Here is a 54,556-nt window from a genome sequence, read left to right as displayed (position 1 = left end):
AAGGCGGCCGCCCTCGATCAGCTTGCCCGGGGTCTTCGGGATGAAGCGGTAGAACAGGCCGTCGACCTTGTCCTCGGTCAGATAGACGATCCCGGTGCGGGGATCGATGCAGACCGCCTCGTGGTCGAAACGGCCCATGGCCCTGAGCGGCACGGGGTCGGCGAGGCCGGTTCCGTCGGCGGGCACCTCGAAGACATAGCCGTGCGCCCTGGCGACATCGGCGTCGGCGGGCGTGGCCTCGGTCTCCTCGCAGGTCAGCCAGCTGCCCCAGGGCGTCTGGCCGCCGCAGCAGTTGGTGCTGGTGCCCGAGAGCGAGAGGAACTGGCGCACCGTGCGCCGGGTCTCGAGGTCATAGATCAGGGTGGTCGTGCCGCCGGGCAGGGGACGGCCGTCCTTGTACGTGTCATAGCCCCGGGCGGGGTCCAGCAGGCCCAGGCGTTCCTGATGGAAACCGCCGGGGCCGAGGTTGCGGTGGAGGCCGCTGGAACTGCCCAGTTCATGGTTGCGGACGAGGGCGATGCGCGGCCCGTCGAGGGGGAAGCAGCCCATGCCGTCGAACTGGCCGGGGACGAACAGGCCGTCGTCCATGGTGTCGCCGGCCTGGGAAATGACCTGGTAGGAGAAGCCTTCCGGGAGGTCGAGCAGGCGGTTGGGGTCGCGGATCAGCGGGCCGTAGCCGATGACCTCGTTGATATAGGTCTCTTCCGTCGCGGCGGCCTGGGCCTCGACGCTGCGGGCCAGGCCGGCGAAGGCGAAGGCCGCGGCAGAGCCGGCGATCAGATCACGACGATGGGGGCGCATGGAGACTCCGGAGTGTGGCGACGCTTATGACGGGGGCGGGCGTTGCGGTCATCATGGTTCTGTGACGCAGGCGTGCGTCTTCGCCGCTTCCGGAGAAACGGTTGGGGAGGTCGCGGAGCGCGGGCGGCTAGCCCGGAACCGATATGTGGCCCCCTGCTTTCGCGTTACGGGGACCGGACTGTGTTTTCGGCGTCGCCGCCTTCGCTCCGCGCGACCGGTTCACGCAAGCCGACGGGGGCGGGCTTCATCATGGCGGCCTGCGGGGCTTGTGGTGTTTTCCCACCCCGACCTTTTCGCCGCTTTCATCCCTGTCCGTCATACGCTCGCGACGGGCGGAAGGCGTCCAGGCCTCCCGGGCCCCGGGGTTTCGACCCCCCGGGCAGTCCGCCGACCCCACGCCCCCGATTATTCCACAAGCCGCAGGGTTCAAGCCGCGCAAGGGTCCGGGCGACGATTCCGGGACGACGGACGTTTCCCGCTCGTTCGCACCCCGCCGCACGTTGATGGCCCTGGCGCCAGACGCCCTCCCCCGCGACGGGATGCAGATATTATGGGCCCGCCGGGAKGSGGTGCTGACAATAGAGTTTGAGAAAAGCGGAAGCGATTGATCGGGCGGGATATTTTCCCGCCAACCCGACTATAGGTTCGTCCCACCTGATCCTTCTCCCGTTGGGAGACGGGGGCCCGGAGGGCCGGATGAGGGTTGGCCGGCGGAAGCGGCGAGCCGCCCTCCACAGGCGACCCTCGCCCTTTCGCGCAACCGATCGCTTCGCTCCCGGGCGCCCAAGCCCTCTCCCATCGGGAGAGGGGTAGCGGATCACCGCCGCTTCAGCCCGCCCAGCAGGCCGCGCAGCAGTTCCCGCGTCAGGGTCGAGCCCGCCGTCCTCAACACAGACTTGGTCGCCGCCTCGATCGGCGTCTCGCGGGTCGAGCGGCGGGGCGCGGCGCGGGGGCGGGCGGCCTCGCGGTCGTAGCGGGCCTGTTCGCGGGCCTGGACCTTGTCGCGGGCGACGGCGGCCTTTTCGGCCTCCTTCGCGGCGGCCGCCTCGGCCTTCGCCCGGGCCTCGGCCAGTTTCGCGTCGGCGACGGCCTGATCCTGTTCGCCGCGACGGACCGAGAGGATCTCCTCGGCGGATTCGCGGTCGACCATGGCGTCATACAGGCCGCGCACCGGACTGGCGGCCATGACGGCGGCGCGTTCGGCGTCGGTGGCGGGGCCCAGCCGGCTGTCGGGCGGGCGGATCATGGTACGGGCGACGACGTGGGGGGCGCCCTTTTCATCCAGGGTCGAGACCAGGGCCTCGCCGACGCCCAGCCCCTGGATGGCCTCGGCCGTGTCGAAGGCCGGATTGACGCGGAAGCTGTCCGACGCCGCCTTGAGGCCGCGCTGTTCGGCCGGGGTGTAGGCGCGSAGCGCATGCTGGATGCGGTTGCCGAGCTGGGCCAGGACGCTGTCGGGAATGTCGGCCGGGTTCTGGGTGACGAAATAGACGCCGACGCCCTTGGAGCGGATCAGKCGCACGACCTGYTCGACCTTTTCGCGCAGGGCGTCGGGCGTGTCGTTGAACAGCAGRTGGGCCTCGTCGAAGAAGAAGACGAGSCGCGGCTTSTCGGGGTCGCCGACCTCGGGCAGCTGTTCGAACAGYTCCGACAGCAGCCASAGCAGGAAGGCGGCGTAGAGGCGCGGGCTGGCCATCAGTTTCGTGGCGTCCAGCACATTGACCTGGCCGCGGCCGTCGAGGCCGGTGCGCATCATGTCCTCAAGCTTCAGGGCCGGCTCGCCGAAGAAGGCCTTGCCGCCCTGTTGCTCGAGCTGAAGGATGGCGCGCTGGATGGAGGCGATGGAGGCCGGGGCGACATTGCCGACCTCGCGGCCGATGCGCTCCGAATTCTCGCCGACATAGGCCAGCATGGCGCGCAGGTCGTCGAGGTCGAGCAGCAGCAGGCCTTCCGTGTCCGCGACGTGGAAGAGGACCGACAGCACCCCTTCCTGCACCTCGTTGAGGTTCAGCATCCGGGCCAGAAGCAGGGGACCGATCTCGCTGACGGTGGTGCGGATGGGGTGGCCCTTGAGGCCGTAGAGGTCCCAGAAGACGACCGGCGCGGCCTTCGGCTGGAGCGTCAGCCCCATTGACGCGGCGCGCGCCAGCAGTTTTTCGTTCGGCGAGCCCGGGACGCAGATTCCCGACAGGTCGCCCTTCACATCGGCGCAGAAGACGGGGACGCCGGCGTCCGAGAAACCCTGGGCCATGATCTGCAGGGTGACCGTCTTGCCGGTGCCGGTGGCGCCCGCGACCACGCCGTGGCGGTTGGCGCGGCCCAGCAGCAGGATCTCGGGCAGGCCGGCGCCGCTCGCCGTCCCCCCGTCCATGGATTGGCCGAGAAAAATGCCGGGGGCGTCGGTCATGGGGGACTCCAGAATGAGCCGCCACCCTGTCGCGGCGGGCCGCGGGCTTCAAGCGCCTTGTCGATGAAGATTGACCGGACGGGCGACGCCGCCGACGATGCGGGCATGAAACCCCCGATCGTCATGCCGAGCTCGTCCGTCGCGCGCAATGCGCTGGTGCTGATCGCCGTGGTGGCGGGCGGGGCGGCGCTCTACTGGCTGCGGGGCATACTGACGCCGCTGGCCATGGCCGTCTTCCTGATGATCATGATCGACGGCGTGAAGCGGACGATCGAGGACCGCACCCCCGTTCCCGGCCGCTGGGCCGGGGCAGCGGCCCTTCTGGTCGTCGTGCTGGGCTTCTTCGCCTCGATCGCCATCATCGTGAACGGCGCGACGGGCTTCTTCGACGAGGCGACCGGCATCACCAGCCGGATCGGGCCCCGGATCGACCAGATCCTGATCGACGGCGGGCGGCTGTTCGGAGTCACGGCGGCGCCGACGGCGGCCGATCTGCTGAGCCAGCTGGACGTGCGTGGCTATCTGGCCGGCGCGGCCAAACAGGCCCAGGGCGTCCTGTCCGGCTCGTTCTTCGTCATGGTCTATCTGGCCTTCCTGCTGGCGTCGCAGTCCGGGTTCCGGCGCAAGCTGGTCGGCCTGTTCCCCGGGCGCGAGTCCCGGTCCGAGGCGCTGGAAGTGTTCCAGAGGGTGCGCGGCGGGGTCGAGGGCTATCTGTGGGTCCAGACCGTGACCGGGGCCATGATCTGCGCCGCCGCCTGGCTGCTGATGCGGGCGGTGGGCCTGCAGAACGCCGAGTTCTGGACCTTCGTCATCTTCATCGTCGGCTTCATCCCGGTGCTGGGCGGGGCGGTCGCGGGTCTGGCTCCGCCGCTGTTCGCCCTGGTGCAGTTCGAGAGCTACTGGCCCGCGGCGGTTCTGCTGGTCGGGCTTCAGGCCATACTGTTCATCAGCGGCAACATGATCCAGCCGCGCATGCAGGGCGACAACCAGAACATCGATCCCGTGGTGGTGCTGTTGTCGCTGGCCCTGTGGGGGCAGCTGTGGGGCGTGGTCGGCATGTTCCTGTCGACGCCGCTGGCGGTCATGGCCATGGCCATCCTGGCCGAGTTCAAGGGCTCGCGCTGGATGGCCATCCTGATGTCGGGCGATGGCGAACCGTATGCCGACGACGACGAACCGCGGCCCGTGCGGAACCGGCCGAACCGCGTCAACCCGCCGCAGGGCGCGGCCGATTGAGGGCGTTTCACCGCCCTTGATTGGTCACAACCGGCGCCTATCTCATCCCTGTCGCCGCGGCCCCTCCCCTCCCCCCAAGCCGCGGTGGACAGATCGGCGCCAACCCTCCCCCTCCCGGGCGCCGATCCCAAGCAGGCCGCCGGACGCAAGTTCGGCGGCCTTGTCTTTTCCGGGATCCCCGCCGCGACATCTGAGCAACAGGCCGGCCGGTTCGATGCTGCAACCGCGAAGGCGGGGGAACGGCGCCGCGAGCGCCCCGTTAGCGGCGGCGGAAGGGCGAAGCGCGGACGGTCCGCGAACAGCTCGAAGGATACCTCCTCATGTACAAGACTCTCTCCGCCGCGTCCCTGGCGGTTCTGCTGGCCGGCGTCGCGGCGCCCGCCCTGGCCCAGTCCGCCCCCGACTGGAGCGGCCCCTACATCGGCGTCTACGGCGGCGTGGCCGAGAACAACGAGGACGCCGGCGAGGGCCTGGTGTTCGACCGCGACCTCGACGGCCAGTTCGACGACACCGTCGTCCTGAACGGCACGACCACCAACGCCTTCACCCCCGGCTCCTGCGACGGCGCCGCCACGGCCCAGGCCGTCGGCAACGGCTGCGACATCGATCCGACCGGCGTCGAAGGTTCGATCCGCGCCGGCTACGACATGCAGTTCGGCCCGATCGTCGTCGGCCTCGTCGGCGAGCTGAGCGCTGTCGACCTGGAGGACTCGGTCACCTCGTTCAGCAGCACCCCGGCCGCCTATGTCTTCACCCGCCAGGTGGAGCAGATGGCCGCCCTGCGGGCCCGCATCGGCTTCCCGGTCGGCCCGGCGCTGTTCTATGCGACCGCCGGCGCGGCCAAGGCGAAGGTGGAGAACAGCTTCCGCACCACCAACACGGCCAACAGCTTCACCGAGACGGTCAACGAGAACGACGCCGACGGCTATCAGCTGGGCGGCGGCGTCGAGTGGAAACTGGCCCCGAACCTGTCGCTGACGGGCGAGTACCTCTATTCCAACCTGCAGCCCGGCGACTATGTCGTCCGCGCCGGACCGGGGACGGCTCCGGCCACCAATCCCTTCATCCTGGCGCCCAATACGGTCGGGACGGACATCACGCGCAGCAACGACGGCCTTGAGCTGCACGCGCTCCGCGTCGGCATGAACGTCCGCTTCTAGGTCCTTCCAGGGATCGACGGTCGGCGACGCCGGCTCCGGAAACGGGGCCGGCGTCGTTGTTTTTGGGGGTTCCCGAGACGCGCCGGCTGGCCTAGTCAGGCGGCCGTCGGACAGCGCGCTTGCCCCTGCGGCGAAGCGGCCTAGTCTGGCGTTCCCTCCGGCGGCCGATGCAGAGGCCGCGCCTGCAAGAGACCTGCCCATGTCCGGCGAACTGGCTGCCAAGCTCCCTCAGGCGATCACCCTGGAGGACCTGGAGGCCGGCTTTGCGAGCGCCCTCGGCGGGGCCCCGGGCCCGGAGGCCAGATCCTATCTGCTGCAGGCGTGGGACGACTACGCCGCCGACGAGGCGCCCGAACTGGGCGGCGCCGATCTGGCGGCCCTGCTGGCCTCGGTCTGGCGCTCGGCGGACGGTCGCAAGGCGGGGGACACCGCGCGCATAACGCTCGGGCCGCTCACGGGCGCCGACGGCCGGCCGACCGGCTATGACAGCCTGGTCATCGTCCAGGAGGACCGGCCCTTCCTCGTCGACAGCGTCATGGGCGAACTGGCGGACGCCGGGGTCACCGTGCGGTCGATGTACCATCCGATCGTCGAGCGCGACGGCGGGCGGGTCTCGCTGATCGTCGTGGTCATCGATCCCCTGCCCCAGGAGCGGCGCGACGCCCTCGGCGAAGGTCTCGCCACGACCATGGGCGACGTGCGCAGCGCCGTGGCCGACCATGCGGCGATGAACGCCCTGATGGCGCGCTCGATCGCCCATCTGGAAACCTCGCCCCCCGGCGTGGACGCCGAGGTCCTGGCCGAACACCTGTTGTTCCTGCAGTGGCTGCAGGCCGACCATTTCGTCTTCCTCGGCGCGCGCGACTACGACTATCCGCGCAACAAGGACGGCGGCTATGAGGCCGAGGCGCCGCTGTCGCAATCGGGCGCCGGCCTGGGCGTGCTGGCCGATCCCGCCCGGACGGTGCTGCGCCGCGCCAACGAGCCGGCGGTGCTGACGAAATCGATGAAGAAGCAGCTGGACCTGTCCGAGCCGGTCACCGTGGCCAAGGCCAACGTCCGGTCGCGGGTGCATCGGCGGGCCTATATGGACTATATCGGGGTCAAGCGGTTCGGGCCGGACGGGCGGCCGTCGGGCGAGACCCGCTTCGTCGGCCTGTTCACCGCCGAAGCCTATGACAAGACCGCGACCCAGGTGCCGCTGGTCCGCCGCAAGGTCGCCAACGCCCTGAAGCGGGCGGACAAGACGCCGGGCAGCCATAGCGAGAAGCGGCTCCGGAACATCCTCGAGAACTATCCCCGCGACGAACTCTTCCAGGTCACCGAAAACGAACTGCTGGAGATCGCGCTGGGCATATTGCACCTGCACGACCGGCCGCGGATCAAGACCTTCACCCGCAAGGACCCGTTCGACCGCTTCGTCTCCATCCTGGCCTTCATCCCGCGCGAACGTTTCGATGCTTCGGTCCGTGAACGGATCGGCAAGATCCTCGCGGACGCCTGGGGCGGCCGCTTGTCGGCCTGGTATCCGCAGCTGTCGGATCAGCCGCTGGTCCGGATTCACTATATAATCGGGGTCACGCCCGGCGACCATCCGTGCCCGGATCAAGCCGAACTGGACGCCCGGGTGGCCGAGGCCGGCCGCAGCTGGGTCGACCGTTTCGAGAGCGCCCTGCGCCAGGCCGATGTCGACGACGTCGCCGTCGGCCCCCTGAGCGCGCGCTGGGCCGAAGCCTTCGGCGCCGGCTATCGCGACCGCTATGACGCCGATGAAGCCGTGCGCGATCTTCAGGCGGTCGACGGACTGAACCGGTCGGGACAGATCGGCTCGGGCGATCCCGTGTCCGTGCGCGCCTTCCGCACGCCGGCGGACGGCCCGCTGAATTTCCGCTTCAAGCTCTATCGCCGCGGCTCGGCGGTGCCGTTGTCGGACGTGCTGCCGATCCTGGCCGACATGGGCCTGAAGACGCTGGAAGAGTGGGGCCACGCCCTGCATCCGTCGGGCGACGCCGATATCCATGTGCACGAATTCCTGCTGGAGGACCCGCGCGGCGGCGATCTGAAGTTCGAGGATGTGAAGGGCCCGTTCGAGGCCGCCTTCTCCGCCGTCTGGACCGGCCTGACCGAGAGCGACGGCTTCAACCGTCTGGTGCTGGAGCTGGGAGTCGACTGGCGCGAGGCGGCGCTGGTGCGCACCCTCGCCCGCTATCGTCAACAGACCGGGCTCGACCCCTCGCAGGCGGTGCAGGAAGAGGCGCTGCGCGACTATCCGGCCGTGGCGCGGGCCATTCTCGCGCTGTTCGAGGCGAAGTTCGACCCGGCGAAGGGCGGCGACGCCGCCAGCCGTGAGGCCGGGGTCGCAAAGGGGGTCGAACAGATCAACGCCCTGCTGCAGGACGTGAAGAGCCTGGACCACGACCGCGCCCTGCGGCGCCTGGCCCTGCTGGTCGAGGCGATCAAGCGGACCAACTACTATCAGACCGGCCCGGACGGCCGCCCGAAGCCGCATATCTCGATCAAGATCGCCTCGCGCGAACTGGCCGACCTGCCCCTGCCCAAACCCTTCCGCGAAATCTTCGTCTGGGCGCCGCATGTCGAGGGCGTGCACCTGCGCTTCGGACCCGTGGCGCGGGGCGGCCTGCGCTGGTCCGACCGCCGCGACGACTTCCGCACCGAGGTGCTGGGCCTGGTCAAGGCGCAGCAAGTCAAGAACGCGGTCATCGTGCCGGTCGGCTCAAAGGGCGGCTTCTTCCCCAAACATCTGGCGGCCATCGTGCGCGCCGGGGGCGACCGCGACGCCCAGCAGGCCGAGGCCATCCGCGCCTACAAGACCTTCCTCTCGGGCCTGCTCGACATCACCGACAACATCGACCGGTCCGGCGCGGTGGTTGCGCCGCAGCAGGTCGTCCGGTTCGAGGGCGACGACCCCTATCTGGTGGTGGCCGCCGACAAGGGCACGGCGACCTTCTCGGACATCGCCAACGGCATATCCCGCGACTACGGCTTCTGGCTGGACGACGCCTTCGCCTCGGGCGGGTCCGTGGGCTACGACCACAAGGTCATGGGCATCACGGCCCGCGGCGCGTGGGAGGCGGTCAAGCGCCACTTCCGCGAGATGGGCAAGGACATCCAGACGGAGCCCTTCACCGTCGTCGGCGTCGGCGACATGAGCGGCGACGTGTTCGGCAACGGCATGCTGCTGTCGAAGGCCATCAGGCTGGTCGCCGCCTTCGATCACCGCGACATCTTCATCGATCCGAACCCGGATCCGGCGTCGAGCTGGATCGAACGGGACCGGATGTTCAAGGTCCCGCGCTCGTCCTGGCAGGACTACGACAAGAAGAAGATCTCGAAGGGCGGCGGGGTCTTCCCGCGCTCGGCCAAGTCGATTGAACTGAGCCCCGAGATCAAGGCGGCGCTGGATATCCAGGACGATGTGCTGGACCCGGCCGCCCTGATGAAGGCCATCCTCAAGGCCCCGGCGGAGCTGCTCTATTTCGGCGGCATCGGCACCTATGTGAAGGCGCCGCACGAGAGCGACGCCCAGGTCGGCGACAAGGCCAATGACGCCATCCGCATCGACGGCGCGGAGGTGCGCGCAAAGGTGATCGGCGAAGGCGCCAATCTGGGCCTGACCCAGGCCGGCCGCATCGCCTTTGCGAGAAGCGGCGGGCGGATCAACACCGACGCCATCGACAATTCGGCGGGCGTGGATTCCTCCGACCACGAGGTCAACATCAAGATCCTGACCGGGGCGGCCATCGCCTCGGGCGCGCTGAAGGCCGGCGAGCGCGACGCCCTGCTGGCCTCGATGACCGACGAGGTCGGGCTGAAGGTGCTGGTGCACAACTACGACCAGACCCTGGCCGTCTCGCTGCAGGAGGCGGAAGGGCCCGCCGCCCTCGATTCCCAGCAGCGTTTCATGCAGTGGCTGGGGTCCAAGGGTAAGCTGGACCGCAAGGTCGAGGGCCTGCCCGACGACGCGAAACTGGCCGAGATGAAGGCCGCGGGCCAGGCGCTGACCCGGCCCGAGCTGGCCGTGCTGACGGCCTATTCCAAGCTGGAGCTGTTCGACGACATCGTCGGTTCGACGGCGCCGGACGACGCCTTCTTCAAACGGACCCTGGTCCGCTATTTCCCGGCGCCGCTGGCCAGATACGAGGCCGACATGCAGCGGCACCGGCTGCGCCGCGAAATCGTCTCGACCATATTGTCGAACGAGATCGTCAACATGGCGGGCCCGACCTTCCCCGAGCGGCTGCGCCAGTCGGCGCGGTGCGACACGGGCGCCATGGTCGTCGCCTTCGAGGCCGCGCGTCAGATCTTCCGCCTCGACGAGGCCTGGGACGCGGTGTCGGCCCTGGATCTGAAAATCCCCGCCGAGGCCCAGACGGTGCTGTACCGCGAGATCGCGACCGTGCTGCGCCGCCAGACCTTCTGGCTGGCCCGCCGGGCGATGCGCAAGGGCTGCACCGTCGACCAGCTGATCGAGGCCTATCGCCCGGCGGCGGACGCCCTGCGCGCCGCCGGCGGCGCGGTGCTGTCGCGCTTCGAACAGGCCGGGCTGGAAAGCCGGGTCCAGACCTTCATAGGCCTGGGCGCGTCCGAGGCCATGGCGCGCGACTTCGCCATGCTGCGGCCGCTGGTGGCCACCGCCGACATCGGCGATCTGGCGCGCGAGGCCGGCTGGCCCGAGCCGGCCATGGCCATGCTGTACCACCAGGTCGGCGCGGCCTTCGACTTCGACCGGCTGCGCGCCGCGGCGGGCGCCGTGCCGTCGGCGGATCATTTCGACCGGCTGGCGGTTCGCCGCCTGATCGAGGATCTGATGGCCGAGCAGGTGCTGCTGACCCGCGCCGTGGCCAAGGCCTCGAAGGTCTCGGTCGGAGCCAGCGAGGCGGCGGCCGAGGCGGCCGTCGACGCCTGGATCGGGCCGCGTCAGGCGACGGTGGAAGGCGTGCGCGCCTCGGTCGACGAGATCGAGGCCTCGGGCTCGGGCTGGACCTTCGCCAAACTGACCATCGCCAACAGCGCCATTCGTGAGATAGCGTCGTCGGCAAGCTGACGAAGCCTTCTTGTCGGGCCGCGGTCAAAGGGCTCCGCCTTCTGACGGGCGCTTCGCGCATGCGTCCGGGTTCTGGTAGCGTCCGGGGCTGAGGGAGAGGGCCGATGCCGCGCAAGTTTCTGGTCGTGGTCGACGACAGCCCGGAGTTCGAGTCCGCCCTGCGCTATGCCGCGCGGCGGGCGCGTTCGACCGGCGGGCGGGTGGCCCTGCTGCGCGTGATACCGGCGGCGGCGTCGGACGCCCACTGGGCCGGGGTGCGCGAGGAGATCGAGCGTCAGACGCGGCTCGAGGCCGAGACCCTGCTGAACAAATGGGCCGACGAGGCGGCGGAGCGTTCCGGCGCCACGCCGGTGCTGCTGATCGAGCGGGGCGAGCCCCAGAACGCCATTCGCAAGGTCGTCGGCGAGGACGCCGAGATCAAGATCCTGGTCCTGGCCGCCGGCCACGGCGGGCGCGGGCCCGGGCCGCTGGTTTCGGCGGTGGTCAAACAGGGCGCCGCCTTCACGGGCCGCAAGCTGCCGGTGACCATCGTGCCGGGCGAACTGACCGAGAAGGACATCGAGGACCTGGCGTGACGTCGTCAGCCTCTCCCTCCCCTTCATGGGGAGGATGTCGGCGCGCAGCGCCGACAGGGTGGGGTGCGTCAGGTCAGCGCAAGACCGTGCGGCGGCTCCCCACCCGGCTTCGCCTTCGGCTCAGCCACCCGCCCCACAAGGGGGAGAGAGAAGCGCGGGTCTTGAACCGGCCGTCTCCACGGCGCATCTGAGCGCCATGTTCATCCAGACCGAACCGACCCCCAATCCGAACGTCCTGAAATTCCTTCCCGGCCGGGACGTCGCGAATTCGCCGACCGACTTCGTCAACGCGGAAGAGGCGGCCGCATCGCCGCTGGCCGAGGCCCTGTTCGGGCTCGAGGGCGTGACCGGCGTCTTCTTCGGCTACGACTATGTCTCGGTGACGCGGGACGCCCAGGGGCCCGGGTGGACGACGATGAAGGCCCCGATCCTGGCGGCCATCATGGACCATTTCGTCTCGGGCGCGCCGCTGCTGCGGGCCGTCGGCGGCGTGGAAGGCCCGTCCGGGGAGGACTCCGAGGTTGTGGCCGAGATCAAGCAGCTGCTCGACAGCCGGGTCCGTCCGGCGGTGGCCCAGGACGGGGGCGACATCCTGTTCGACGCCTTCGACGAGGAGACCGGCGTCCTGACGCTGCGCATGCGCGGCGCCTGCGCCGGCTGTCCGTCGTCGTCGGCGACGCTGAAGACCGGGGTCGAGCAGATGATGAAACACTACATCCCGGAAGTGACGCGCGTCGAACAGGTGATCTGACCTATTGGGGCGCTGACGCTCGCGGCGCGGTCGCTCGCTGCCTGAGCGCGGCCTGAAACGAATCCGTCCTCGCTTCCGCACCAAGACGGCGCCATCATTCCCCCATGCCCCGGTTCAAAAGCGATGACGACGCCCGGCGTCTCGGCGACGCCCTGGCGGCGCTGCGCCGCGAGGCCGGCCTGAGCCAGGCCGAGGCGGGGCGCCGCGCCGGCATGACCAGCCAGGGCTGGGGCCTGTACGAGGCGGGCAAACGCCCGGGCCTGTTCCGGCCCGACGTCCAGCGCCGCCTGACGAACGCCCTCGGGGCCACGGTCGAGGCCCTGGCCCTGGTGCAGGACAGGCCCGCGCCTGAAAAACCGGACCGGCCTTCGGCCGAGCCCGGCGTGGCGAACAGGGGCCGGGCCTTCACCGCCGCGCCCTCGCCCCCGCTCCCGGTCCGCAGGGTGCAGCTGTCCAATGACGATCTGGCTCCCTGGGCCGCCTCGGGCGTGGTGCTGGAGTATGAGCCGGGCCGGTGGCCGCGGCGGGACCAGGGTTGCGTCATCGAGATGGCGGACGGCGAGACGCGGGTCCGGCTGTATGACCGGGCCGACGCCGAGATCCTGATCGTGCGCGGCGGCCCCGGGGGGTTGGGGGCGGAGGAACGGATCGCGCGCGCGGACACCCGGGCGGTCTCCGCCGTCGTCGCGCGGCTGGAGCGGTGAATGAAACTTTTTGGTTGCGCCAGTTTCGTTTCCATGAAACCTTTCCGTGCAGAACGGGAGGCGAGCGGCCATGGCGAGGATCGGCGGACGGAACGACGTGGACGCCTATGTCGGCGCGCGCATCAGCCTGCGCCGCTCGGCCCTGGGCCTGTCTCAGAGCGCCCTGGCCCAACAACTGGGGATCAGTTTCCAGCAGGTGCAGAAATACGAGACGGGTCAGAACCGCATCTCCGCCTCGCGCCTGCACCGCGCCGCCACGGTGCTGGGGACGTCGGTGGACGCCTTCTTTCCGCCGGTCGAGACCGCCCAGGGCGCGGCCGACGACGGCTGGGCGGCGCTGCGCTTCATCACGGCGACGGCGGACGGGCGAGCCGTGGCGACCGGCTTTCCGATGATCGGGGATCGCGACGTTCGCAAGGCCGTGGCGCGCATCGTCCAGGCGCTGGCGCGGGAGCCCTGAGCGCGTCCCCGGGGGCGCCGGCATGAAGGTGCTGGTCGTCGATACGGCCCTGGGCCTGTGCACCGCGGGCGTGTTCGAGGTCGAGGGCGACGATGTGCGCCCGCTCGGCCTGCGGTCCGAGCCGATGGCCAAGGGGCATTCCGAACGGCTGGCGGGGTTCGCGCGCGACGCCATGGCGCAGGCCGGGCTGGCGTTCGACGCCCTCGACCGCATCGGGGTGACCGTGGGGCCGGGCTCGTTCACGGGTCTGCGCGTCGGCCTCGCCTTCGCCCAAGGCCTGGGGGCGGCGCTGGGCCGGTCCGTGGTCGGGCTGTCGAGCCTGGAGGCCCTGGCGGCGTCCGCTCCGTCCGGACCGGCGGCGGCCCTGATCGACGCGCGGCGGGGCCAGGTCTATACGCGGTTCGGGGCCGACGGGCCGGCCGAGGCCCTTTCGCTGGAGGCGGCGTCGGAGCGGATCGGCCGTCTGGCGCCCGGCGCCCGGCTGATCGGATCGGGCGCAGTCCTGTTCGCGGAGGCCTTCCCCACGCTGATCCAGACCCCGCTGGCGGGACCGGCGCCCGACGCCCTCGCCCGGCTGGCGGCGGCGGCGGATCCGGCGACGTCGCCGCCCCGGCCGCTGTATCTGCGCGCGCCCGACGCGACGCCGCCCAGCCGCCTGCCGGGTCAGGCCCGCCCCGCGCGGCCGTCGTGAGCGAGGTCGCCGCCCGCCTGGCCGCGCTGCACGCCGGGGCCTTCGACGCGCCCTGGGACGCGGCGGCCTTCGACAGCCTGCTGGGCCAGGCCGGGGTGCATCTGGCCGAGACGCCGGACGGTTTCATCCTGATGCGGACGGTCGCCGACGAGGCCGAGATCCTGACCCTGGCCGTTCGGCCCTCCGCCCGGCGGCGCGGCGTCGGCGCCGGGCTGGTCGGCCGGGGCGCGGCCGAGGCGGCGGCGCGCGGGGCGAGGCGGTTGTTCCTCGAAGTGGCCGAGGACAATGACGCGGCGCGCGCCCTCTACGCCCGCGCGGGCTTCGTCGAGGCCGGGCGGCGGCCGCGTTACTATGCCCGCGCCGACGGTTCGCGGGCGGACGCCCTGCTGCTGTCGTTCGACCTTGCCGCACGGCTTCCCTAAGTCGGGCCGCCCGCCTATCCTCCCGCGCATGGACCGGATCGAAAAACTCTGCGCCGAACGCGGCATGCGAATGACCGAACAGCGCCGCGTCATCGCGCGGGTGCTGTCGAGCGCCGAGGACCACCCGGACGTCGAGGAGCTTTACCGCCGCGCCTCGGCCATCGACCCCCATATCTCGATCGCCACCGTCTACCGCACCGTGCGCCTGTTCGAGGAGGCCGGGGTGGTCGAGAAGCACGACTTCGGCGATGGCCGCAGCCGCTATGAAGAGGCGGGCGACGATCACCACGACCATCTGATCGACACCCGCTCGGGCGAGGTGATCGAATTCTTCGACGCCGAGATCGAGCGGCTGAAGAGCGAGATCGCCGAACGGCTGGGCTATGAGCTGATCGGCCACAAGCTGGAGCTTTACGGCAAGCCGATCGAGGGGGCCGAGGCGGGCAAGCGCGAGGGCCTGATCTTCAAGCGCCACGCCGCGCGCGTCGATCCGGCGGACGTGGGCTGACGACGGACCCCGCCGGCGCTAAAACCGGTTCCATGACCGAGACCCTCGTCCCGCCGGCGGCGTCGGACGGACAGGCCACGCCCAGACGCCTGTTCATCAAGACCTACGGCTGCCAGATGAACGTCTATGATTCCGAGCGCATGGCCGATGTGCTGCGGCCGCTGGGCTATGCGACGACCGACACGGCCGGGGACGCGGACTTCGTCATCCTCAACACCTGCCATATCCGCGAGAAGGCGGCCGAGAAGGTCTATTCCGAGCTCGGCAAGCTGCGGGAGATGCGGGACATCCGCCTGGCGGCGGGCCAGCCGCGCATGACCATCGCCGTGGCCGGCTGCGTCGCCCAGGCCGAGGGCGAGGAGATCATGCGCCGCCAGCCGGCGGTGGACATCGTGGTCGGGCCTCAGGCCTATCACCAGCTGCCCGAGCTGCTGACCCGCACGGCGCGGGCGCGGGGCGAGCGGATCGGGGCCGACTTCGCCCCGGTCGACAAGTTCGACGCCCTGCCGCGGGCCCGAGGCGTCAGCGGGCCGACCGCCTTCCTGACGGTGCAGGAGGGGTGCGACAAATTCTGCACCTTCTGCGTCGTGCCCTATACCCGCGGCGCCGAATGGTCGCGGCCGGTCGCGGCGGTGCTGGCCGAGGCGCGCGAGCTGGCGGCCCGGGGGGTGCGCGAGGTCACCCTGCTGGGCCAGAACGTTAACGCCTATGACGGGGAGGGGCCGGACGGAAAGTCCTCGACCCTGGCGCGGCTGGCGTACGCCCTGGCCGACATCCCGGGCCTCGACCGTATCCGCTATACGACCAGCCACCCCAACGACATGTCCGATGAGCTGATCGCCGCCCATGGCGCGCTCGACGCCCTGATGCCCTGGCTGCACCTGCCGGTGCAGTCGGGGTCGGACCGCATCCTGCGGCTGATGAACCGCAAGCACGGGCGGGCGAAATACCTCGCGCTGGTCGACCGCATCCGCGAGGCGCGGCCCGACATGGCGATGTCGGGGGATTTCATCGTCGGCTTCCCGGGCGAGACCGAGACGGATTTCGAGGAGACGATGGATCTGGTCCGGCGCGTCGGCTACGCCTCGGCCTTCGCCTTCATGTATTCGCCGCGGCCGGGGACGCCCGCGGCGACCATGGCGGGACAGGTTCCGGACGGGATTGCGCGCGAGCGGCTGCACGCCCTGCAGGCCCTGCTGGCCGAACAGCAGCTGGCCTTCAACAGGGACAAGGCGGGCCGCACGATCGACGTCCTGCTCGAGAAGAAGGGCCGGCACGGGGCCCAGGCCGTGGGCCGCTCGCCCTGGCTGCAATCGGTTCACGTCGACGACGCGGATCATCTGATCGGCCGGATCGTTCCGGTCACGATCGAATACGGCCAGCAGAATTCCCTGAAGGGCCGGCTGATGGAAAAGGCAGTGGATGGCGCGTGAGAGTGAGTTCCTGGCGCTGGGCGACGAGGCCCTGCACGCCGTGATCGGTCCGGGCAGCCGGCACCTGGCCCTGATCGAGGACCGCTTCAAGGTTCTGGTGGAAACGCCCGGCGGCGGGGTGTCGATCAACGGTTCAGCCCGCGACCGGTCGCAGGCCAAGCGGGTCATCGAGACCCTGGCCAGCCGCGCCGAGACGGGCGCCGAGATCACCGAGGCCGATGTGCGCACGGCGCTGGGCGCCGCGGCGACCCAGCCGCGGGCGGGGCAGGGGAGCGTGGCCCCCGACGCCGTGGCCCTGCCGGTCGGACGGCGCGGGGCGATCGCGCCCAAGACGGCGGCCCAGGCCAACTATCTGTCCCTGCTGAGCCGCTGCGAGCTGACCTTCGGGGTCGGTCCGGCGGGCACCGGCAAGACCTTCCTGGCGGCGGCCTACGGCGCCTCCCTGCTGCGGCGGGGGCAGGTGGACCGGCTGGTCATCACCCGGCCGGCGGTCGAGGCCGGCGAGAAGCTGGGCTTCCTGCCGGGGGACCTGAACGAGAAGGTCGATCCCTATCTGGCTCCGATCTGGGAGGCGCTGAACGACATCCTCGGTCCCGACGACGTGCGCCGCCGGCGCGACAAGGGCGAGATCGAGGCCGCCCCGATCGCCTTCATGCGAGGCCGCACCCTGGCCCACGCCTACATCATCGTCGACGAGGCGCAGAACACCTCGCGGCTGCAGATGAAGATGGTCCTGACCCGGCTGGGCGAGGGCGCGCGCATGGTGGTGACGGGCGACCCGTCGCAGGTCGACCTGCTGAACCCGCGCGACTCGGGCCTGAAGCACGCCCTGCGCATCCTCGAGGACGTGAAGGGCGTCGGGGTGCAGCGGTTCGAGGCCCAGGACGTGGTGCGCCACGCCATGGTCGAGCGGATCGTGCGCGCCTACGACGCCGACGCCGCCAGCCGCCGCCCCGCCGCCGATCTCGAGGACCCCGACTCGTGATCGAGGTCGAGATCGAGGACGACGCCTGGACCGCCGCCCTGCCGGACGCCGGGGCCCTGGCCGAACGGGCGGCGACGGCGGCGCTGGGCCGTGTCGAGGGCGACGTCGTCGTGCTGCTGACCGACGACGCGGCCGTGCGCGATCTGAACGCCCGCTTCCGCGACAAGGACCGGCCCACGAACGTGCTGTCGTTTCCGGCGGCCGAAAGCGCGGCGCCACATCTGGGCGACCTGGTGCTGGCCTTCGGCGTCTGCGCGGCCGAGGCCGAGGCGCAGGGGAAGACCCTTGCCGATCATCTCAGCCATCTCACGGTCCACGGCGTGCTGCATCTGCTGGGCCGCGACCACGAGGCCGAGGCCGAGGCGGAGACGATGGAGGACGAGGAGCGATCCATTCTTGCCAGCCTGGGCGTCGCCGACCCATACAGGCGCGATGACTCACCCAGCGGCGACGCCTGAAAACGACGGCCCCAAGGATGGACCGCGCGCGCGGCTGATCCTGCGCTTCGGCCGCATCGGCCTGGCGCTGGCGGCCGGGGCGGCGGCGGCGCTGGCGCATCCGCCGTTCGGCGTCCTGCCGGGCCTGCTCGGCTATGCCCTGCTGATGTTCCTGTCCGAGCGGTCGGCGGGCGCGCGCGGCGCCTTCTGGATGGGCTGGCTGGCCGGCTTCGCCTATTTCTTCATCAGCTGCTGGTGGGTGGCCGAGGCCTTCATGGTCAATCCGGCCCAGGCGTGGATGGCGCCGTTCGCGGCCAGTCTGCTGCCGATCGGCCTGGGCCTGTTCTGGGGAACGGCGACGGCGCTGTACCGGCGGTTCATGCCCGGCGGGGTCCGGCGGGTGCTGGTCTTCGCCGCCCTGTTCTGCCTGCTGGAATGGTTGCGGGGCCATGTGCTGACCGGCTTTCCGTGGAACCCGGCCGGAGCCAGCTGGAAGGCCGGGTCGGCGGCGTCGCAGTTCGCGGCGATCGCCGGCGTCTACGGCCTGGGCTTCGTCACCGTGGCGGGCGCCGCGGCCTTCGCCCCCCTGCTGGGCGCCGGGCCGCGCAAGGCGCGCATCGGTTCGGCGGTCCTGGGCCTTCTGGCGCTCGCCGCCCTCATGGTCGGGGGGGCCGTGCGGCTGTCGCAGGCGCAGCTGGAGCTGACGGAGACCGTGATCCGCATCGTCCAGGCGGACGTGCCGCAGGAATCCAAATGGACGCCGGAGGCCTATCAGGGGATCGTCGATCGCTACGTCAATCTGACGGGCCATGCCGGCGCGCTGACGCCCGACCTGATCGTCTGGCCCGAGGGCGCCCTGCCGGCGTCGGCCAATCAGGTGTTCGCGCCGGGCTCGGCGGACGCCGAGGCGATCGCGCGTGCGGTGCAGCCGGGGCAGAGCCTGATCATGGGTCTGGGCCGGGGCGTGCCCGATCCGGCGGCGCCCGAGGGCGGCCGCTATTACAACAGCCTGTTCGTGCTGACCGACGAGGGCGCCGACGGCCTGCGGATCACCGCCACCTATGACAAATACCGGCTGGTGCCATTCGGCGAATATCTGCCGGCGGGGGGGCTCATGGGGGCGCTGGGCGTGCGCAGCCTGACCCATATGCCGACCGACTTCAGCGCCGGGCCCGTGCCCGCGCCGATCGACATACCGGGCGCGCCGCGGGCCCAGCCGTTGATCTGCTACGAGAGCCTCTACCCCGGCTTCACCCCGGGCGGCGCGGGTCGGCCGGGCTGGATCGTCAACATCTCGAACGACGCCTGGTTCGGGCGCACCTCGGGGCCGCTGCAGCATCTGAACCTGGCCAGCTACCGCGCCATCGAGACGGGGCTGCCGGTGGTCCGGTCCACCCCGACCGGGGTTTCGGCCATGATCGACCCCTGGGGCCGGGTCGTCGGCGACCAGCGGCTGGAACCCGGCGAGAGCGGGGTCATCGATGCGCGCCTGCCGCGGCCGACGGGGATTACGCCCTATGGGCGGTTCGGCGACCTGCCCTTCCTGCTGGCGGTGCTGGCGGGCCTGGCCCTGGCGGCCCCGTGGCGCGGGTTGCGCCGGCGCGGCCGGCCGGGCTGACGCCACGTCAGCTCGCCCGCCAGGCGAGTTTTCTCGCGTCGCGGGAGGGCTGGAAGCCGTTACGCAACCGTGGCTGGGCGCGGCGCCGGGGTTTTTGCATTTTTTGATGACAGCGGGCAAAGCCGAGCGCATTCAGGCGGGACGGCTCCAACCGAAGGACGAGTAACAATGGCGAGAGGCAAGGGCGAGGATGGTCCTCATCCCGTGGACCGGCATGTCGGTCGCCGCGTGTGCGAGAAGCGGCTGGCGCTCGGCTACAACCAGAGTGACCTCGGTCGGGCCCTGGGCCTGACCTTCCAGCAGATCCAGAAGTACGAGAAGGGCGCCAATCGCATTTCCGCTTCCAAGCTCTGGGACATCGCGCGATTCTTCAAGGTCGACATCGGCTATTTCTTCGAAGGCCTGACCGGCGCCCAGATCGCGGGCATGGCCGAGGGCGGAGCGGGTTACGAGCACGACTTCCCGGCCACGCGCTACACCATCGAGATCAGCCGCCTGGCGCCCCAGCTGTCCAGCCGGCAGCAGAAGCTGGCGCTGGAACTGATCCGCGACATGGCCGACCGCAAGGAACCGGACGAGGCCTGACCCGTCCGACGGCCCCGCCGTCGCCCTATGGCTCCGCCGACGTGCGGCGCCGCCCGAAAGTCGGCGCGCGCGCCTTCTGCTCGGCCCAGTAGGCCGCGCCGTCGCGCGGCTTGAACATGGTCTTGGGCACGCCGTCACGCGACACCACGGCGAAGGTGTTGGTCGCGGCCTGATACAGCAGCACATCGCCATTAGGCCGCTCGACCCGATCCGTTCCGGCGGGCGGACGCGCCGTGAACGCCTCGATTTTCGCCAGATAGTCCTGCGGCGAGCGCGATCCGAAATCGGCCCCGTTGCGCTCGAACAGCCGGGTGACCTTGGCGTCCACCGTCTCGCGGCGGTTGGCGGTGAGAACGGGTTTGGCCTTTTCAGCCGCGACGTCAGCACCGGCCGGGCGGGCCGGAGCGCCCGGCGCCGCGGTCAGCACGGCCTGGCCGCCGTCCGCCGGCCGGTCGCGCGTCTCGACGGCCGAGCCGCCGTTGCCGCAGGCCGCCGCGCCGAGCAGGGCGACGGCTGCGCCCGCGATCCAGAGCCTGGAGATCATGCTATCCTCCCAAAGGTTGAAATCCTCGACCTTCAGCATAACCACAGGTCCTGTGTTCTGGCAATGTTCCGTTTTTGCGCGACCCTCCCTCGACGCCGGGCGCCCGGATGGCTAGATGACCGGCATGACCACCGCCGCCCTGTCCGGACGCAAGATCCTGCTGATCGTCGGCGGCGGCATCGCCGCCTACAAGACGCTGGAGCTGACGCGCCTGCTGAAGAAGGCGGGGGCCGAGGTCATGAGCGTGCTGACGGCGGCGGGGGCCGAGTTCGTGACGCCCATGTCTCTGGCCGCCCTGACCGGCCATCCGGTGCGCCAGGCCCTGTTCATGCCCGAGGACGAAACGGCCATGGGCCATATCGAGCTGTCGCGCTGGGCCGATCTGGTGGTGGTGGCGCCGGCCACGGCGGGGCTGATCGCCAAGGCGGCCAACGGTCTGGCCGACGACCTGGCCTCGACCACGCTTCTGGCCACCGACAAGCGGGTGCTGCTGGCCCCGGCGATGAATGTGCGGATGTGGCTGCATCCGGCGGTGCAGGCAAATATGGCGCGGCTGAAGGGTTTCGACGGCTTCCACGGCGCGGCCGTGGTCGGGCCGGACGAGGGCGAGATGGCCTGCGGCGAGTTCGGCCCGGGCCGGATGGCCGAGCCGGCGGCGATCATGGAAGCGATCGAGGGCCTGCTGGCGGGGCCGGACGGACGACCCCTCGCGGGGCGCAGGGCGGTGGTGACCGCCGGGCCGACCTTCGAGCCGATCGACCCCGTGCGCGGCCTGACCAACCGGTCGAGCGGCAAGCAGGGCTATGCGATCGCCGAGGCCCTGGCGCAACTGGGCGCGCAGGTGACGCTGGTGTCGGGGCCCGTGGCTCTTGCCGCGCCCGTGGGCGTGGAGCGCGTGTGGGTCGAGACGGCGCGGGAGATGAAGGACGCAGTGGAGGCGGCCCTGCCAGCCGAGATCGCGGTGATGAGCGCCGCGGTGGCCGACTGGCGGGTCGACGGCGTCGCCTCGGGCAAGATCAAGAAGGCGCCGGGCGGTCCGCCCTCGCTGGCCCTGATCGAGAATCCGGACATCCTGGCCAGCGTCTCGGCCCCCGGAAAGAAACGGCCGAAGCTGGTGGTCGGCTTCGCGGCGGAGACGACCGATCTGGAGGCCAACGCCCGGGCCAAGCTGTCGCGCAAGGGCTGCGACTGGATCGTCGGCAATGACGTGTCCGACGACGTCTTCGGCGCCGACGGCAACACCGTGACCCTGTTCACCCGCGACGGCGCGGCGGAAAACTGGCCGCGCCAGTCCAAGGCCGAGGTGGCGAGGAAGCTCGCCGCGAAGATCGCCGACCATTTCGGCTGATCTGTCCACACGTTCTCCACTGGAGACATGACCTTCTCCCCGGAAGACCGCTTGGGCCACAGAGCCCGTCATCGGCTTGGCGAGCAGACGCGATAAGGGTCGGAGGGCGAGATACCGCCTTTTCGCCCTCATAAAATGCGACTTATCACTCATGACGACCGTCCGGATCGAACGTCTGCCGCATGCCGAAGGCCTGCCGTTGCCCGCCTACGAGACATCAGGCTCTGCGGGGATGGATCTTCGGGCAGCCATTGACGAAAATCTGCCGGTAATGCTGGCTCCAGGAGCGAGGACCCTCGTGCCCACGGGCCTCAAGATCGCGCTGGAGCCGGGCTTTGAAGCCCAAGTGAGGCCGCGTTCGGGTCTGGCGCTCAAGCACGGGATCACCTGCCTGAACTCGCCGGGCACCATCGACAGCGACTATCGCGGCGAGGTCGGGGTCATCCTGATCAACCACGGGCAGGAGCCGTTCGTGATCCAGCGCGGCGAGCGCATCGCCCAGATGGTGATCGCGCGGCACGAGCAGGCGAGCATGGTCGAGGTGGAGACGCTCGACGAGACCGCGCGCGGCGCGGGCGGGTTCGGCTCGACGGGACGTTAAGCGGAGCCATTCGACGCGAAACGCGTTAACCCTGCTTCCGGCCAAGCTCGGCCGTATGAAGGAGGTCGGCGTATGGAGTCCCTGTTCGATTCGATCGGCGCGTTTCTGACCGGCATTTTCGGCCTCGCCCAGGGCGGGTTCGACAGCGTCAACCAGATCATGGGCTTGCTGATCGCCGTGATCGCGGCCCTGATGATGACGGCCTGGAGCCGACTGTGGGCCACGGCGCTCGGCGCGGCCTTCGTCCACATCCTGATCGGCGTGGTGCGGCCGATGCTGGACGGCGGGGCCCTGGTCCTGCCGAACTTCCTCAGCCTGACCTTCTGGATGACCGTGCTGGCCCTCTTCCTGGGCTATGCGATCGTCATCGCGGTCTTCTTCTTCATCAAGTCGCTGTTCGTGGGCCGCGGCCATAGCCGCCATCGCCACGCGCACTGATCGCCTCTCCGCGAAGCGGATCGGTGAGCCGGTTCGTCACGAAGGACACGAAGGCGGCGCGAAGAACACGAAGGGGCCCGTGCGAACTCCGTCGCTTCGTGCCCTTTGTGAGCCCTTCGTGTTCCTTGTAATGAACCCGCCATCCTCAATGGGTCTGGACGACGCCCGGCTGCGCCGGGAGCGGGCTGCGCAGATCAGGCCTGCCTGAACCCGAGCACATCCTGCATGTCGTAGAGGCCGGGCTTGCGGCTTCGCACCCAGGCGGCGGCGGCCACGGCGCCGCGGGCGAACAGCGAGCGGTCGATGGCCGAATGGCTGAGGGTCAGGGTCTCGTCTTCCGAGGCGAACAGGACGGTGTGTTCGCCGATGATTCCCCCGCCGCGCAATGATGCGAAGCCGATCCTGCCGGCTTGCCGCGCGCCGGTGATGCCGTCCCAGGGGGCGGTGCGGACGTCGGCCAGGTCCACGCCGCGGCCGTTGGCGGCGGCCTCGCCCAGCATCAGGGCGGTGCCCGAGGGGGCGTCGGCCTTCTTGCGATGATGGGCCTCCAGCACCTCGATGTCCCAGTCGCGCGGGTCCAGCCGCTGGGCCGCATGTTCGACCAGGCCGATCAGGATGTTGACGCCCAGCGAGAAATTGCCGCTGCGGACAATGGCGATCCGTTCCGAGGCCCTGTGAATGTCGGTTTCCTGTTCGGGCGTCAGGCCGGTCGAGCCGATGACCAGGGCCGGGCCGCCGCGTTCGGCGCAGGCCTGGGCCAGCTCGACCGAGGCCTCGGGAGTCGAGAAGTCGATGATCACGTCGCACAGCGACAGGTCGGGCGTTTCGCCACGGTCGAAGCGGGCCGCGACCACGACGTCGTCACGGGCGTCCAGCACGGCCGAGACGGCCCGGCCCATGCGGCCCCGGGCCCCCGAAATGCCGGCGTGGAAGATGGCGCTCATGACGTTCCTCGAACCATTCCTCGCATTGTGAAGGGTTTCTCCCGGACCGTCATCCCAAACACCACCGCCCGGTTGTCCCATCCAGGCCCGAGGGTGACGGTCCGGGGAAGGGAGTTACTGCGGCGCTTCCGAGCCGAGGATGTCGGCCCAGAAGCGTTTGGCCTTGCCGGCGAAGGACGAGTTGCGCGGAGTCTGGCTCTCGCCGAGCGAGGCGGCCAGTTCCTGCAGCAGTTCCTTCTGATGCGGGGTCAGGTCGGTCGGGGTCTCGACGAACAGCTCGACCACCAGGTCGCCGCGGTTCTTGCCGTTCAGATGCGGCATGCCCTTGCCCTTGATGCGCACGGTCTTGCCGGTCTGGGAGCCGGCGGGGACGCTGACCGGCGCGCGGCAGCGGCCGTCGCAGGCTTCGGACGTCAGGCAGGGGGCGTCGATCTCGCCGCCCAGGGCCGCGGTGGTCATGGGCACGGGGACGGTGACCAGCAGGTCGAGATTGTCGCGCTCGAACAGTTCGTGCGGCGTCACCGACAGGAAGACATACAGGTCGCCGCGGGGGCCGCCGCGCATGCCGGCGTCGCCCTCGCCCGACAGGCGGATGCGCGAGCCGTCGTCGACCCCGGCGGGGACCTTGAGCTGGAGCTTTCGGTTCCTGCGCACCTGGCCGTGGCCGGCGCAGCTGGTGCAGGGCTCGGCGATCATCTGGCCGTGACCGCCGCAGCGGGGGCAGGTGCGCTCGACCTGGAAGAAGCCGTTGGCGGAGCGGACCCGGCCCGCGCCCTGACAGGTGGTGCAGGTGGTCGGCTTTGTTCCGGCCTTGGCGCCGGTGCCCTCGCAGGTGTCGCAGGCCGCGGTGGTGGGAACGGCGATCTCGACGTCGGCGCCCTTGTAGGCCTGCTCCAGGGTGATCTCGAGGTCGTAGCGCAGGTCCGAGCCGCGGCGCGGGCCGTGCTGGCGGGCGCCGCCGCCGGCGCGGCCGCCGAAGACGTCGCCGAACGCCTCGCCGAAGACCTGTGAGAAGATGTCGTTGACGTCGGTGAAGCCCTGGCCCTGGCCGCCAAATCCGCCGCCGCCGTTGACCCCGGCGTGGCCGAAGCGGTCGTAGGCGGCGCGTTTCTGGTCGTCCGAGAGGACCGAATACGCTTCGGAGATTTCCTTGAAGCGCGCCATGGAGTCTTCGCACCCGCCGTTCCTGTCGGGGTGGTGCTTCATGGCCAGCTTGCGATAGGCCGATTTCAGCCCGGCGGCGTCGATGGTCCGTTCGACCTCGAGAACCTCGTAATAGTCACGCGTCGCCATGCGGCGTTCGTCCTCTTACCCTGGCCGACGGTCGCGCCTCTTGGCGGGCGCATGACCGAACGGCTGACCGGGCTGACATGGGCGCCCGGGAAAATGATGCAAGTTCATGAAACGGCCCCGCCCGTCATCAGACAGGCGGGGCCGGGGTGATTGCGGAGCCTGTGTGGCTTACGCGCTCTTCTTCTCGTCGTCGCCGGCGTCGGGCGCGACTTCCTCGAACTCGGCGTCGACCACGCCGTCGTCGGCGGGGGCTTCGGCCGCGTCGCCGTCGCCGGCGCCCTGTTGCGAGGCGTACATGGCCTCGCCCAGTTTCATCGAGGCCTGGACCAGGGTGTTGGTCCTGGTCCGGATGTCTTCCGGATCCGTGCCTTCCTTGGCCGTCTTCAGCTCGGCCAGGGCGGTTTCGATCGCGGCCTTCTCTTCGGCCCCGACCTTGTCGCCGTGTTCGGCCATGGCCTTTTCGGTCGAGTGGATCAGGCTGTCGGCGGCGTTGACCGCCTCGACCATTTCCTTCTTCGCCTTGTCGGCGGCGGCGTTGGCCTCGGCTTCCTTGACCATCTTGTCGATGTCGGCGTCCGAGAGGCCGCCGTTGGCCTGGATGCGGATGTCGAAGGCGACCTCGATCTGCGGCATGCCGCGCGGCGCCGGCGGAATGCCCATCAGGTCGAACTGGCCCAGCACCTTGTTGTCGGACGCCATCGGCCGCTCGCCCTGGAAGACCCGGATGGTCACGGCCGACTGGTTGTCGTCGGCGGTCGAGAACACCTGGCTCTTCTTGGTCGGGATGGTGGTGTTGCGTTCGATCAGCGGAGTGAAGACGCCGCCCAGGGTCTCGATGCCCAGGGTCAGCGGGGTCACGTCCAGCAGCAGCACGTCCTTGACGTCGCCCTGCAGAACGCCGGCCTGGACGGCGGCGCCCAGGGCCACGACTTCATCGGGGTTGACGCCCTTGTGCGGCTCCTTGCCGAAGAAGGCCTTCACGGCCTCCTGCACCTTGGGCATGCGGGTCATGCCGCCGACCAGCACCACTTCGTCGATGTCCGAGGCCTTGAGGCCCGCGTCCTTCAGCGCCTTGGCGCAGGGCTCGATGGTGCGCTGGACCAGGTCCTCGACGAGGGCTTCCAGCTTGGCGCGCGACAGCTTGATGTTGAGGTGCAGCGGGCCCGAGGCGTTCATGGTGATGAACGGGAGATTGACCTCGTACTGGGTCGTGGAGCTGAGCTCCTTCTTGGCCTTCTCGGCCTCTTCCTTGAGGCGCTGCAGGGCCAGTTTGTCGGAGCGCAGGTCGACGCCCTGCTCCTTCTTGAACTCGTCGGCCAGGTAGTCGACCAGGCGCAGGTCGAAGTCCTCGCCGCCCAGGAAGGTGTCGCCGTTGGTCGACTTCACCTCGAAGACGCCGTCGCCGATCTCGAGGATCGAGACGTCGAAGGTGCCGCCGCCGAGGTCATAGACGGCGATCTTCTGGCCGTCGTTCTTGTCCAGGCCATAGGCCAGGGCGGCGGCGGTCGGCTCGTTGATGATGCGCAGGACCTCGAGGCCGGCGATCTTGCCGGCGTCCTTGGTCGCCTGACGCTGGGCGTCGTTGAAATAGGCCGGAACGGTGATGACGGCCTGGGTCACGGTCTCGCCGAGGTAGGCCTCAGCGGCCTCCTTCATCTTGCCGAGGGTGAAGGCCGAGATCTGCTGGGGCGAATAGTCCTTGCCGTTGGCGCGCACCCAGGCGTCGCCGGTCGGTCCCTTGACGATCTCGTAGGGGACCATCTTCTTGTCCTTGGCGACCACGGGGTCGTCGAACGAGCGGCCGATCAGGCGCTTGATGGCGAAGAAGGTGTTGGTCGGGTTGGTCACGGCCTGACGGCGCGCGGGCTGACCCACCAGGGTCTCGCCGCCCTCCTGGATGGCGATGACGGAGGGCGTGGTGCGGTTGCCCTCGGCGTTTTCGATGACCTTGGGATTCTTGCCGTCCATGACGGCGACGCACGAGTTCGTCGTGCCCAGGTCGATGCCGATGATCTTGGCCATTGGTGGTCTTTCACTCCATTTCGGCGGGCGATGCGGCGGCCTTTTAAAGCGAAGCGCCGCGCGTGACCGCCCCCGGTGTCAGGGTCTTGGGTCGATTGGTACGGTTACGGCCACAAAGCCCCACGCGATGCGGGGTTTTAGGACGGTTGTGGCCGATATGGGAAACACCCCCCGGCCTGCAAGCCCCAAACGCATCGGGGCGAAGATTCACCCGCCCCGCCAGAATTGAGGTTTTCGTCGAACGTTGGTGTGGTTAATAGTGATGCATCGGCCTGAGGGGGGCTGGTAACCGGGGAGAAACCGAAATGAAACTGCACAAGACCGTCGCTCGCGCCGCCCTGATCGTTGCGGCCCTGGCGTCCACCGCCGCCGCCGCCGCCGCGACGTCCACGACGCCCGAACGGGCCGTCGCTGTCACGCCCGCCACCGCCTCTGCGCCGATCCAGTCGCGCGACGGTCGCAACCGCCGCGTTCGCATCCACAACAACACCGGCTGGACCATGCTGCGCTTCTTCGCGTCCAACACGAGCCGCAGCGATTGGGAAGAGGACATCCTGGGCGACGACGTCCTGGCCAATAACGCTTCGATCGTGATGAACATCGACGACGGCACCGGCGCCTGCCTGTTCGATTTCAAGGCCGAGTTCACCAACGGCCAGAACCTGATCCGCAACAACGTCAACGTCTGCGAGATCGCGGACTATTACTACACGCGCTGACCGGCGTTCTGGTTGGGCCTGTCGCCCTTCGGGCTGCTTGAGGCCCGGTTTTTTGGGGCGCTATCGCGCTTCGCGCTACTTGAGCGCGGGCGCTTTGGGCTAGACAGAGCGTATGTCCGCGCGCCCTGAGATCGATACGGGAATGGAGGGCTTCCGGTTCTGGCCGGGAGCCCTTTCCGCGTCGGAGCAGGCCGGCTTGCTGGCGGAGGTGCTGGCGGGGGAGGCGCAGGCGCCCTTTTACCGGCCGGTGACGCCGGGCGGCCGCCCCTTCTCGGTGCAGATGACCAGTCTGGGGCCGCTGGGCTGGGTGTCGGACCGGGCCGGATACCGATACCAGCCGACGCATCCGGTGACGGGCGCGGCCTGGCCGCCGATTCCCCCGCTTCTGCTGGACCTGTGGCGCGATCTGACGGGCGAGGTCCGGCCGCCGGACGCCTGTCTGGTCAACCTGTACCGCGACGGCGCCAAGATGGGCCTGCATCAGGACCGCGACGAGGCCGACCGCACCGCGCCGGTGCTGTCGGTGTCGCTGGGCGACACGGCTGTGTTCCGGATCGGGCCGGCGGGCGGCGGGCCGACGACAACGATCCGGCTGGCGTCAGGAGACGTCTGCGCCCTGACCGGCCCGGCGCGGCTGGCGCGCCACGGGATCGACCGGGTGATCGCCGGCTCGTCCAGCCTGGCGCCGGGCGGCGGCCGCCTGAACCTGACCCTGCGTCGCGCCGCTCCAGCTTCACAGCAATCGTGAATGGACGCCCCGCGGGCTCCGGGCCAAGGTTCGCTCCCCGAAGCCGGAGGCCTCCGATGACGAACCTGATCCGCCCCGAGGGCCCCGAGGCCGACGATTTCCGCTTCAGCCGCCGGGCGCTGGCCACCGGCGTCGTGGGGGGCCTGGCCTTCGCCGGCTACGCCCCCGCCGCCCTGGCGCGTCAGGCGGCGCCGATCACCACCAGCGACGACAACCTGACCATCGAGCAGACCACCTATCCGGCGCCCGACGGTTTCGCCCTGCCGGCCTATATCGCCCGGCCGACCGGCGACGGGCCGTATCCGGTGGTGGTGGTGGTGTCGGAGATCTTCGGCGTCCACGAATACATCCGCGACGTCTGCCGCCGGCTGGCCCGGGCGGGCTACGCCGCCATCGCGCCCGCCTTCTTCGTGCGGACCGAGGACCCGGCGCCGCTGTCGGACATGGCGCGCATCCAGCAGATCGTGGCGGCCGCCAGCTATGAACAGGTCATGGGCGACATCGCCGCCACCCTGGACTGGGCCAGTTCGCAGCTCTGGGCCAATGCCGACAAGGTCGGCATCACCGGCTGGTGCTGGGGCGGCAAGGTGGTGTGGCAGGCGGCGGCGCGCTTCGCCGCCATCGACGCCGGGGTGGCGTGGTACGGCCGCCTGGCGCCCGCGGCCAATGCGACGCCGGAGCAGGCGGCCGGCGGCCGGCCCTGGCCCGTCGACCTGGCCGACGACCTGAAGGCGCCCGTGCTGGGCCTCTACGGCGAGGCGGATCGGGGCATTCCGCTGGACAGCGTCGAGGCCATGCGATCGGCCCTGCAGCGGGCGGGCCAGACGGACAGCCGGATCGACGTCTATCCGGCCGCGCCGCACGGCTTCCACGCCGACTATCGCGACAGCTATCGCGCCGCGGATGCCGCGGACGGGTGGAGCAAGCTGCTGGCCCTGTTCGAGGCGCGGCTGAAGACCTAGGCCTTGCCGTCGAAATTGCCGCCGGTCGCGCCGGCCGCGACATAGGCGGCGTTTCCGGCCGCGGCGCCGGAGCCCTTGGCCGCGACCACCACCATGGCCGGGCGCACGGTGCGGCCGAACAGGGCATAGCCGGCCTGAAGCGTCTGGATCACCTGGCCGCCCTGAACACTGTCGGAGGGCTGTTCCATCATGGCCTGATGCAGGTGGGGATCGAAGGCCTCGCCCGGCTCCGGGGCGACGCGCTTGAGGTTGTTGGCCTCGAACGCCTGCAGCAGGGACTTCTGGGTCAGCTCCAGCCCCGTGACCAGACCGGCCTCGCCGGCGTCGGCGTCCCTGGGCGCGGCCGCAAGGGCGCGCTCCAGATTGTCGGCCACGCCCAGCAGGTCGCGGGCGAAGCGCTGGATGGCGTAGGCGCGGGCGTCGTTGGACTGGGTCTCGGCGCGCTTCCTGGTGTTCTCGGCCTCGGCGACGGCGCGCAGGGCGCGGTCCTTCCACTGGTCGCGCTCGGCGATCAGGGCGTCGATGGGGCCGAGGCCGTCATCCAGACCCGCTTCGGCGTCAGCCTCGGCCTCCGCGATGTCGGCGGCCAGCTCCTCGGAGTGGGGGAAGTCGTCGTGTGTGTCGCTCAAGTCTCTTGTCCGTCCAGCATTCGCCCCAGCACCCGGGCGGTGTAGTCCACCAACGGTATGATGCGGGCATAGTTCAGTCGCGCGGGTCCGATCACGCCGATGGCGCCCAGGACCCGCTGTCGGCCCGTCATATAGGGCGCCGCGATCACGGCGGAACCCGAAAGTGAAAACAGCCGCGTTTCCGCGCCGATGAAGATTCTCACCCCCTGGGCCGTGGACACTCCGTCCAGCAGGCCGATCAGCTGTTCCTTCTGCTCCAGATCGTCGAACAGGATGCGGACCTTTTCCAGATCCTCGGCGGTCTCGCGGTCGTGCAGCAGATTGGCCCGGCCGCGCACGATCAGGGACCGTTCGCGCTCGGCCCCGCCGGACCAGGCGGCCATGCCGTCCTCGACCAGACGGGCGGCCGCGGCGTTCAGCTCGCGGCGGGCGGCGTCCAGTTCGGTGCGCATCTCGGTGCGCGCCTCGTGCAGGGGACGGCCCTTGAGGCGGGCGTTGAGGAAGTTGGAGGCCTCGGTCAGGGTCGAGGGCGTGACGCCGGCCTTGAGCGGCATCAGCCGGTTCTCGACCGAGCCGTCGTCCCCGACCAGCACGGCCAGGGCCTGATCGTGGCCCAGGGCGACGAATTCGACGTGCTTGACCCCGGCCTCGCGGATCGGGCTGGCGACGATGCTGGCGCCCCCGGCGAGGCCGGACAGCAGGCTGGAGGCCTCGTTCAGCGCCTCCTCGAAACTGCGCCCGCGACCGGCGAGGCGGGCGTCGATCTCGCGGCGCTCGTCCGCGCCGATGTCGCCGATCTCCAGCAGGCCGTCGACGAACAGGCGCAGGCCGGCGTGGGTCGGGATGCGGCCCGCCGAGGTGTGGGGCGCGCCCAGCAGGCCCGCCAGGGTCAGATCCTGCATGGTGTTGCGGATCGAGGCCGGCGACAGGGCCACCCCGGTCATCGACAGGGTGCGCGATCCGACCGGGTCGCCGGTCTCCAGATAGGTCTCGACGATGCGGCGGAAGATGTCGCGGGCGCGTTGGTCCAGACCGGTCAGGCTGCCGGTCTCCATCGCCGTCGATGTCAGCAGGGTCGGCTTCATGTCTTGGCGGGGGACAGGGTCACGGTTTCAGGATAAGCACCCCCGCTCCCGCTTCCAAGGAATACCGTCATGCGCCCGTCCGAACGCACGCCCGAACAGCTCCGCGCCGTCACGCTGGAGACCGGCGTGAACCGCTACGCCGAGGGTTCCTGCCTGGTCACCTTCGGCCATACGAAGGTTCTGGTGACGGCCTCGGTCGAGGAGAACGTCCCCGGCTGGATGCGCGGCAAGGGCGCGGGCTGGGTCACGGCGGAATACGGCATGCTGCCCCGCGCCACCCACACGCGCGGCCGGCGCGAGGCCGCCAGCGGCAAGCAGACCGGCCGGACGCAGGAGATCCAGCGGCTGATCGGCCGCTCGCTGCGCGCCGTGGTCGACCTGAAACTGCTGGGCGAGCGGCAGGTGGTGCTGGACTGCGACGTCATCCAGGCCGACGGCGGCACGCGCACCGCGGCCATCACCGGGGCCTGGGTCGCCATGGCCTCGGCCTTCGACTATCTGCGCGCCGAGGGCGTGCTGAAGACCGATCCCATCCTCGACCAGGTCGCCGCCGTCTCGTGCGGCGTCTGCAACGACCTGCCGGTGCTGGACCTTGATTATGAGGAGGATTCGACGGCCGAGGCGGATTCCAACTTCGTCCTGACCGGCGCGGGCGCGATCGTCGAGATCCAGGCCACGGGCGAGAAGCGCGGCTTCTCGCGCGCGGAGTTCGACCGGCTTTTCCAGCTGGCCGAAGGCGGTTGCGCCGACCTGTTCGCCATGCAGCGAGCCGCCCTGGGCCGCTGAGCCCGGCCTTTCACGCGGGGGCGAAGCGTGCCTATGCTGCCCCCTCTCGCGACTGATCGGATTGCCTGATGCGCCGGACCGTTCTCGCCCTTGCGACCCTCGCCCTTCTGATCGGCGGCTGCCAGCAACCCGCCGCGACGCCGGAGGCTGAACCCGCCGCCGTCGACGCAGCCCCGCCCGAAATGCCCGCCGACGCGCCGCCGCAGGAAGAGGTCCCGGTCCAGACCGCCGCGACCGGCGAGCCGGGCTCCTGTCTGGCCGAGGTCGGCGCCGAGGTCTCCGCCCGGCTGGTCCAGCGCTGCATCGCTGTCAGCCCCGCGACCCATCCGCCCTGCAACGCCGCCAATCCCTGCGCCATGATCCAGGGCGAGATCGACCGGTCCTGCGAGATGTACGCGCCGGGCGAGGCGAAGCCGGCGGAATGCGCGGCCTGAGGCGTCTCGCCGGGGCTTAATCGTTTTCAAACGCTGCTCTGGCAGTCTGGCGGGCCATGACGCCTGTCCAGATCCCGCCTGACCTGCGTGCCCTCACGGGCCTGCGCTTCCTCGCCGCCCTCTGGGTGGTGCTCTATACGGCGTGGCCGCATCTGGACGTGAGCTGGGTCCCGGTGGCCGTGACGAAGGGGTATCTGGGCGTCGAGGTCTTCTTCGTCCTGTCGGGCTTCATCCTCAGCCACGTCTATCTCGAGGCGGCCGGGCGAAAGCACTATTCATACGGCGGCTTCCTGTGGGCGCGGATCGCGCGGGTCTATCCGCTGCATCTGGTCACCCTGTTCGGCATGGTCGCCCTGGGGATCGCGGGCACGGCGGCGGGCCTGAGCATCGACGGCAGCCTGACCGACTGGCGCGCCCTGCCGGCCCATCTGACCATGACCCACGCCTGGGGCCTGGCCCCGACCTCGGCCTTCAACCATCCGTCCTGGTCGATCTCGGCGGAGTGGTTCGCCTATCTGACCTTCCCCGCCTACGCCTTCGTGGCCTGGCGGATGCGCGAGCGGCCGGTGCTGGCCGTTCTGGGCGCCGTCGCGCTGGCGCTGGCGATCTACGCCGCCTTCCAGCCGTTCGCGGGCTTTTCCCTGACCGAAGCGACCTTCCGCTGGGGGGCGCTGAGGATCGTGCCCTGTTTCGCCCTCGGCTGCGCCCTCTACCTCGTCCATCGCCGCGCCCCGATCCCCTATGCGGGTCCGGTCGCCCTGATCAGCGGGGCCGCCATCCTGGCCAGCGCCTCGCTGGGGCTGTGGGACCCGGTCACCGTGCTGCTGGCGGGGGGGCTGATTCTCGGCCTCGGCTCGCTGGACAACGCCCGCGCGGGCCCGATGGGCTCGAAGGCCGGGGTGTATCTCGGCGAGATCAGCTATTCGATATACATGGTCTGCGCGCCCGTGCTGCTGGTCATGACCAATGTCGCCGCGCGGGTGACCGGGGCGGACGACAAGCGGTTTCACATCATTGTGTGGCTGGCGATCGTCGCGGCCATCCCGGTCGCGGCCATGGCGACCTATCACCTCGTCGAACGCCCGGCCCGCAAGGCTTTGAGGGGGTTGGTCGACAAGCGCCGGACGCGCCAAAGTGCGACAAAACCGCACACGGATTCGCCTGAAAGGGTTCTTCAACCCTCGAAAACTATCGTCTAAGGCTTGGTCATCGGACGTCGGGGACACACGCCAGCATGATGAAACGGCTCACAGCCGCTGCGGTTGCAGCGACCCTCGGATTTTCTGCGCTGGGCTATGCGCCCGTTGCGAAGGCCGATGAGCCATACTGGCAGTGCGTGACCTTCGCCCGTATGTTTTCGGGCATCAACATCTTCGGCGACGCCCTCACCTGGTGGCGCCAGGCCCAGGGCAAGTTCCGCACCGGCGGCCGGCCCGAGACCGGCGCCGTTCTGGCCTTCCAGCCCAGCGGCCGGATGAGCCGGGGCCATGTGGCCGTCGTCTCCGACATTCTGACCGACCGCGTCATCCGCGTGACCCACGCCAACTGGGGCGGCAGCCGCGGCCGCGTCGAGGAAAACGTCACCGTCGTCGACGTTTCGCCGTCGGGTGATTGGAGCGCGGTCAAGGTCTGGTACAACCCGATTCATGATCTGGGCACCTCCGTCTATCCGACCTACGGCTTCATCTACAAAGCCCCGGCGCAGACCGTCGAGGGCGTGCTCATGGCTTCGGCCGACGCCCCTTCGGGCCAGCCCTGACCTGAACCTTCTCGCCCGTCGTCCGGCATGATCCGCGTCTGGTGCGCGGGGCGGTCCGCCTGTGAGCCGCCCGTCGATCCGGCGAGCTGGGTGCTGCCGCCCGACGCCGTCTGGATCGACATGGTCAAGCCCAGCCGCGAGGAAGACGCCGCCGTGGAAAAGGCGCTGGGCCTGTCCATTCCCACCCGCGAGGAGATGGCCGAGCTGGAGGCGTCCAGCCGCGTCTATCGCGAGAACGGGGCCACCTACGCCACCGCCGACATCATCATCCACGGGGACGAGGAGATTCCGGGCGTCGAGCCCGTCACCTTCGTGGTCACCGACGGGCCGCTGGTGACCATCCGCTACGTCGACCCCAAGCCCTTCGCCCTGATGGCTGAAAAACTGGCGCGCGAGCCGCGGCTGTGCGCCACGGGACCCGATATCTTCCTGCATCTGATGGAGACCGTGATCGACCGGGTTTCGGACATCCTGTCCGGCACGGTGGTTCGGGTCGAGGGCATCGCCGGCCACGTCTTCTCGGGCGGCAGGACCGTCGGCTTCGAAAAGCTGATCACCAAGCTGGGCCGGGCCCAGATGACGAACGCCCGCATCGAGCAGAGCCTGGCCGGGCTGGCCCGCATCTTCGCCTTCGTCGGCATAGACGAACGGATGGCCACGGACGAAGGTCGCGCCCATCTGCGCTCCCTCGCCCGCGACGCCGAAAGCCTGTCGGCGCACAATCACACGGTCGCGGCCTCGATCAATTTCCAGTTGTCGGCGGCGCTGGGCCTTATCAACATCGAGCAGTCGTCGATCATCAAGATCTTCTCGGTGGCTGCGGTCGCCCTGCTGCCGCCGACCCTGATCGCCTCGATCTACGGCATGAATTTCGATTTCATGCCGGAGTTGTCCAAGCCCTGGGGCTATCCGGCCGCCCTCGCCGCCATGGTCGTGTCGGTCATGCTGCCGCTGGCCTGGTTCAAGCGGAAGGGCTGGCTGTAGTCCGCGGACTTGACCCGCGAGCGCCGCCCGCGCTTGGTGTCCGCCATATCCGGAGACCCCCCATGCGTCTGATCGCCCTCGCCGCCGTATCCGCCCTTGTCCTGTCGGCCTGTTCGCAGGGTGAGGAACCGGCGCCGGCGACGCCGGCCGTCGAGCCGGCGCCGATGCTGGCGGGCGTGGACCTCGGGAAGCCCGTTCGGGCGCTGGGCACCGAGCCCTTCTGGAGCATCGAACTGACCGGGACAGAAGTGGTCTATACGACCCCCGAGCCTCCGGAGCAGAGGGCCCCGCAGCCGAAGCCCGTCGTTCAGGGCACCACGGCGACCTGGGAGACGCAGACCGTTGCCGGAACGGGTCTCGACATCACCCTCGTCGCCACCGAATGTTCCGACGGCATGAGCGATCGCACCTATCCGCTGACCGCCATGGTGCGGATCGGCGAAACCCGGCTGAGCGGTTGCGCGGCGTCCTCCGCGGCCATCATGTCGACGGGCGAGAGCGGGCCGGTGGTCGAAAAGGCTCAGCCCCCCGCATAGTCGCGCAGGGTCCGCATCGCGCCCAGCCGGGCGAAGGCGATGGTCAGGGCCTTGCGGCGCGCCGGCGCCAGCGGTGCCAGGGGGGCGTCGCGCACCACCGCCCCGCCGAAGCCGTCGGCGACGATCAGGCCCGGATGGTCAGGCAGGATGTCCGACGGAAACTCGGGCGCGACGGCGAAATAGAAGGCGTCGCAGAACGGGCCGTACTCGCCCCATTTGCGGTCGACGCGATAGTCGTCGAGCCCGGACTTGACCTCGCAGATGACGATGTCGCCGCGCGGTCCGAGGGCCATGACGTCGGCGCGGCGACCGTTGGGCAGGCCCACCTCCAGCAAGGGCGCATAGCCGAGGTCGATCATCAGCCGCGCGGCGCCCCGCGTCACCGACAGGGTCGTTTCAGGGCGGCTGAAGACCAGTTCGATGGACACGGCGGCGGCGGGCATGCCCGACTTATGTTCCGCTTGTGTTCCGATTTCAAGCGAGAGGTGCGCCGGTTCAGCGGCCGGTGTGGACCACGTTCGCCGTGTCGAGGCCAAGGGCCCGGGCGCGGGCGACCAGACGCGCCCGTTCGGCTTCGGACGGGCTCTGGCTGCGATGCCAGACCCACCAGTCGGACTTGTTCGGCAGGGCCAGGATGGCCCAGCTGTAGTCGGGCGCGTGGTCCTGGACCCAGTAATTCTGCCCGGCCAGACCGCCGACGCCGAGCAGGCCGGTCAGGGTGAAGCGGAAGCGGGCGTTGGTCCCGGGATCGGTGACGCGGGCGTTGGCGCGCAGGGTCTCCACGGCGCCGTCGGCCCGACGCGTGCAGGTGACGACGACGCCGTAGCGGCTGGCCCGGGCCTGCGGGTTGAAATCGATCTGGGCGCGGCGGCAGTCCTTCTGCACGTCGTTGGGACTGCGCGCGATCTCGAACCAGCGGCCGTCGAACTGGTCGAGGTTCACGACGCGCGCCTGGGCGGCGACGGGCGCCGGGATCGAGCAGAGGGCGGCGGCGGCGACAAGGGCCGTGCGGATCGGGGTCATGGAGCGTCCTTCGCGTGATCGTCGCGCGGAGATACGGTCCGGAGCCCCCCAGGGTTGCCGCGCCTAGAGGATGAACCGGCTCAGGTCGGCGTCGCGGGCCAGGTCGCCGACGAGGTCGCGCACCTTCGGCCCGTCGAAGGCCACGGTCTGGCCGGCCAGGTCGGACGCCCTGAAGCTGGTTTCCTCCAGCACCCGCTCGATCACCGTCACCAGACGCCGCGCGCCGATGTTCTCGACCGCCCCGTTGGCCGCCACGGCCGCGTCCGCCATGGCCTCGACCGCGTCGGGGGTGAAGGTCAGGGTCACGTTCTCGGTGGCCAGCAAAGCCTGGTTCTGGCGGATCAGATTGGCCTCGGGCTCGGTCAGGATGCGGACGAAGTCGTCGCGGGTCAGGGCCTTCAATTCGACGCGGATCGGCAGCCGGCCCTGAAGCTCGGGCAGCAGGTCCGACGGCTTGGCGACGTGGAAGGCGCCCGAGGCGATGAACAGCACATGGTCCGACTTCACCGGCCCGTACTTGGTCGAGACGGTGGTGCCCTCGATCAGCGGCAGCAGGTCGCGCTGCACGCCCTCGCGCGACACGTCGCCGCCCGAGCGGTCGGACCGGCCGGCCACCTTGTCGATCTCGTCGATGAAGACGATGCCCTCGTTCTCGGCCAGAAGCAGGGCCTCCGTGATCAGGCTTTCCTGGTCCAGCAGCCTGTCGCTCTCCTCGGCGACCAGGGGCGCGACGGCGTCGCGCACGACGAGCTTGGCCGTCTTCGTCCGGCCGCCGCCCAGCTTGCCCAGCATTTCCGACAGATTGATCATGCCGACATTGCCGCCGCCGGGCAGGTCGAGCCCCTGGAGCGGCGAGGCCGTGTCGGCCAGGGTGACCTCGATCTCCTTGTCGTCCAGTTCGCCGGCCCGGAGTTTCTTGCGGAAGCTCTCGCGCGTGGCCGGCTGCGATCCGGGACCGACGAGGGCGTCGAGGATGCGCTCCTCCGCCGCGCCTTCGGCCTTGGCCTTGACGCCCGTACGCCGCTTGTCGCGGACCATGACCAGGGCGGCCTCGACGAGGTCGCGCATGATCTGGTCGACGTCGCGACCGACATAGCCGACCTCGGTGAATTTGGTCGCCTCGACCTTGAGGGAGGGCGAGCCCGCCAGCCGGGCCAGACGCCGGGCGATCTCGGTCTTGCCGACGCCGGTGGGGCCGATCATCAGGATGTTCTTGGGCGTCACCTCGTCGCGCAGCTCGTCGGGTACGCGCTTGCGCCGCCAGCGGTTGCGCAGGGCCACGGCGACGGCGCGCTTGGCGGCGTCCTGACCGACGATGAAGCGGTCGAGTTCGGAGACGATTTCGCGGGGAGAGAGGTCGGTCATGAAAGGCAGATAGGGCGGCTCAACCTCCGGCGGGAGGGGGCGGCGGCGAAGACGGCGGCGGCGGGGCCGGGATCAGCTGGGCCAGGACGATCTTCCATCCGCCCTCCTGGCGCTGCCACAGCCGCACATAGTGGCCGGTCCGGTCCTGGCCGTCCCGCGCCCAGGCGGCGGGGCCGTAGGTCCAGACCAGGTCGCCGTACTGCGACTGTCCGCCGCCTTCGGTCGGGCCGAACCGGAACGTGGCGGGCCAGTCGGACAGCGCCTCGGCGAAGGCCTCCCGGCCGATCGCGGGCGGCCGGGGCGCGACATAAAGCCGTCCATTGTCAGCCATGGCCGCCAGATGGGCGGCCTTCTGGTCGGTCGCGGCGGCCCGGGCCAGCTCGGCCTCCCGCGCCCTGACCGCCGTCATCGCCCGGTCGGGCGGCAGGGGCGGCGGCGGGCGGTCCAGCGATTCGACCACCTGCAGCAGCTCCGGGCCGGGCGGCAGGATCACCGGCTCGCTGTCCGGTCCCGGGACCTCGGCGGCGCTGGCCCCCGATCCGCCGTCGTAGACCCACTTCCACGACCCGTCCGGCTGCTTCTTCCAGATGGTGAAATAGTGCCCGGTCCGCCGGCCGTTCACGGCCACGCCGCCGGTGGTGAAGCCCATATCCCCCGACCGGGCGATCCCGGCGAAATTCGGCCACCACTCCAGCAGGGGTTCGTCCGCGGGCCGGGGTCCGTCGGGATAGACCTCGCCGATCCGCTGCACGGTTCCGCCGGCGATCAGAATGGCGTCGGGGACGGACCATTTGTTGAAACTGCCGGCGATCCCCATCGAGGGCGCGTCGGCCGCGAAGGCCCGCTCCGCGGCGACGATCGGCGCCGCGTCAGGCGTCTGGGCGAGGGCGGGCGTGACGGCCAGCACGGCCGCGGTGAAGACGAAAGCGCGCATGAGACATCCTCCCCCCGCATTGGCGGCCAGAACCGAAGCCCTGTCCCGTTAATTTCCCGACAGGCTCAGTCCAGCGTCTCGACGGTCAGATTGCCGTTGGTGTAGACGCAGATGTCCGCCGCGATCGCCATGGCCCGCCGCGCGATCTGTTCCGCATCCAGTTCGGTATGATCGATCAGGGCGCGGGCCGCGGACAGGGCGAAATTGCCGCCCGATCCGACAGCGGCCACCCCGTGCTCGGGCTCCAGCACGTCGCCCACGCCGGTGACGGTGAAGATGGAGGTCTTGTCCGCCACCAGCAGCATCGCCTCGAGCCGGCGCAGATAGCGGTCGGTGCGCCAGTCCTTGGCCAGGTCGACGCAGGCGCGGGCCAGCTGGTCGGGATATTGCTCCAGCTTGGCTTCCAGCCGCTCGATCAGGGTGAAGGCGTCGGCCGTCGCCCCGGCAAAGCCGGCCAGCACCTTTCCATCGGCGAGGACGCGGACCTTGCGCGCCGCGCCCTTGACGATGGTCGGGCCCATGGAGACCTGGCCGTCGCCCGCGATCACGGTGCGACCGTCCTTGCGCACCGCCAGGATGGTGGTGCCGTGCCAGTCGGGGAAGGGGGATGTGTTGTCAGCCATCCACTTCAGATGGCGACCGAAATGCGGCGCGACAAGCGGGAAACGTCGAAAATACAATGGCCGCGCCCGGCCATAATATCACCAATGTAACCTGTTACATTGACAAACTATACCCCATAATTTGCCATGAACCGGAGGCTCCGTGCTCCATCGCGTCATTTATGCCAGCGAAGCGGTCGGCGCGACGGGCGTATCAACCCTGTCCATCGCCCAGATTCTGGGCCATGCGGACCGCAACAACCGGCGGGACCACATCACCAGCTGCGTGATGTTCCATCAGGGCCATATCCTGCAGGCGATCGAGGGCGGGCGGAGCGATGTCGACCGGCTGATGCGTCGTCTGCTGGTCGACCCCCGCCACTCGGGCCTGCGGATACTCATCGACACGCCTATCACGTCGCGAGCCCTGACCGACCCCATGGCGTTGTGCGGCGAGCCTGAGGCCCTCCTCGACAGGCTGGGCCTGCCCTGCCTGTCGAGCCTCACCGCGCGCGAGGCCCAGGCGATGCTCGAGTATCGCACGGCGGCGTGACGCCGAGCTCGTGACGCCAACCCGCGTGACGTCCGGCCGATCACGGCCTAACGGAGAGCGGTGAGCTTTTCCGACGATGAAATCGAACGCTATGCCCGCCACCTGGTCCTGTCCGAGGTGGGCGGGCCGGGCCAGCAGCGGCTGAAGGCCGCCCGCGTCGCCGTCGTCGGCATGGGCGGGGTCGGCGGGCCGGCCGCCCTGTATCTGGCCGCGGCCGGCGTCGGGACCCTGCGGCTGATCGACGACGACGTCGTCGCCCTGTCCAACCTGCAACGCCAGGTCCAGTTCGATACGGCCGACCTGGGGCGGACCAAGGTCGGGGCCGGGGCGGCGGCCCTGGCCGCCCTCAACCCCCATGTCGGCATCGAACCGGTCGCCGAACGCCTGACCCCGGGGAATGCGGCCCGGCTGGTCGCCGGCTGCGACGCGGTCATCGACGGGACCGACGACTTCGACGCGCGCTTCGCCGTCAACGCCGCCTGCATGGCGGCCCGGATCCCGCTGGTTTCGGGAGCCCTCGGGCGCTGGAGCGGCCAGGTCGCGGTCTTCTCCGGCCGGCCCTGCTACTGCTGTCTCGTCCCCGCCGCTCCGCCCGACGCCGAGACCTGCGCCCGCGTCGGCGTGGTCGGGGCCGTGGCCGGGGTGGTCGGGGCGATGGCGGCGCTGGAGGCGATCAAGATCGTCGCCGGCGCGGGCGAGGCCCTGGCCGGGCGGTTGCTGGTCTATGACGGCCTGGCCGGAACCGCGCGCACGGTGCGGATCGCCGCCGACCCCGCCTGTCCGGTGTGCGGCTGACGCCGCCGCCGCTTCAGGCGAAGACCCGGCGCAACAGGGCGATGCAGCGCTCCATCATCTCCTGCTCGACCTCCTCCTCCCAGCCGCCATGGCCGACGTCGGGGATCTCGCGATAGTCGACGGACTTGCCGGCGGCCTGCAGGGCGTCCTTCATTCGCCGCGACTGGAACACCGGCACGGTGGCGTCGTCGACGCCGTGGACGAGCAGCACGGGGCAGGCGACCTCGCCGGCCCGGCGGCGCGGCGAGGCCTGGGCCAGGCGCGCGGCGTCGGCCTGCGGCTGGCCGATCCGCTTGGTCCAGAACTCATAGGCCTCCTTGCCCGGCGAATCGTCGCGCCGCGCGACGTGTTCCAGCATATCCGGCAGGTCGAAGACGCCGGCGATCCCGATCGCCGCCTTGTAGAGCTCAGGGCGCCGCACGGCCCCCATCAGGGCCGCATAGCCGCCGTAGCTGGAGCCCATGATGGCCACCCGGTCGGCGTCCAGCCCTTTGACCGCCACCACCTGGGCGATGGCGTCCTCGACGTCCTCCTGCATCCGCTCGCCCCAGCGGCCCCAGCCCTGGCTGGCGAAGCCCAAGCCGTAGCCCCCGGAGCCGCGGAAATTGGGCTGCAGCACCCACCAGCCCTGGGCGGCCAGGACTTGCCCCTGCCGGTCCCAGCCCAGGGTGTCGCGCAGTTCCGGCCCGCCGTGGGCCAGAACCACCAGCGGTCCGGGCGCCGCGCCGGGCGGGGCCGTCAGATAGGCGGTGATGCTCGCCCCGTCGCGGGTCGCGACGGTCACCGCCTCGGCCGGGCCGAGGCGCTCCGCGGTCAGCGCCGTGCGCTGCGCCAGGTTGACGTAGCTGCGCGCGCCGCGGTCGTAGAGGTACCAGGCGCCGGGTTCGCGCGGGCCCGTCACATAGGTGACGAACCGGTTGAGGGCGACATCCGCATCGACCAGTTCGACGTTGCATTCATTGTTGAAGAACCGGTTCATGGCCCGGTGGTGGGCGGCCAGCTCGGGTACGGCGAAGTCGTATTCGAGCCGATCCTTCCAGAAGGCGGCGCCGAGATAGCGGCCCCGGTCGTCCAGCACCGCGCCGGACACGTCGGCGCCCGGCCGGGACGCCAGCGGGGCGCCGAATTCGAAGGTCCGCAGATCGAGTTCGCGGATCGATTCGACGTCCTCCCCCTCCTGCCGCGCCGAAACCAGCACCACTCCGGGCCGGTCGGTCTGGGTGATCCATGCGAAGTCCGGCGCCTCCTCGACGCGGACGCGGCGCAGCATCCGCCAGTCCCGCTCTCCCGGCGCCCGGCCGTGCAGGGTGATCACCGTGCCGCTGAGGTTGATGTCGTACCGGATCACCGGCACGCCGTCCTGGGTCTCCCAGTGGAAGGTGTCGTTGTCGCCGCGCTCGACCTCCTCGGCGGAGCCGGTGCGGACATCGACCCGGTACAGGGCGATCACGCCGAGGCTGGTGCTCGAGGCCATCAGCACATGGTCCGGATCGTCGGGCAGCAGGTCGACCACCACGCCGAGCTCGCGCGCCCGGCGCATCCGCTGACGGTCGTCGCCGAACAGGGCCACGGCCCCGCCCGTCGCGGGGTCGATCGACAGCATCCGGCGCGACACCACCTCGACGCCGGCGGCGGAGATGAACGAACTGGCCGACCGGTTGTCGCGCCCGGTCCGGGTGGTCAGCTTGATCCCGACCAGCACCCGGTCGTTGTTGGCCCATTCCATGGTTTCGCACTCGACGTCGCCCAGCGGCGAGCGGATCGCCGGCCGGGCCGGATCGGCCGCCTCGACCAGGTCGAGCACGGTGCGCCGCTCGCCGCCCTCGCGCAGCTCGCGGATGATGGCGATGCGTTCGCCGTTGGGCGACAGGGCGACCCCGCGGGTCGCCGAGGGCGTGAAGAAGTCGGCCAGGGCGTGCGGCCGCGCCTGCCGGGCGGCCGCGGGCGCCGCCGCCGTCGTCAGCGCCAGGCCGCCGGCCCCGGCCAGAAGTCCGCGGCGCGAAAGCGCCAGCCGCGTCGCCGCGGAACTGCCCATTATCATCATGCGCCCCCGATACTTCCCCGCGGTCTATCAACCCAAGGTTCGCCCTGCCGTCAAGCTTCGGGAATCACAGCATGGCCGGAATGACGCGGTCGGCCGGACGGTGGCCGTTGCGGAAGGTCAGGATGTTGGCGATGACCCGGTCGCCCATGTCCTGACGCGCCTCGAGGGTCGCGGATCCGAGGTGGGGCAGCAGCACGACATTGGCGTGATTCAGCAGGCCCGGATGGATGGCCGGCTCGTGCTCATAGACGTCCAGCCCGACGCCGGCGATCGCGCGGCGCGCGACGGCGTCGGCGAGGGCCGCCTCGTCGATCAGCTCGCCGCGGGCGGTGTTGATCAGGATGGCGTGGGGTTGAAGCCGGGCCAGCCGGTCGGCCGACAGCAGATGATGGGTGTCCTTCGTCGCTGGGCAATTCAGCGAGATCAGGTCCATCCGCGCCAGCATCTGGTCCAGATCGTCCCAGTATGTCGCCCCCAACTCCTCGGCGATCAGGGCGGGGACGGGTTTGCGGTTGTGATAGTGGACCTGCAGCCCGAACGCCTTTGCGCGGCGGGCCAGGGCCTGACCGATCCGGCCCATGCCGACGATGCCGAGCCGCTTGCCCCACAGTTTGCGCCCGCACATCCAGGTCGGGGTCCAGCCCTCGAAGCCGCCCGCCGCCACCACCTCGGCGCCCTCGACGATGCGCCGGCTGACCGCGAGGATCAGGGCCATGGCCAGGTCGGCCGTGTCCTCGGTCAGGACGCCCGGGGTGTTGGTGACGATGATCCCGCGCGCCACGGCGGCGTCGATGTCGACATGGTCCACGCCCGCGCCGAAGTTCGCGATCATCTTCAGCTGGTCGCCGGCCTTCGAAATCAGGTCGGCGTCGATCACGTCGGTGATGGTGGGGACCAGCACGTCGGCGCGCCGGACGGCCGCCTCCAGCGCCGCGCGGTCCATCGGCCGGTCGGTGAGGTTCAGTTCGGCGTCGAACAGTTCGCGGGCGCGGGTCTCCACCGCGTCCGGAAGGCGTCTGGTTAATACGACCTTAAGCCGGGGCGCGGACATTCGAAGCCTTCGATTTCACGGATGCAGACGGTGTCTAGCAAAGCTCGCTCCCGCCTCCAAAGGCTGGCTGTCCTCGCGGCGGTTCTCGGCGCCGCCATGGTCGGCGGCGCAGGCCAGACCATGCCGGACGGCCGGCCGACGCCCAGCGGCCAGCCGGTGCCGCGCTGGCTGTCGCTGAAGTCCTCCGAGGTCCGGGCCCGCTCCGGACCGGGCCTGGACTACCGCATCCTGTGGGAATATCGCGCCTCGGGCCTGCCGGTGCAGGTCGTCGCCGAGACCACGGAATGGCGCAAGATCTGCGATCCCGAGGGCGCGGTCGCCTGGGTCCACCGCAGCGTGGTATCCAGCCGTCGCAGCGTGCTCAACGCGTCGGATGCCGAGGTGCCGATCCGCGCCGGCCGGTCGGACACGGCGCCCGTGCGGGCCCGCCTCAGCCCCCACGCCCTGGCCTCGATGGACGAATGCGAGGACGGCTGGTGCGAGGTTCGCGTGCGCCGCCTGCGCGGCTGGGTCCGCCAGATGGCGGTGTTCGGCGCCCAGGAGCGGGCCCTGTGCAGCGCATCGCGGCCGGCCGGGCGGGGCCGCTAGACGGCTCGTTCCTCCGAAGCGGCGCGCGACAACGTATGTTGAGCCGGCCGCCCGCGTCGTGTAACCCGACGGCAACACCTGCCGGAGGCCGCCGTTGAGCCAGTCACAACATCCGTCGTCGTTCGATTACGAGGCCCTGCTGGCCGCGGGCCGGGGCGACCTGTTCGGTCCCGGCAATGCGAAGCTGCCGGCCCCGCCGATGCTGATGTTCGACCGGATCACGACGATCAACGGCGACGGTGGCGCGCACGGCAAGGGCTATGTCGAGGCCGAGCTGGATATCCATCCGGACCTCTGGTTCTTCCAGTGCCACTTCATCGGCGATCCCGTCATGCCCGGCTGTCTGGGGCTCGACGCCATGTGGCAGCTGGTCGGCTTCTACCTCGGCTGGATCGGCGGACCCGGCAAGGGCCGCGCCCTGGGTGTCGGCGACGTCAAATTCACCGGTCAGGTCACCCCCGACATCAAGAAGGTGGTGTACAAGATCGACCTGAAGCGGGTGATCAATCGCCGGCTGGTCATGGGCATCGCCGACGGCGTGCTCGAGGCGGACGGGGAGGTGATCTACACCTGCCAGGACATGCGCGTCGGGCTTTTCGGCGGCGCGGTTGAACCGGCCGGCGGCTGATCCGCTTCCACTGAAGACCGCGGCGAACGCGGCGACTGAAGACTGACAAGGGAAACAAACATGCGGCGTGTCGTCGTCACCGGCCTGGGTATCGTCTCCTCCATCGGCACGGGTCAGGATGAGGTCGCGGCCTCGCTGCGCGACGCGCGCTCCGGCGTCGTCGCCGCTCCGGACCACATCAAATACGGCTTCCGCTCGCAGGTCTGGGCCCCGCCGGCGCTGGGCGTGACGGCCGAGGACTGGGCCCCGCACGTTGATCGCCGCGCCGCCCGCTTCCTCGCCAACGGCACGGCCTGGGGCCATATCGCCTTCGAGGAGGCGCTGAAGGACTCGGGCATGACCGCGGACGAGATCCAGTCCGACCGCATCGGCGTCATCGTCGGCGAGGGCGGCCCCTCGACCCAGATCATCCTCCAGGCCGCCGCCACCACGGTCGAGAAGACCTCGCCCAAGCGTATCGGGCCGTTCGCCGTGCCCAAGGCCATGGCCTCGGGTCCCTCGGCCGTTCTGGCCACCTGGTTCCAGCTCAAGGGGATCAACTATTCGATCTCCTCGGCCTGCGCGACCAGCGCCCACTGCATCGGCGCGGCCGCGGAACAGATCGCCTGGGGCAAGCAGGACGTGGTCTTCGCCGGCGGCTGCGAGGACATCGACTGGTCGATGTCCAACATGTTCGACGCCATGGGCGCCATGTCGTCCAACTTCAACGAAACGCCGTCGGTCGCCAGCCGCGCCTATGACGTCGCCCGCGACGGCTTCGTCATCGCCGGCGGGGCCGGCATCGTGGTGCTGGAAGAGTATGAGCGAGCGAAGGCGCGCGGCGCGACCATCTACGCCGAGGTCACCGGCTACGGCGCCAATTCGGATGGCTACGACATGGTCGCCCCCTCGGGCGAGGGCGCCGAGCGCTGCATGAAGATCGCGCTCGACATGGCCGGCAATCCGAAGATCGACTACCTCAACCCGCACGGCACCTCGACCCCGGTGGGCGATTCCAAGGAGATGGGCGCGGTGCGCAACGTCTTCGGCGACGACCTGCCGATGATCTCCTCGACCAAGTCGCTGACCGGCCATTCGCTCGGCGCCGCCGGGGCGCAGGAGGCGATCTACTGCCTGCTGATGATGAAGCACGGCTTCGCCGCCGAAAGCGCCCACATCGAGACCCTCGACCCCGAGTTCGAGGGCATGCCGATCCTGCGCAAGCGGCACGACGGCGAACTCAAGCACGTCATGTCCAACAGCTTCGGCTTCGGCGGCACCAACGGGACGCTGATCCTCAGCAAGGTCTGACCGGCGGCTCTACCAGCCGCTCTCGGCGCCCGCGCTGGTGATGCAGCCGGCCGCCGCCGCGCGGGTCTCCATCCGCTTCGGAGATGCGGTGTCGAGGCCGGCGTTCAGGTCGAAGCGAATGGCCTGCCGTTCGGGCGAGGTCGGTCGTGCGCCCGTCCCCACGCAGATCCAGCTTGCGCGCTCCCCCTCGCCGCCGGCGAGGACGACGATCGTGGCGCCCGTCGCCCCTTGTTCGGCCAACTGGCGACTGGCGCAGGTGCGGGTGTCCTGGGCCGAGATGGTGCAGTGCTCGAACTCGGCGAGGTCCAGCCCCGTCGGCAGAATTTCGAACCAGCCGCCGGACGGCCCGCCCGCCGACAGGCTCTGCAGCATGGCGTCGTGCCGGGCCCGCGCCGCAGCGTCGAGATGCGGGGAAGAGGCCAGCAGCACCTTGACCCGCAACGGCGGCGGACCGGCCTGGGCCATGGCGGCTTCCGGCGCCGCAAGACCGCACGCGACGAGGGCGGACAGAAGGATCAAGAGGCGCATCCGAAGACTCCGGTGGGCGTTCCCTGCATTCTGACCGGGTTTTCCGGTTATGAAACCCCCAGAACCTGACCCTTGGGAGCCCGGCCTGACCCTCGACCCCTATATCCTGTTCCTGCTGGGCCTCGGGGCCGCGATCCTGCTGGTGTCCTGGGCGCCGGTCGGGCTCAAGCCCCTGCCGCTCACCCTCGCCATCCTGTGCGTGGTCTTGGGCGTGGTGATCTTCAGTACCGGCCTGCTGTCGTTCAACCCCGACCCGCGCACCTGGGACACGGCCACCGAGCGGCTGACCGAGCTGGTCGTCATCATCAGCCTGATGGGCGCGGGGCTGAAAATCGACCGGCCGCTGGGATGGCGGCGGTGGGCCTCGACCTGGCGGCTGCTGGCCATCGCCATGCCCCTGACCATCGTCGCCGTGGCCTGGCTGGGCCTGGCCGGACTGGGTTTCAGCCTGGCCATGGCCCTGCTGCTGGGAGCCGCCATGGCCCCGACCGATCCGGTGCTGGCCGCCGACGTCCAGGTCGGGCCGCCGCAGTCGGGAGACGAGGACGAGGTGCGCTTCGGCCTGACCTCGGAGGCGGGGCTGAATGACGCCTTGGCCTTCCCGTTCGTGCATCTGGCCATACTGGCGGCGGCCGGAGGTCTCGCCACGAGCGGGGCGCTGACCGACTGGTTCACGGTCAAGGTCGGCTGGAAACTGCTCGCGGGCGCCGGGGTCGGCGTCCTGTGCGGCCTGGTGTTCGGCCGTCTCGTCTTTCGACGCAGCAAGGAGGCCGCCCGGTTCGGCGACGGTCTGGTGGCCCTGGCGGCGACCCTGCTGGCCTATGCGGCGGCCGAGCTGGCGCACGGCTACGGCTTTCTCGCCGTCTTCATCTGCGCCCTGACCCTGCGCGCGCGGGAAAGGGACCACGATTTTCATCAGGAGATGCACGACTTCTCGGACCAGATCGAACGGCTGCTGATGATGCTGCTGCTGGTCCTGTTCGGCGGCGCCCTGGCCAACGGCCTGCTGGCGTCCCTGACATGGATCGACGCCCTGGTCGGGCTGGCGGTGGTCTTCGTGGTCCGGCCCGTCGCCGGCATGATCGCCATGATCGGATCGCGCCAGCCGATGCGCGAGCGGCTGCTGCTGTCCTTCCTCGGCATCCGCGGCGTCGGCTCGGTCTATTATGTCGCCTATGCGCTGAACCACGGCGAGTTCGGCGACAGCGAGCGGCTGTGGGCCGTCGTCGGCTTCATCATCCTGGTCTCGATCCTGGTCCACGGCGTGACGGCGGCCCCGCTGCTGCGGCGGCTGACGCGCCGGCGCGAGGGGGCGGCGGGCTGACGCCTCAGGCGCCCCTGTCGGCCCGCATCACTGCCCGGGGGAACCGGATCAGTCCGATCCGGTCCTGCAGCGTATTCAGCGGGATCATGCGGGCGCGCCACACCGGATCGACCGCGAATTCGAACGCGACCTGGGTCAGGTCCTGTTCCAGCAGGAAGCCGAAGGCCTCCAGCCCGGCCTGCCCGCGCGCGACCACCACCTTCCAGTAGGCGCGCGGGATCCTCACCTGGATCGGCCCGTCGTCATCCACGCCGACGAAGACCGGATCGTCCGCCGCCAGCAGCGGCCCGGCGAACAGCGAATAGCGCTCGACCCGGCCCTGGGCCTCGATCAGGTTTTCCAGCAGGCCCCAGACGCCCCGGCGGTTCGAGCGGTTGAACCCCGCCACCTGGGGCGTGCAGTTGGTGACGTGATAGGTGTCGCCGTTGGCGCGGCGCACCTGGGCGTAGTCCGCGCCCCAGCAGACCTCTTCGCGCCGCACCAGATGGCCCTTGTCGAAGGCCTTGCGGTCCTTGTCGAAGAAGCGGTCCGGCAGCTGGGCGTCGGCCGGCAGGCGGGGATCGAGGAACCAGCGCTCGAAATCGTTCTCGGCCAGGCCGCCCAGGGCGTCGCGGTTGTAGGACCGGGTCGGATCCGGCTCCTTGGCGGCGGGGGAGCCATCGACGTTGGAGGCCGTGAACAGGCACACGCGCCGCGCCCTGTGCATGACCAGCGAGAAATTCTGGTAGGGCACGACCACCCCGCCGTCGTGCATCCGCGCCGCCACGGAGGGGTCCCGCAGCGTCGGCAGGGGGACGGAGAGGCCGAGGAAGCGGGGATCGTAGCCGGTGCGTCCGGGATAGTTCGGGTCGTGCCAGGGCTCGACCACCTTCTCGATCGCGCCGACGCCCGCGCCGGCGGCGAGGGCTGGCCCGGACGTCTGGCCCAGGCTGATGGCGAGGGTCAGGGGCACGGTCAGGACCGCGGCCCCCGCCGGCGCGGCGGCCGACGGGCCGACGGGCGCGCCGCCCACGACAAGGATCGGGCCTGTCGACCGCTCCGTGGCCGGGACCGGAGTTTCGACGCGGCCCTGACAGCAGGCCTCCAGCTCGTCCCGCAGGGCGCCGGCGGGCGCCATCGCCAGGGCCGTGGTCGCGATGCGGCTGGCGCGGACGCCCTCGTTGGCGATCCAGTCGATGTCGGCGTCGTCGTCGTCGTCGGTCGCCGGCCTGCCGTTCTGCAGCAGCCAGCGGCCCTGGGCGTCCTTCCGCGGCACGCCCGAATGGTGCAGGGCGACCACCTGCCAGGAATCGTTGAACACCGGCGCCCCCGACGATCCCGGCGCGGTGTCGGATTCATACGTCAGGTGGTCGGCGGTGATGTCCAGCAGCCGGTTCTCGCGCAGGGCCACCTGTTTGGTCCGGCCGTTGGGGTGCTGGATGATGGTGATGGCCTCGCCGACGTTGATCTTGCCCACCTCGGGGCTGAGCCTCAGCCAGCCGAAGTCCGACAGCCGGGCGTCGCCCTTCAGCGGCCGGGCGCGGACCGCGACCAGGGCCATGTCCAGGGCGGGGTCGACGACGAAAAACCGGCCGGGATCGAAGGCGAAGGTGGTGGTCGGGCGCGGAAACCCCAGCCGATCCAGCTCGCAGTCGAAATCGACCCGCGAGGCAGCGGCCGCGGCCATGTCGGGCAGGACATGCTGGTTGGTCAGCAACAGGTTCGGGGTGATCAGGAAGCCGGTGGCGTCGCCCAGCGCCCGCCCGCCGCCGTCGAGGATGGTGATCCGCCCCACCGGCCGCGCCGCGTCCAGCCCGCGCAGCAGATAGTTGAGGTCGACCAGATCGTCGCTGCCGATGGTCCGCTCCAGCTCGGACAGCGAGGCTTTCCGGCCGCCTTCCTGAAGCTGCAGGGTGCGCAGGGCCTGCCGTTCGGGGGTTTCCAGCTGGCCGGGGACGGTGGCGTCGACCCGCGCCTTCAGAAGATCGACCGCGGCGGCCGCGTTGACCTCGATCGGTCCGGCCCGGTCCGCGCCTGGCGGCGCGACCTCCGCGACGATGCGGGCGCCGGTGGTCGCCACCACCCCCTTCAGACGATCGACCTTCATGCCGTCCTCCTGCCGAAGCGGCACAACCATAACGTCGATTGGCGACCGGGGGAACGCGGGCGGCCCCGCGCACCATCGCGGCTTCCCCCGCGCCGCCGCCGCTGCTACCCCTCCGGCCACACCGAACGGCCCCGACACGAGCGGCCGACGCAAGATGGAGATGCATCCCATGGCCGCTTCCGAAGGCTGGAACATGCCGACCGGCGAACTCATGAAGGGCAAGAAGGGCCTGATCATGGGGGTCGCGAACGCCAACTCCATCGCCTGGGGCATCGCCTCCCAGCTGGCGGCCCAGGGCGCCGAACTGGCCTTCACCTATCTGGGCGAGGGCCTCGAGCGCCGCGTGCGGCCGCTGGCCGAAAGCGTCGGCGCCAAACTGCTGATCCAGGCCGACGTCACCGACGACGCCTCGATGGACGCCGCCTTCGCCGAGCTGGAAAAGGCCTTCGGCACGATCGACTTCGTCATCCATTCGGTGGCCTTCGCCAACAAGGACGAACTCAAGGGCAGCTTCGTAGACAACACCAGCCGCGACAGCTTCCTGCTGGCCATGAACATCTCGGCCTTCAGCTTCGTCGATGTGGCGAAGCGGGCGTCGAAGCTGATGCCCAACGGCGGTTCGCTGGTGACCATGACCTATCTCGGCTCCGAGCGGGCCATCCCCAACTACAACACCATGGGCGTGGCCAAGGCGGCGCTGGAGGCGGCGACCCGCTACATCGCCCGGGACCTGGGCCCGAAGGGCATCCGCTGCAACGCCATCTCGGCGGGGGCCATGCGCACCCTGTCGCTGGCCGGCATCTCGGGCGGCCGCGGCATGATCAGCCAGGGCCGGGCCATGTCGGCGATGAAGGAGGACACCTCGATGGAGGGCGTCGCCGGCGCCGCCCTGTGGCTGTGCTCGGACCTCGGCTTCTCCGCCCTTTCGGGCGGCCGCGGCATGATCAGCCAGGGCCGGGCCATGTCGGCGATGAAGGAGGACACCTCGATGGAGGGCGTCGCCGGCGCCGCCCTGTGGCTGTGCTCGGACCTCGGCTTCTCGACCACGGGCGAGGTCATCCACGTCGACGCCGGCTTCCACATGATGGGCATGGCGGCCGACGAGGAAGCCGCTGGCTGAACCCTTGCCGGATCGGCGCTTTCGGCGCGGATGGCGGTTCAGGCGTTGCAGTTCATGCAGCCGGGGACGACGGCGGTCTTTGCCGGACGGTCAGCATGACTCGGTCCGCCACACCGCCTGCAAGGGCTCAGGGTATCGCGATCGACACCCGCTCGAACGGGTAGCGGTCGCGGATGTCCGAGGCGAAGAACCGGCCTTTCGAGAAGGCGGCGCGGAACGCCGCCTCCACCTCCGGCGGCACGTCGAAATAGTCGTAGACGTCGCCGCTGGTGAAGGTCACGCGCAGGCGGCGGGGCGGTTCGTCGTAGCTGAAACGGCGGATGACGCTGGAGGGCATGGCGGCGAAACGCCCGGCCGGGCCTTCCGGCTCCGATCACGCGCCTGTGTCACGAACCGGGCGTTTCGCGGTTTTCCGCCGATCGCGGTCGTGACAGCGTGGCGTTTCCCCTGACAGGAGATTTCGCCGTGGCCCACAAGTTCGAGATCTACAAGGACAAGGCGGGCGAGTTCCGCGTCCGCTTCAAATACAACGCAGAGACCATCTTCTCGAGCGAGGGCTATTCGTCCAAGGCCTCGGCCCGGAACGCCATCGATTCGATCCAGAAGAACGGGCCGGGGGCTCCGACCGAGGACAACAGCTAGACGGTGCGGCGCGGCCGGGTCGTCCGGCCGCGCGCCCCGTCTCAGTCCCTGAGCGAATCCGGCACCAGGCCGCCGTTCTCGGCCATCTTGCGCCAGACGGCCTTCGACAGGGCGATGTTCTGTTCGGCGCTGCCGTGCGGGCCGGCGTTGACGCCCAGTTCCTCGGCCAGCTCCTTGCGGGCCTCCAGATTCGACTCCAGCCCGAGCAGCTTGAGCAGGTCGACGATCGAGGTGCGCCAGTTGCCGGCTCCCTCACCCTTGAGTTCGGCCATGGAGGCGAGCACCGCCTCGACGTCGACCGGCGCGGCCGCGGTCGGGGCGAAGGTGCCGGGCGTTGTCTGCGGAGCCGGCGCCGAGGTGGGGGTGACCTCGTCGCGGCGACCCCGGATGCGGTTCCAGATGGAACTGAAGATACTCATGCGTTGCGCCTTCCCTTTGAATGAGACGGCGTAACGCGCCGGAACGGCGCCGGTTCAGTCGGGCTCGCGCTCGCCGATCTCGGTCGGCCGGACGGCCAGCAGCCAGCCGTCGGCGATGTGCAGCGCGGGCACGGCTTCTTTCGTGAACGGCAGGTACCAGGTCGGCCCGCCCGCCGCCGGTGCGATCTCCAGCATGTCGTCGGCGCCGAAATTCTGCACCGCGCGAATGGAGCCCAGCACCACGCCCTCGGGATCGCGCGCTTCCAGCCCGACCAGGTCGGCCAGGTAGAATTCGTCCTCGTCCGGCTCGGGCAGACGGTCGCGGTGGATGTAGAGCTTCAGCCCGCGCATCGCGTCGGCCTGTTCCTTGGTGGCGATCTCCTTSGCGCGGCCGACCACGGCGGTCTTCTCGGGCCGGGCCGAGGTCAGGGTCAGGCCGGGCGTGCCGTCGGCGCGCATCAGGGTCAGGCCGGGCGTGCCGTCGGCGCGCNTCCGATCCCGGCCCCATCGTCCTGCTCCACGTCCAACAGCCCCTCATCCGACCGCCTCCGGCGGCCACCTTCTCCCCCGGAGGGGAGAAGGATCACCGGATCAGGCCTCGGTCTTCTCTTCCTCGGTCGCTTCAGCGGCCGGGGCTTCTTCAGCAGCGGCTTCGGCCGGAGCCTCTTCCGCGGCGGCTTCAGCCGGGGCTTCTTCCGTCACTTCAGCGGCCGGAGCCTCTTCAGCAGCSGCTTCGGGCTCGGGGGCCGGAGCGTTCTTGGCGGCTTCAGCGGCGGCCTTGGCYTCTTCCTTGGCGCGGACGGCGGCYTCRGCGGCTTCCACCTTGGCTGCAGCTTCTGCTTCCGCRCGGTCGGCTTCRCGCTGGGCGCGCTCGGCGGCGCGTTCCTGGGCCTTCTTGCCCGGCTGCGCCTTGTTCGGGTTGTTCGACTGGGTCCAYTTGACCTTGCCGGCCARGGCTTCGTCCTGGCTCAGGAAGCGGGCCACGCGGTCGGTCGGCTGGGCGCCCTTGGCGAGCCATTCCGAGATCCGGTCGGTCTTCAGGGTGACGCGCTTCTGCTCGCCGTCGCGCGGCAGCATCGGGTTGTAGGTGCCGACGCGCTCGATGAATTTGCCGTCGCGSGGCGAGTGGCTGTCGGCGACGACRATGTAGTAGTAGGGGCGCTTCTTGGCGCCRCCGCGGGCCAGACGAATCTTMAGCATTTTCAGTCTCTTTCYTTGGTCGTTCTATTTCTTGGGAGGGAAGCCCGGCAGGCCCGGAAGGCCCCCCGGAAGTTGTCCGCCGCCCAGACCCGCGATGCGGTCCTGAAGGGCTTTCAGTTCGTCGGCTGAGGGTTCGGGCATGCGGCCGCCCCCCATCGCCTTCAGTCGCGCCATGTCGGGGCCGCCGCCGAGGCCGCCRCCGCCGAGACCGCCCATCATGGCGGCCATCTGYTTCATGCCCTTGCCGCCGCCGCGCGACATGGACTTSACCATGTCGGCCATCTGGCGGTGCTGTTTCATCATGGCGGCCATCTGCTTCATGCCCTTGCCGCCGCCGCGCGACATGGACTTGACCATGTCGGCCATCTGGCGGTGCTGTTTGAGCAGGCGGTTGATGTCCTGGACCTCGACGCCGGCGCCGGCGGCGACGCGCTTCTTGCGGCTGGCGTTCAGCAGATCGGGCTTCTTGCGCTCGGCCTTGGTCATCGAGGAGATGATGGCTTCCTGGCGCGCAATCATGCGGTCGTCGACACCGCTGTCGGCCATCTGGGCCTTCATCTTGGCCACGCCGTCGGCCATCTGGGCCTTCATCTTGGCCACGCCGTTCTGATCGAGATCGCGGACACGGGTCCGGGCATGACGGCGGACCAGCTCAGCCGCCTGTTCACACCGCTTCCTGATCGGGCGGGAGTTG

Annotated in this window: 56 protein-coding genes and 1 pseudogene (1 of these 57 cut by a window edge); 35 read left to right on the top strand and 22 right to left on the bottom strand. The window is 70.0% G+C overall.

The genetic code is table 11. The features are described 5' to 3' along the window. Together ASD25_RS02695 and ASD25_RS02690 are read right to left on the bottom strand one after the other, a co-directional pair. A protein-coding gene (locus ASD25_RS02695) for an alkaline phosphatase PhoX (RefSeq protein WP_055828949.1) crosses the window boundary here: on the bottom strand, positions 1–801 show its 5' portion. It extends 612 nt beyond the left edge of the window; the window shows 801 of its 1,413 coding nt (coding positions 1–801); it begins with the start codon at positions 799–801; the stop codon falls past the left edge of the window. A gap of 817 nt (positions 802–1,618) precedes the next feature. Continuing rightward, positions 1,619–3,208 (bottom strand): helicase HerA-like domain-containing protein, encoded by a 1,590-nt coding sequence (locus ASD25_RS02690; protein WP_056614946.1) that lies wholly within the window; start codon positions 3,206–3,208, stop codon positions 1,619–1,621. A gap of 63 nt (positions 3,209–3,271) precedes the next feature. Between ASD25_RS02690 and ASD25_RS02685 the strand changes: the two genes are divergently transcribed. The 15 genes from ASD25_RS02685 to ASD25_RS02615 all read left to right on the top strand — a co-directional run bounded on the left by ASD25_RS02685 (position 3,272) and on the right by ASD25_RS02615 (position 19,838). Continuing rightward, positions 3,272–4,444 carry an AI-2E family transporter gene (locus tag ASD25_RS02685; RefSeq protein WP_327019535.1) on the top strand — a complete coding sequence of 391 codons (1,173 nt, stop codon included), beginning with the start codon at positions 3,272–3,274 and terminating at the stop codon, positions 4,442–4,444. 320 nt (positions 4,445–4,764) lie between these two features. Next, positions 4,765–5,604, top strand: coding sequence for an outer membrane protein (locus ASD25_RS02680; RefSeq protein WP_055826417.1), 840 nt, complete (start codon positions 4,765–4,767; stop codon positions 5,602–5,604). 199 nt (positions 5,605–5,803) lie between these two features. Continuing rightward, positions 5,804–10,669 (top strand): NAD-glutamate dehydrogenase, encoded by a 4,866-nt coding sequence (locus ASD25_RS02675; RefSeq protein ID WP_055826424.1) that lies wholly within the window; start codon positions 5,804–5,806, stop codon positions 10,667–10,669. 104 nt (positions 10,670–10,773) lie between these two features. Continuing rightward, positions 10,774–11,244, top strand: a complete 471-nt coding sequence (locus ASD25_RS02670) for a universal stress protein (RefSeq protein WP_055826427.1) — start codon at positions 10,774–10,776, stop codon at positions 11,242–11,244. A 196-nt stretch (positions 11,245–11,440) separates the two neighbouring features. Beyond that, positions 11,441–11,995 carry a NifU family protein gene (locus ASD25_RS02665; RefSeq protein ID WP_055826430.1) on the top strand — a complete coding sequence of 185 codons (555 nt, stop codon included), beginning with the start codon at positions 11,441–11,443 and terminating at the stop codon, positions 11,993–11,995. A 104-nt stretch (positions 11,996–12,099) separates the two neighbouring features. Further along, positions 12,100–12,699, top strand: a complete 600-nt coding sequence (locus tag ASD25_RS02660) for a helix-turn-helix transcriptional regulator (RefSeq protein WP_055826433.1) — start codon at positions 12,100–12,102, stop codon at positions 12,697–12,699. Positions 12,700–12,769: 70 nt separating this feature from the next. Next, positions 12,770–13,159, top strand: a complete 390-nt coding sequence (locus ASD25_RS02655) for a helix-turn-helix domain-containing protein (protein WP_055826436.1) — start codon at positions 12,770–12,772, stop codon at positions 13,157–13,159. Positions 13,160–13,181: 22 nt separating this feature from the next. Further along, positions 13,182–13,850: a tRNA (adenosine(37)-N6)-threonylcarbamoyltransferase complex dimerization subunit type 1 TsaB gene (gene tsaB, locus ASD25_RS02650; RefSeq protein WP_055826439.1), complete on the top strand. Its 669-nt coding sequence runs from the start codon at positions 13,182–13,184 to the stop codon at positions 13,848–13,850. Further along, positions 13,847–14,272, top strand: coding sequence for a GNAT family N-acetyltransferase (locus ASD25_RS02645; RefSeq protein WP_055826442.1), 426 nt, complete (start codon positions 13,847–13,849; stop codon positions 14,270–14,272). Before tsaB ends, ASD25_RS02645 begins: the two co-directional genes overlap by 4 nt. 28 nt (positions 14,273–14,300) lie before the next feature. Continuing rightward, positions 14,301–14,780: a Fur family transcriptional regulator gene (locus ASD25_RS02640; protein WP_055826445.1), complete on the top strand. Its 480-nt coding sequence runs from the start codon at positions 14,301–14,303 to the stop codon at positions 14,778–14,780. A gap of 32 nt (positions 14,781–14,812) precedes the next feature. After that, complete coding sequence (gene miaB, locus ASD25_RS02635) at positions 14,813–16,213, top strand: tRNA (N6-isopentenyl adenosine(37)-C2)-methylthiotransferase MiaB (protein WP_055826449.1); 1,401 nt, start codon at positions 14,813–14,815, stop codon at positions 16,211–16,213. Beyond that, the gene (locus ASD25_RS02630; RefSeq protein ID WP_055826455.1) at positions 16,203–17,198 is read left to right on the top strand and encodes a PhoH family protein; all 996 of its coding nucleotides are present in this window, start codon (positions 16,203–16,205) and stop codon (positions 17,196–17,198) included. Before miaB ends, ASD25_RS02630 begins: the two co-directional genes overlap by 11 nt. Beyond that, on the top strand, positions 17,195–17,656 hold the full coding sequence (gene ybeY / locus ASD25_RS02625) for an rRNA maturation RNase YbeY (RefSeq protein ID WP_055826458.1): 462 nt from the start codon (positions 17,195–17,197) through the stop codon (positions 17,654–17,656). Before ASD25_RS02630 ends, ybeY begins: the two co-directional genes overlap by 4 nt. Further along, a complete protein-coding gene (gene lnt, locus ASD25_RS02620; protein WP_082559976.1) occupies positions 17,631–19,253 on the top strand; it encodes an apolipoprotein N-acyltransferase in 1,623 nt (540 codons plus the stop codon). The genes ybeY and lnt overlap by 26 nt, the downstream gene beginning before the upstream one ends. A gap of 168 nt (positions 19,254–19,421) precedes the next feature. Further along, the gene (locus ASD25_RS02615) at positions 19,422–19,838 is read left to right on the top strand and encodes a helix-turn-helix domain-containing protein (protein WP_055826461.1); all 417 of its coding nucleotides are present in this window, start codon (positions 19,422–19,424) and stop codon (positions 19,836–19,838) included. 25 nt (positions 19,839–19,863) lie between these two features. Here the strand turns inward: ASD25_RS02615 and ASD25_RS02610 are convergent, their stop codons facing one another. Continuing rightward, entirely contained in the window at positions 19,864–20,382 is a 519-nt protein-coding gene (locus ASD25_RS02610) for a hypothetical protein (RefSeq protein WP_055829552.1), read from the bottom strand. Positions 20,383–20,506: 124 nt separating this feature from the next. On the opposite strand from ASD25_RS02610, the gene coaBC reads away from it, so the two are divergent. The 3 genes from coaBC (at position 20,507) to ASD25_RS02595 (ending at position 22,769) form a co-directional block, all read left to right on the top strand. Continuing rightward, the gene (gene coaBC, locus ASD25_RS02605; protein ID WP_055829554.1) at positions 20,507–21,730 is read left to right on the top strand and encodes a bifunctional phosphopantothenoylcysteine decarboxylase/phosphopantothenate--cysteine ligase CoaBC; all 1,224 of its coding nucleotides are present in this window, start codon (positions 20,507–20,509) and stop codon (positions 21,728–21,730) included. Positions 21,731–21,881: 151 nt separating this feature from the next. Further along, positions 21,882–22,331, top strand: coding sequence for a dUTP diphosphatase (gene dut, locus ASD25_RS02600; protein WP_055826465.1), 450 nt, complete (start codon positions 21,882–21,884; stop codon positions 22,329–22,331). A 72-nt stretch (positions 22,332–22,403) separates the two neighbouring features. Then, a complete protein-coding gene (locus ASD25_RS02595) occupies positions 22,404–22,769 on the top strand; it encodes a hypothetical protein (protein WP_055826467.1) in 366 nt (121 codons plus the stop codon). A gap of 194 nt (positions 22,770–22,963) precedes the next feature. Here the strand turns inward: ASD25_RS02595 and dapB are convergent, their stop codons facing one another. From dapB to dnaK, 3 genes are all read right to left on the bottom strand, one after another. Beyond that, complete coding sequence (dapB, locus tag ASD25_RS02590) at positions 22,964–23,713, bottom strand: 4-hydroxy-tetrahydrodipicolinate reductase (protein ID WP_055826470.1); 750 nt, start codon at positions 23,711–23,713, stop codon at positions 22,964–22,966. 114 nt (positions 23,714–23,827) lie between these two features. Beyond that, complete coding sequence (dnaJ, locus tag ASD25_RS02585; protein WP_055826473.1) at positions 23,828–25,006, bottom strand: molecular chaperone DnaJ; 1,179 nt, start codon at positions 25,004–25,006, stop codon at positions 23,828–23,830. A gap of 168 nt (positions 25,007–25,174) precedes the next feature. After that, positions 25,175–27,028, bottom strand: a complete 1,854-nt coding sequence (gene dnaK / locus ASD25_RS02580) for a molecular chaperone DnaK (protein ID WP_056614943.1) — start codon at positions 27,026–27,028, stop codon at positions 25,175–25,177. A gap of 305 nt (positions 27,029–27,333) precedes the next feature. Here dnaK and ASD25_RS02575 point away from each other — a divergent pair, with 305 nt between their 5' ends. From ASD25_RS02575 to ASD25_RS02565, 3 genes are all read left to right on the top strand, one after another. After that, positions 27,334–27,747 (top strand): hypothetical protein, encoded by a 414-nt coding sequence (locus ASD25_RS02575; protein WP_235561682.1) that lies wholly within the window; start codon positions 27,334–27,336, stop codon positions 27,745–27,747. A gap of 112 nt (positions 27,748–27,859) precedes the next feature. Further along, positions 27,860–28,495, top strand: coding sequence for an alpha-ketoglutarate-dependent dioxygenase AlkB (locus tag ASD25_RS02570; RefSeq protein ID WP_055826480.1), 636 nt, complete (start codon positions 27,860–27,862; stop codon positions 28,493–28,495). A 56-nt stretch (positions 28,496–28,551) separates the two neighbouring features. Beyond that, positions 28,552–29,457, top strand: a complete 906-nt coding sequence (locus ASD25_RS02565) for a dienelactone hydrolase family protein (RefSeq protein ID WP_055826483.1) — start codon at positions 28,552–28,554, stop codon at positions 29,455–29,457. Here ASD25_RS02565 and grpE read toward each other — a convergent pair. Then, positions 29,454–30,035, bottom strand: a complete 582-nt coding sequence (grpE, locus tag ASD25_RS02560; protein WP_369816542.1) for a nucleotide exchange factor GrpE — start codon at positions 30,033–30,035, stop codon at positions 29,454–29,456. The two genes, ASD25_RS02565 and grpE, sit on opposite strands and share 4 nt — an antisense overlap. Before the next feature lie 47 nt (positions 30,036–30,082). After that, positions 30,083–31,141, bottom strand: a complete 1,059-nt coding sequence (hrcA, locus tag ASD25_RS02555) for a heat-inducible transcriptional repressor HrcA (RefSeq protein ID WP_156376939.1) — start codon at positions 31,139–31,141, stop codon at positions 30,083–30,085. Positions 31,142–31,240: 99 nt separating this feature from the next. On the opposite strand from hrcA, the gene rph reads away from it, so the two are divergent. The 6 genes from rph to ASD25_RS02525 all read left to right on the top strand — a co-directional run bounded on the left by rph (position 31,241) and on the right by ASD25_RS02525 (position 35,670). Continuing rightward, complete coding sequence (rph, locus tag ASD25_RS02550) at positions 31,241–31,957, top strand: ribonuclease PH (protein WP_055826493.1); 717 nt, start codon at positions 31,241–31,243, stop codon at positions 31,955–31,957. A 68-nt stretch (positions 31,958–32,025) separates the two neighbouring features. Beyond that, positions 32,026–32,391: a hypothetical protein gene (locus tag ASD25_RS02545; protein WP_055826495.1), complete on the top strand. Its 366-nt coding sequence runs from the start codon at positions 32,026–32,028 to the stop codon at positions 32,389–32,391. A gap of 56 nt (positions 32,392–32,447) precedes the next feature. After that, the gene (locus ASD25_RS02540; RefSeq protein WP_055826498.1) at positions 32,448–33,590 is read left to right on the top strand and encodes an acyltransferase; all 1,143 of its coding nucleotides are present in this window, start codon (positions 32,448–32,450) and stop codon (positions 33,588–33,590) included. 38 nt (positions 33,591–33,628) lie between these two features. After that, positions 33,629–34,150 carry a CHAP domain-containing protein gene (locus tag ASD25_RS02535; protein ID WP_235562574.1) on the top strand — a complete coding sequence of 174 codons (522 nt, stop codon included), beginning with the start codon at positions 33,629–33,631 and terminating at the stop codon, positions 34,148–34,150. A gap of 27 nt (positions 34,151–34,177) precedes the next feature. Further along, entirely contained in the window at positions 34,178–35,134 is a 957-nt protein-coding gene (locus ASD25_RS02530) for a magnesium transporter CorA family protein (RefSeq protein WP_055826502.1), read from the top strand. A 62-nt stretch (positions 35,135–35,196) separates the two neighbouring features. Continuing rightward, a complete protein-coding gene (locus ASD25_RS02525) occupies positions 35,197–35,670 on the top strand; it encodes a COG3650 family protein (protein WP_055826505.1) in 474 nt (157 codons plus the stop codon). Here ASD25_RS02525 and mmcB read toward each other — a convergent pair. The 5 genes from mmcB to hslV all read right to left on the bottom strand — a co-directional run bounded on the left by mmcB (position 35,655) and on the right by hslV (position 39,615). Then, positions 35,655–36,113 (bottom strand): DNA repair putative endonuclease MmcB, encoded by a 459-nt coding sequence (gene mmcB / locus ASD25_RS02520; RefSeq protein ID WP_055826507.1) that lies wholly within the window; start codon positions 36,111–36,113, stop codon positions 35,655–35,657. The two genes, ASD25_RS02525 and mmcB, sit on opposite strands and share 16 nt — an antisense overlap. Positions 36,114–36,165: 52 nt before the next feature. After that, positions 36,166–36,693 carry a lipocalin family protein gene (locus tag ASD25_RS02515; RefSeq protein ID WP_055826510.1) on the bottom strand — a complete coding sequence of 176 codons (528 nt, stop codon included), beginning with the start codon at positions 36,691–36,693 and terminating at the stop codon, positions 36,166–36,168. Positions 36,694–36,756: 63 nt separating this feature from the next. After that, complete coding sequence (gene hslU / locus ASD25_RS02510) at positions 36,757–38,058, bottom strand: ATP-dependent protease ATPase subunit HslU (protein WP_055826511.1); 1,302 nt, start codon at positions 38,056–38,058, stop codon at positions 36,757–36,759. 19 nt (positions 38,059–38,077) lie between these two features. After that, complete coding sequence (locus ASD25_RS02505) at positions 38,078–38,992, bottom strand: DUF4440 domain-containing protein (protein WP_055826514.1); 915 nt, start codon at positions 38,990–38,992, stop codon at positions 38,078–38,080. Between the two features lie 65 nt (positions 38,993–39,057). Next, positions 39,058–39,615, bottom strand: coding sequence for an ATP-dependent protease subunit HslV (gene hslV, locus ASD25_RS02500; RefSeq protein ID WP_055826519.1), 558 nt, complete (start codon positions 39,613–39,615; stop codon positions 39,058–39,060). Positions 39,616–39,757: 142 nt separating this feature from the next. Here hslV and ASD25_RS02495 point away from each other — a divergent pair, with 142 nt between their 5' ends. Continuing rightward, a complete protein-coding gene (locus tag ASD25_RS02495; protein WP_055826522.1) occupies positions 39,758–40,147 on the top strand; it encodes a BLUF domain-containing protein in 390 nt (129 codons plus the stop codon). 60 nt (positions 40,148–40,207) lie between these two features. Beyond that, positions 40,208–40,942 carry a molybdopterin-synthase adenylyltransferase MoeB gene (locus ASD25_RS02490; RefSeq protein WP_055826525.1) on the top strand — a complete coding sequence of 245 codons (735 nt, stop codon included), beginning with the start codon at positions 40,208–40,210 and terminating at the stop codon, positions 40,940–40,942. A 13-nt stretch (positions 40,943–40,955) separates the two neighbouring features. Here ASD25_RS02490 and ASD25_RS02485 read toward each other — a convergent pair whose 3' ends face one another. Continuing rightward, positions 40,956–42,977: a S9 family peptidase gene (locus ASD25_RS02485; protein WP_055826528.1), complete on the bottom strand. Its 2,022-nt coding sequence runs from the start codon at positions 42,975–42,977 to the stop codon at positions 40,956–40,958. Positions 42,978–43,050: 73 nt separating this feature from the next. Then, positions 43,051–44,037 (bottom strand): D-glycerate dehydrogenase, encoded by a 987-nt coding sequence (locus tag ASD25_RS02480; RefSeq protein ID WP_055826530.1) that lies wholly within the window; start codon positions 44,035–44,037, stop codon positions 43,051–43,053. 21 nt (positions 44,038–44,058) lie between these two features. Here ASD25_RS02480 and ASD25_RS02475 point away from each other — a divergent pair, with 21 nt between their 5' ends. The 3 genes from ASD25_RS02475 (at position 44,059) to fabB (ending at position 46,543) form a co-directional block, all read left to right on the top strand. Continuing rightward, positions 44,059–44,625: an SH3 domain-containing protein gene (locus tag ASD25_RS02475; RefSeq protein ID WP_235562573.1), complete on the top strand. Its 567-nt coding sequence runs from the start codon at positions 44,059–44,061 to the stop codon at positions 44,623–44,625. Positions 44,626–44,719: 94 nt separating this feature from the next. Further along, positions 44,720–45,253, top strand: a complete 534-nt coding sequence (fabA, locus tag ASD25_RS02470; RefSeq protein WP_055826536.1) for a 3-hydroxyacyl-[acyl-carrier-protein] dehydratase FabA — start codon at positions 44,720–44,722, stop codon at positions 45,251–45,253. 60 nt (positions 45,254–45,313) lie between these two features. Further along, positions 45,314–46,543: a beta-ketoacyl-ACP synthase I gene (fabB, locus tag ASD25_RS02465; RefSeq protein ID WP_055826539.1), complete on the top strand. Its 1,230-nt coding sequence runs from the start codon at positions 45,314–45,316 to the stop codon at positions 46,541–46,543. 9 nt (positions 46,544–46,552) lie between these two features. Here the strand turns inward: fabB and ASD25_RS02460 are convergent, their stop codons facing one another. Then, entirely contained in the window at positions 46,553–47,071 is a 519-nt protein-coding gene (locus ASD25_RS02460) for a hypothetical protein (RefSeq protein ID WP_055826541.1), read from the bottom strand. Between the two features lie 49 nt (positions 47,072–47,120). On the opposite strand from ASD25_RS02460, the gene ASD25_RS02455 reads away from it, so the two are divergent. Continuing rightward, positions 47,121–48,395 (top strand): sodium:proton antiporter, encoded by a 1,275-nt coding sequence (locus ASD25_RS02455; RefSeq protein WP_055826544.1) that lies wholly within the window; start codon positions 47,121–47,123, stop codon positions 48,393–48,395. Positions 48,396–48,399: 4 nt separating this feature from the next. Here the strand turns inward: ASD25_RS02455 and ASD25_RS02450 are convergent, their stop codons facing one another. Continuing rightward, positions 48,400–50,481 carry a DNA/RNA non-specific endonuclease gene (locus ASD25_RS02450; RefSeq protein WP_055826548.1) on the bottom strand — a complete coding sequence of 694 codons (2,082 nt, stop codon included), beginning with the start codon at positions 50,479–50,481 and terminating at the stop codon, positions 48,400–48,402. Positions 50,482–50,674: 193 nt separating this feature from the next. Here ASD25_RS02450 and ASD25_RS02445 point away from each other — a divergent pair, with 193 nt between their 5' ends. Continuing rightward, positions 50,675–51,601, top strand: a complete 927-nt coding sequence (locus ASD25_RS02445; RefSeq protein ID WP_162252053.1) for an enoyl-ACP reductase — start codon at positions 50,675–50,677, stop codon at positions 51,599–51,601. Positions 51,602–51,728: 127 nt separating this feature from the next. Here the strand turns inward: ASD25_RS02445 and ASD25_RS02440 are convergent, their stop codons facing one another. Next, the gene (locus ASD25_RS02440) at positions 51,729–51,938 is read right to left on the bottom strand and encodes a KTSC domain-containing protein (protein ID WP_055826551.1); all 210 of its coding nucleotides are present in this window, start codon (positions 51,936–51,938) and stop codon (positions 51,729–51,731) included. Positions 51,939–52,066: 128 nt separating this feature from the next. Here ASD25_RS02440 and ASD25_RS29075 point away from each other — a divergent pair, with 128 nt between their 5' ends. Further along, positions 52,067–52,243, top strand: coding sequence for a YegP family protein (locus ASD25_RS29075; protein ID WP_082559977.1), 177 nt, complete (start codon positions 52,067–52,069; stop codon positions 52,241–52,243). Positions 52,244–52,284: 41 nt separating this feature from the next. Here ASD25_RS29075 and ASD25_RS02435 read toward each other — a convergent pair whose 3' ends face one another. The 4 genes and pseudogenes from ASD25_RS02435 to ASD25_RS02420 form a co-directional block, all read right to left on the bottom strand. Continuing rightward, positions 52,285–52,662 carry a DUF3597 domain-containing protein gene (locus tag ASD25_RS02435; protein WP_055826554.1) on the bottom strand — a complete coding sequence of 126 codons (378 nt, stop codon included), beginning with the start codon at positions 52,660–52,662 and terminating at the stop codon, positions 52,285–52,287. A 54-nt stretch (positions 52,663–52,716) separates the two neighbouring features. Beyond that, entirely contained in the window at positions 52,717–53,121 is a 405-nt protein-coding gene (rimM, locus tag ASD25_RS02430) for a ribosome maturation factor RimM (RefSeq protein ID WP_082572168.1), read from the bottom strand. 132 nt (positions 53,122–53,253) lie between these two features. Further along, positions 53,254–53,862, bottom strand: coding sequence for a 30S ribosomal protein S16 (gene rpsP / locus ASD25_RS02425; protein WP_056614938.1), 609 nt, complete (start codon positions 53,860–53,862; stop codon positions 53,254–53,256). Between the two features lie 24 nt (positions 53,863–53,886). After that, a pseudogene (locus tag ASD25_RS02420) lies at positions 53,887–54,556 on the bottom strand (hypothetical protein); the annotation flags it as partial.

The organism is Brevundimonas sp. Root1423, from assembly GCF_001426805.1.
This window is presented reverse-complemented; position numbering and strand designations above follow the sequence as displayed.

Bases quoted from the DNA above. Each gene is read 5' to 3' on its own strand.
- ASD25_RS02685 (WP_327019535.1), top strand. From the start codon at position 3,272: ATGAAGATTGACCGGACGGGCGACGCCGCCGACGATGCGGGCATGAAA.
- ASD25_RS02680 (WP_055826417.1), top strand. From the start codon at position 4,765: ATGTACAAGACTCTCTCCGCCGCGTCCCTGGCGGTTCTGCTGGCCGGC.
- ASD25_RS02675 (WP_055826424.1), top strand. From the start codon at position 5,804: ATGTCCGGCGAACTGGCTGCCAAGCTCCCTCAGGCGATCACCCTGGAG.
- ASD25_RS02670 (WP_055826427.1), top strand. From the start codon at position 10,774: ATGCCGCGCAAGTTTCTGGTCGTGGTCGACGACAGCCCGGAGTTCGAG.
- ASD25_RS02665 (WP_055826430.1), top strand. From the start codon at position 11,441: ATGTTCATCCAGACCGAACCGACCCCCAATCCGAACGTCCTGAAATTC.
- ASD25_RS02660 (WP_055826433.1), top strand. From the start codon at position 12,100: ATGCCCCGGTTCAAAAGCGATGACGACGCCCGGCGTCTCGGCGACGCC.
- ASD25_RS02655 (WP_055826436.1), top strand. From the start codon at position 12,770: ATGGCGAGGATCGGCGGACGGAACGACGTGGACGCCTATGTCGGCGCG.
- tsaB (WP_055826439.1), top strand. From the start codon at position 13,182: ATGAAGGTGCTGGTCGTCGATACGGCCCTGGGCCTGTGCACCGCGGGC.
- ASD25_RS02640 (WP_055826445.1), top strand. From the start codon at position 14,301: ATGGACCGGATCGAAAAACTCTGCGCCGAACGCGGCATGCGAATGACC.
- miaB (WP_055826449.1), top strand. From the start codon at position 14,813: ATGACCGAGACCCTCGTCCCGCCGGCGGCGTCGGACGGACAGGCCACG.
- ASD25_RS02630 (WP_055826455.1), top strand. From the start codon at position 16,203: ATGGCGCGTGAGAGTGAGTTCCTGGCGCTGGGCGACGAGGCCCTGCAC.
- lnt (WP_082559976.1), top strand. From the start codon at position 17,631: ATGACTCACCCAGCGGCGACGCCTGAAAACGACGGCCCCAAGGATGGA.
- ASD25_RS02615 (WP_055826461.1), top strand. From the start codon at position 19,422: ATGGCGAGAGGCAAGGGCGAGGATGGTCCTCATCCCGTGGACCGGCAT.
- ASD25_RS02610 (WP_055829552.1), bottom strand. From the start codon at position 20,382: ATGATCTCCAGGCTCTGGATCGCGGGCGCAGCCGTCGCCCTGCTCGGC.
- coaBC (WP_055829554.1), top strand. From the start codon at position 20,507: ATGACCACCGCCGCCCTGTCCGGACGCAAGATCCTGCTGATCGTCGGC.
- dut (WP_055826465.1), top strand. From the start codon at position 21,882: ATGACGACCGTCCGGATCGAACGTCTGCCGCATGCCGAAGGCCTGCCG.
- ASD25_RS02595 (WP_055826467.1), top strand. From the start codon at position 22,404: ATGGAGTCCCTGTTCGATTCGATCGGCGCGTTTCTGACCGGCATTTTC.
- dapB (WP_055826470.1), bottom strand. From the start codon at position 23,713: ATGAGCGCCATCTTCCACGCCGGCATTTCGGGGGCCCGGGGCCGCATG.
- dnaJ (WP_055826473.1), bottom strand. From the start codon at position 25,006: ATGGCGACGCGTGACTATTACGAGGTTCTCGAGGTCGAACGGACCATC.
- dnaK (WP_056614943.1), bottom strand. From the start codon at position 27,028: ATGGCCAAGATCATCGGCATCGACCTGGGCACGACGAACTCGTGCGTC.
- ASD25_RS02575 (WP_235561682.1), top strand. From the start codon at position 27,334: ATGAAACTGCACAAGACCGTCGCTCGCGCCGCCCTGATCGTTGCGGCC.
- ASD25_RS02570 (WP_055826480.1), top strand. From the start codon at position 27,860: ATGTCCGCGCGCCCTGAGATCGATACGGGAATGGAGGGCTTCCGGTTC.
- ASD25_RS02565 (WP_055826483.1), top strand. From the start codon at position 28,552: ATGACGAACCTGATCCGCCCCGAGGGCCCCGAGGCCGACGATTTCCGC.
- hrcA (WP_156376939.1), bottom strand. From the start codon at position 31,141: ATGGAGACCGGCAGCCTGACCGGTCTGGACCAACGCGCCCGCGACATC.
- rph (WP_055826493.1), top strand. From the start codon at position 31,241: ATGCGCCCGTCCGAACGCACGCCCGAACAGCTCCGCGCCGTCACGCTG.
- ASD25_RS02545 (WP_055826495.1), top strand. From the start codon at position 32,026: ATGCGCCGGACCGTTCTCGCCCTTGCGACCCTCGCCCTTCTGATCGGC.
- ASD25_RS02540 (WP_055826498.1), top strand. From the start codon at position 32,448: ATGACGCCTGTCCAGATCCCGCCTGACCTGCGTGCCCTCACGGGCCTG.
- ASD25_RS02535 (WP_235562574.1), top strand. From the start codon at position 33,629: ATGAAACGGCTCACAGCCGCTGCGGTTGCAGCGACCCTCGGATTTTCT.
- ASD25_RS02530 (WP_055826502.1), top strand. From the start codon at position 34,178: ATGATCCGCGTCTGGTGCGCGGGGCGGTCCGCCTGTGAGCCGCCCGTC.
- ASD25_RS02525 (WP_055826505.1), top strand. From the start codon at position 35,197: ATGCGTCTGATCGCCCTCGCCGCCGTATCCGCCCTTGTCCTGTCGGCC.
- mmcB (WP_055826507.1), bottom strand. From the start codon at position 36,113: ATGCCCGCCGCCGCCGTGTCCATCGAACTGGTCTTCAGCCGCCCTGAA.
- ASD25_RS02515 (WP_055826510.1), bottom strand. From the start codon at position 36,693: ATGACCCCGATCCGCACGGCCCTTGTCGCCGCCGCCGCCCTCTGCTCG.
- hslU (WP_055826511.1), bottom strand. From the start codon at position 38,058: ATGACCGACCTCTCTCCCCGCGAAATCGTCTCCGAACTCGACCGCTTC.
- ASD25_RS02505 (WP_055826514.1), bottom strand. From the start codon at position 38,992: ATGCGCGCTTTCGTCTTCACCGCGGCCGTGCTGGCCGTCACGCCCGCC.
- hslV (WP_055826519.1), bottom strand. From the start codon at position 39,615: ATGGCTGACAACACATCCCCCTTCCCCGACTGGCACGGCACCACCATC.
- ASD25_RS02485 (WP_055826528.1), bottom strand. From the start codon at position 42,977: ATGGGCAGTTCCGCGGCGACGCGGCTGGCGCTTTCGCGCCGCGGACTT.
- ASD25_RS02480 (WP_055826530.1), bottom strand. From the start codon at position 44,037: ATGTCCGCGCCCCGGCTTAAGGTCGTATTAACCAGACGCCTTCCGGAC.
- ASD25_RS02475 (WP_235562573.1), top strand. From the start codon at position 44,059: ATGCAGACGGTGTCTAGCAAAGCTCGCTCCCGCCTCCAAAGGCTGGCT.
- fabB (WP_055826539.1), top strand. From the start codon at position 45,314: ATGCGGCGTGTCGTCGTCACCGGCCTGGGTATCGTCTCCTCCATCGGC.
- ASD25_RS02460 (WP_055826541.1), bottom strand. From the start codon at position 47,071: ATGCGCCTCTTGATCCTTCTGTCCGCCCTCGTCGCGTGCGGTCTTGCG.
- ASD25_RS02455 (WP_055826544.1), top strand. From the start codon at position 47,121: ATGAAACCCCCAGAACCTGACCCTTGGGAGCCCGGCCTGACCCTCGAC.
- ASD25_RS02450 (WP_055826548.1), bottom strand. From the start codon at position 50,481: ATGAAGGTCGATCGTCTGAAGGGGGTGGTGGCGACCACCGGCGCCCGC.
- ASD25_RS02445 (WP_162252053.1), top strand. From the start codon at position 50,675: ATGCCGACCGGCGAACTCATGAAGGGCAAGAAGGGCCTGATCATGGGG.
- ASD25_RS02440 (WP_055826551.1), bottom strand. From the start codon at position 51,938: ATGCCCTCCAGCGTCATCCGCCGTTTCAGCTACGACGAACCGCCCCGC.
- ASD25_RS02435 (WP_055826554.1), bottom strand. From the start codon at position 52,662: ATGAGTATCTTCAGTTCCATCTGGAACCGCATCCGGGGTCGCCGCGAC.